The following is a 57,671-nucleotide window of genomic DNA, read 5'->3' on the forward strand; positions in this document are numbered from 1 at the left end:
TGAACGATACTGCACAGCAATGTTCACGGTTTCTGTGCTAAAGTCAACTGGCAAGCGCCACTCTGCGGGTTTCAGACCGGCTGGCCAAGCATCTGCTTCATAGATGATGAAGCCGGCAGTGTCTCCTGATGCGTCTACCGGGCCGCGGTAGCCTGGTGTAGGGTACCAGTACGGATTCCAATTGTCAACAAGGCGAAAGTTGACATATTTCAACTCTTTGTTACCTACTTCGGAACGCGACCAATCAGCTACGCTGTAGCCCCCAGCATCGTAATCATTTAATGCACCATTAGGGCCAACTCTCGAAACATCGGGAGTGTTGTTGGGTGGATTGTAGGGATTAAGTCCTCCCGGCGCCCTCCACCTTACGCCACCATTAGCAGCCACCTCACTAGCGCCCGCGGTCCAGCTTTCCTTATGCTGTTTAACACTCATAAAATTAATCAATGCCCTGGTTTTCCCGATGTAGTATATGTTGGCAGACCAACCACCTTTTGTTTTACTGGCAGCTGCGGGACCACCGGACTCAACTGGGGGACCACTGGAGTGCAGATTAGATGTCTCTGAGAGCCCAATAATCATCACCTCGTTTGTGTTCGTAGTCTCCTCCGTAGCCACTAATGCCTTTGTCACGGACAAGCCGCTGTCATCGGCTCGGTAGGTTTGATAGCTTTGAATGCTCTCTTCTCCGGCGTAGGTGAAAAAAACCGGAGCAGCGTTGGTTTCGTTGCGCCCAACTTTATTGGCCTTTTTTAGAGCAGCATAGTTAGGAATGTAGATTTGAGGCTGCCAAGTAACTCCTTCAATACCCTTGAAGGCCAGCAATGCGTTAGTAGCTGTCTGCTTCTCGCCGGCCTTCGCCAAAGCAAGGTTCATTTCAGCTTCTAAATCAATTCCTTGAGCCTTTGCTTTCTCGAAAAGCGTCACGAACAAGACGTTCTCAAATCCAGGTTTGCAGGCGTCAAACTCTTTGTACATGATATCACGCACCCGCTTGTCCTTTTGCAACAGCACCAATGCTTTGCCCAGCAACGCCAAGTGCTCATGTGTGTAAAGTACCTGTTCAGCATAAGGTGCCTTACTGATTTTGTTAGTATCAGGAGGCGTAGTGTTGGGAATTCGCACTGCCAGTGTTTCCTCCTTCTCGCAGCTTGCTAATGCGAGGCCGGCCGTGGCTAGCAGCGCGAAAATGCTGTAGTTCTTTCTCATGGTAGTGAGTTTGACGGGTGAAAGGATTGGGTGTGGCACAAATGTGGGAGGGGGGGGGGAGGCAATAATCCTAATTATTCGTCTATTATTTTTATAAATTCATTTTTAAGCTCCTCTGTAAATTTCTAAATCAGCAGAAGTTGAGGCGGGGCCATACGGCGGCTGGTGCGGGAGTAGCCAGGGGGTAGGGCCGTGGCATTTTTCCCGGCCTGGGCTTGTTGGCAGCCGGCTGGTCGCGCGCCGGCCGGCTATTTTTGCGCTTTCTATCCTGACTTTTCCGACTTTAACTTTTCTTAATGGCTTCTTCCAATTCCAGTAACAGCGGCACCGGCGCCCACGCCGGCAAAGTCGGCAAGCCTAACTCGGCGCTCGTCGCCTCGCTCTCCGACCCGCGCCTGACGCCCACGGCCGTGCCGGCCCACAAGCTCGTACTCCGCACGCTGCGCCGCTCCGATTTCAAGGCCATCAAGGAAATCATGGACAAGGTGTACTCCAACATGGAGGGCTCCTGGTCGGCCGATGAGTTTGCCGCCCTCATCCGCAAGTTTCCCGAGGGCCAGATTGGCATCGAGGACAACGGCCGGCTGATAGCGGCGGCGCTGGCCATCATCGTGCAGTATTCCGACTACGGCGACCGCCACACCTACGCCAAGATTACCGGCCACGGCAAGTTCGACACCCACGACCCCGACGGCGACACCCTCTACGGCGTCGATGTGTTCGTGGACCCCGAATACCGCAGCCTGCGCCTGGGCCGCCGCCTCTACGACGCCCGCAAGGAGCTGTGCGAAAACCTGAATCTGCGCGCAATGGTAGCCGGCGGGCGCATTCCGGGCTACGCGGCCTACGCCGACGAGATGACGCCGGCCAAGTACGTGGAGATGGTGCGCAACAAGGAAGTCGTGGACCCGATTCTGACCTTCCAGCTCGCCAACGAGTTTCACGTGCGCAAAATCATCCGCGGCTACCTGCCCTATGACTCGGAGAGCAAGGCCTTTGCCACGCTGCTGGAGTGGATTAACGTTTACTATGAGGAAACCGAAAAGCTGATTGGCAACCAGAAAAGCAATGCCCGCATCGGCATCGTGCAGTGGCAGATGCGCGCCACCCGCAGCTTGGAGGACTTGCTTCAGCAGATTGAGTTTTTCGTGGACACCGTGAGCGGCTACAAGGCTGACTGCGTGATGTTTCCGGAGTTTTTTAACGCCCCGCTCATGGCCCTGACCAACGAGGATTCGCCCTCGGTGGCCATCCGGGCGATGGCCGCGTTCACGGCACCCATCAAGGCCAAGATGATGGAGCTGGCCGTGAGCTACAACATCAACATCGTGGCCGGCTCGATGCCCGTCTACGAAGATGGCCGCCTGAGCAACGTGGCCTTCCTCTGCCGCCGCGACGGCACCTACGACGAGCAGTATAAGCTGCACGTGACGCCCGACGAGGCGAGCTATTGGGGAATGCGCGGCGGCGATAAGCTCAAGTGCTTCGACACGGATTTCGGCAAAATCGGCATCCTGGTTTGCTACGACGTTGAATTTCCGGAGCTGGCGCGTCTGCTGAGCGAGGAGGGTATGAAAATTCTGTTCGTACCCTTCTGGACCGACACCAAGAACGCCTATCAGCGGGTGCGGCTCTGCGCGCAGGCCCGCGCCATCGAGAACGAGTGCTACGTGGCCATCACCGGCTCGGTCGGCAACCTGCCGCGGGTCGAGAATATGGACATTCAGTACTCGCAGAGTGCGGTGTTCAGCCCCTCGGACTTCGCGTTTCCGCACGACGCCATCGTGGCTGAGGCCACACCCAACACGGAGATGACCCTGATTGCCGACCTGGATTTGGACCTGCTCAAGGACCTGAACACCAGCGGCGCCGTGCGCAACCTGCGCGACCGCCGCAAGGATTTGTACTCGGTGAGCTGGGTGAAAAAGGCGGACTCGCGTGAGGAAGACCCTACCCCCCTCGTGGAGGATAAACCCGCCCGCGTCAGCCGCCGCAAGGCCGTGGCGGCGGGCTGAGCAAGGGCCGGCCTCCGGGAAATCTTATTTGACGATAACAAACAGGGCAACCTCACCGGGTTGCCCTGTTTGTTGGCCCTGGCGCGGTGGTGCTGCCCTACCCCCCTCGCCGGGTCATAAGGGGGTTATAATGCCGAGCGCGGACGCACCCGGCCACTTGCGGGGCGGAAGCTAAGCAAGCCAAGTTTTTGAAAAGAATTGCTAAAATCCTACATCCGTCCTGCCGTCAGGGTCGTACAGCAATGCTCAGTTAGTCCTTCATCTAATCTTCATCTATCATCCTACTCCTACTTTCCGCTTCCCATGCGTAAATCTTCTACTCCGCGGCTAACGGCCCGGCTGGCCGCGGCCTTGGGCGCCGCCGTGCTGGCAGCGGGCCCGGCTTCGGCCCAAACCGTTTATGGGCTGCTCGGTGCGGCGCCCAGCAGCAGCCTCGTTACGTTCGATGCCGCCACGCCGGGCACGTTCACAGCCACGCTCCCGATTACGGGCCTCGCGGCGGGCCAGACCCTGGTCGGACTCGACTCGCGGCCCAACACCGGGCAGCTCTTCGCCCTGGGCTACAACCCCACCGGCACCCAGGCCCAGCTCTACACCCTGAGTTCCACCACCGGCGTACTGACTGCGGTGGGCGCCGCGCTCACCCTGAACCTGGGCGCGACAACCAACCGCATTGGTTTCGACTTCAACCCCACCGTCGACCGCATCCGGGTGACGGGCAGCAACAACAGCAACTTCCGCCTCAACCCCAACAACGGCGCCCTGGCCGCCACCGACGGCAACCTGGCCTACGCCGCCACCGATGCCAACGCCGCCCAGACGCCGGGCGTCGGCTCGGTGGCCTACGGCAACTCGTTTATCGGCGCCACCATGACGGTGCTCTACGACATCGACGAAGCCAACAGCCGCTACACCACCCAGAACCCGCCCAACGAGGGCATCCTCAACAGCCGGGCAACGCTGACCGTGAACACGGCCACGGCGCTGGCCACTGATTTGGACATCTACTTCAATCCGACGACCCGCGCCAACACCGCCTACCTGACCGTTGCCAGCGGCACCACGGCGGCGCCCGCCACCCAGCTCTACACTCTGAACTTCGTTGAGGGCACCAACCTGACGGCTGTGGGTGCCGTGGGCCCCGCCGGCAGCCTCGTTACCGACATCGCCTTTGCTATCGACCGGCCGGCGGTGCTGCCCGCCGTGACGGGCCAGCTGGCCTACGCGCTGGCCGGCACCAACCTGCTCACCTTCGACACGGCCCAGCCCGGCACCATTCGCACGTCGGTGGGCCTGAGCGGCGTGCCGGCCGACCAGACGCTGGTGGGCATGGATGTGCGTCCGGCCACTAACGTCCTCTACGCCCTGGGTTACCGCGTCAGCGACCAACAGGCCCAGCTCTATACCCTCAACGCCACCACCGGCGCCGCCACGGCCGTGGGCGCACCGCTGACTCTGGCCCTGGGCACGAGCACCGCTGACGCTATCGGCTTTGACTTCAACCCCACCGTGGACCGCATCCGCGTGGTGGGCTCCAACCGGGCCAACTTCCGCCTCAACCCCAACGATGGCGCGCTGGCCGCCACCGACGGGCAGCTGACGTACAACCCCGGCAGCACCACCTCTACCCCCCCGGTGGCCGCCGACCTCAACGCCGCGGCCACGCCGGCCATCGCCACGGCCGCCTACACCAACAGCTTCGCGGGCGCCAGCATGGCTACTGGCACCACGCTCTTCGACTACGACCGCAACCTGAACGTGCTGGCCCGGCAGTTGCCGCCCAATGAGGGTATTCTGAACACCGTGGGCTCCTCGGGTTTGACGCCGAACCTGACCACGCCCAGCCTAAGCCTGGACATCTATACTGCGGCGGCGGGCGGCACGCCGGTAGCCTTCCTGGCCGCCAACACCGCCACTTCGGCCAGCAGCAACCTCTACACTCTGGACCTGACCACGGGCGCCGCCACGCTGGTGGGTGCCATTGGCCTGGGCAGCGCCGTGCGCGACATCGCCGTGGCCGCCGGCACCGGCGTCTTGACGGGCGTCCGCGAGCGGGAGTTGGCCGCCGGCCTGGGCCTCTACCCCAACCCGTTTGCCGGCGCCACGCAGGTGCGCTTCGAGTTGAGCCGCGCCACCCAGGTCGAGCTGCTGGTCTCCGATGCCCTGGGTCGCCACGTCACCACGCTCCGGCCTGGCAAGCTCGGCGCCGGCACCCACACCCTGCGCTGGGACGGCGCCGGGCAGCGCCGCGGGCTGTACTTTTTCCGCCTGAAATTCGATGGCAAGCCCGCCGGCACCCGCCAGGGCATCTTACAATAGGCAATCCCTACCCCCCTCCGTTTCAACGAAGCCGACCAGGAAACTGGTCGGCTTCGTCGCGTTTCAGGCCTGCCCGGCCACCAAGTGGGCGTGGTCGCGCAGCACGGTCATTTCAGTAGCATCTTCGATGCATCCCTATCCGCCGACAATGCGCATACCGTCAATCCATTCTGGCTGGCGTCGAGCCAATCTGTTTTTTCACAAGGCAGAATGCAAATTTTAATTTGAGGACCTATATTCGCAGCTTCAGCTCATCCTTTTTACCAAAAACACAACCAAATGAACAGAATTCTACAACTGCTCTTCTTCCTGTTTTTTGCCTTAGTGGCGCACGACCTGCGGGCGCAGGGACGGACGGTTTCGGGCACCGTAGTTGGCTCCGATGGTGGGGCGCTGCCGGGGGTGACAGTGCTAGTGAAAGGGGAGAACCGAAACGTAGGCACCTCCACCGACGCGGAGGGCAAGTACACGTTGTCGGTACCGGACGAGGCCAAAACCCTGATTTTTTCCTACGTCGGCTACGCCAACCAGGAAGCGGCCATCGGCAGTGGGTCCGCTGTCAATGTGACCCTCAAGGCCGACCCCACGGGGCTGGACGAGGTGGTGGTGGTGGGCTACGGCACCCAATCACGCCGCGACTTGACGGGCAACGTGGCCACTATCAGCGGCAAAGAGATTGCCACGGCCCCGGTGCAGAGCTTCGACCAAGCCTTGCAGGGCCGGGCTTCGGGGGTGAACATCACCACGCCCAACGGCGTGCTCAACAACCCGCCCGTCATCCGCATCCGCGGGGTTAACTCGATTACGCTCAGCTCGGAGCCACTCTTCGTTATCGATGGTATCCCGGCCTTCAGCGGCAACAGCTCGGCGGTGGGCAGCGTACCGAACAACCCGCTGGGCAACGTCAACCCCAGTGACATCGAGAGCATTGAGGTGCTGAAGGATGCCTCGGCTACCGCGATTTACGGCTCGCGGGCGGCCGGTGGAGTAATTCTGGTAACCACCAAAAAAGGTAAGAAAGGCCAGAGCCGGGTCTCGCTGGACTCGTGGGCGGGCTGGTCGCAGCCGGTGCGGCTCTTCGATGTGCTCAACGCCGAGCAGTACATCAACATCAAGAACGAAGCCGTGCGCAACCTGAACGCCAACCGCATTGCGGTTACGCCGGCTGGTGCACCATCTCCCGTTCCAAACATCGAAGGCTTCCGGCCTACCCTCGATGGCAACGGCAACCCCGTCGATACCGACTGGTACGATTACATCTACCGCACGGGCTTCTCGACGTCCAACACGCTGAACTTCTCGGGCGGCACCGACAAAACCAGCTACTACACGTCGGTGGGCTACACTAACCAGAAGGGGATGCTGGAGGAGAATGAGTTTCGGCGCATCTCGGCGCGGCTCAACCTCGACCACCGCCTGTTCAAGAACGTCAGCATCGGAACCCGCGTGGGCTACTCCAACAGCCGTAACCAGGCGCCTAACTCCGGCTCGACGGCCGGCGGCGCGTTCGGCACGGGCGGCCTGGGCCGCCTGCCGTTGGTGCTGCCGCCCAACGTGCCCGCCTTCAATCCCGACGGCACTTACAACACCAGCGGGGCCGGCCTTGGGTCTGGCGCCAACCTCGAACCCACTTCGACCACCGGAGCGGCGCTGGGCGTAAACTACTACAACCCGCTCGTAGACCTGGAAAACAACTATTTCACGTCCGAAGGCAACGAGATTCAGGGCAGCGTGTACGCCAGCTGGGAAATTATTTCTGGTCTCACGGCGCGCACCAGCTTCGGCATCAACAACATTCTGTTCGAGGATAAGTCCTTTAACACGTCCATTGCGGGCGATGGTTTTTCCACGGTGGGCTCGGCTTCGAACTACAACCGGACCAACAAGCGCTGGAACTGGCAGAACACGGTCCAGTACGACCGCTCCTTCGGCGGGAAGCACAACTTTTCCCTGCTGCTGGGCAACGAGCAGCAGCACACTGGCACCGAGCGCTGGGGCGCTACCCGCACCGGAGTAGCCGACGCATTCCTGACCAACTACCAAGGCACGTACACCAATATTGCGGCGGCGGGCAACTTGCAAAGCGAAAACTACCTGCTCTCCTACTTTGGCCGCCTCAACTATGATTTCGCCAAGAAGTACTTATTCACAGTCAATGCTCGGCGCGATGGCTCCTCGGTCTTTGCCAGAAAATGGGGCAACTTTTACGGAGCTTCCGCCGGTTACGTCGTCTCAGAAGAGAAATTCTGGAAGAATTCTTCGCTCGCCAATACGGTTAATTTCCTGAAAATTGTAGGCAGTTTCGGCAACGTCGGCAATAACCAGGGCATCTTCGACTTTGCCTCGCTGCTGACTTACGAAAACAGCCTGTACGGCGACAACGCCACGCTCTATCTAAGCAACGTCGGCAACCAGCAACTCGGTTGGGAGACCAGTAAGAAGACTGACCTCGGCGTCACCTTTGCTCTCTTTGGCGAACGGGTTACGGGGGACTTTACCTTCTACCGCAACTTATTGGACGGCCTAATTTTGAGTGTACCCCAGGCGCCCTCGAAAGGCATTCCGGGCGCCGCGCCGGGCGACGTGCTCAACACCGGTAACAGTGCCTACCTAGCCAACGTGGGTTCGGTGCGCAACACCGGCATCGAGTTAAATCTGCGGGCCACGCCCATCCAGACGACCAACTTCACCTGGACGGTGAGCGGCAACTTCACGACGCTCAAAAACCGGGTGCTGAGCCTGGCCACCGAAGGCCAGCGCATCGGCACGGCCACGTCGCTGGAGACGATCAATTATACGCAAGTGGGCCGCTCAGTAGGCGAACTGCTGGCCGTACCCTCGCTGGGCGTAAATCCTGACAACGGCCGGCGTCTGATTCAGAAAGCCGACGGCACGGTGGCGCAATACAACCACCTGGGCGGCGGCTGGACCGACCGCGCCACGGGACGCCCCACCGCTACTCCTAATCAACTGGTGGATGGCATCTACTATGGACCGACCCTGCCAACCTGGTACGGGGGCTTCGACAACACCTTCCGCTATCGCAGCTTCGACTTGGGCGTTTTCATCCAGTACTCGGGCGGCAACTACATCTACAACGGTACCAAGGCTGGCTTGCACGACCAGCGCTTCTGGAACAACGACGTGGACATTCTGGACCGCTGGACGGAAACCAATACCGACGGCGAGTGGCCGCGCGTGGTGTACGGCGACAACGTTTCCAACGGCTCGGCCCTGATTATGTCGTCGAACATCGAGAAGGGCGACTTTGCCCGCCTGCGCAACGTCACGCTGGGCTACAACGTGAAGCCCAGCCTCCTGAGCCGCTTCAATATTGCCAGCGTCCGGGTATATGGGCAGGTGCAGAACGCGGCCCTGCTCACGAACTATTCCGGCATCGACCCGGAAATCTCCACCAACTCGGGCACCACTGCTAACACCGGCGCGGGCGTCGACCGCAACTCGGTGGGCCAGGCTCGAACTTACACGGTGGGCTTTAACATTGGTTTTTAACTATATAGTTCGATGAAAGCATCTTTAACCAAATTAGTTACCACCGGGCTTTGCACCGCGGCGCTGGCCTTCGGGACCATCTCGTGCCAGAACGATTTACTGGATCCCGTTCCTACCACTGCCTATCCCCGGGAGGTTGTGTTCGACACCCCGGCTCGCGTGGCGCTGCAAGTCAACGGCTTGTACTCCTTCGTGAAGGTCGGCAGCTTTCTGGGCGGCCGCTACCAGGTTTACAACGACGTGCGGGCCGACGATTTTCTCAACCTTCGCGGCAACGGCGTAACCGCCCTGGGAGTCTGGAATCACACCCTGAATGAGCAGTCGCTGAACGACGTTGTCAGCCTGTGGGCGGCTGCGTATCTGGCCATCAACCAAATTAACGTGTTTTTGGCGGGCATGGAAGCCAACGCCAGCAAGTTCGCGGCGGCGCCCTTTCCCGCCAACTTTGCCACTACTACGACCCTTAACTACCAGGCGGAAGCTCGGTTGTTGCGGGCCCTGAGCTACTACTCACTGCTGCAGCTTTACGCCCGGCCCTACATCGACGGCAACGGCAGCAAGCCCGGCCTACCTCTGCGCCTGCAGGCCGAAACCGACGGCACCAATAACGACTTGGCCCGCAGCACCGTAGCTGAGGTGTACAACCAGATTCTGCTGGACCTGAAGTTTGCGGAGGATAATTTGCCGCTGGCTTACACGGGTACCACGGCTCCTACCCTAAACGTGACTAGGGCCCACCGCAACACAGCCATCGCCTTAAGAACGCGCGTGTACCTGACGATGGGGCGCTACGACGATGTGATTTTAGAGGCTAATAAGCTGGTGCCGGCCGCGGCGCCGTTTGTGGCCCCAACCGGCGTCCGCCATGCGCTGAACCCTTCCATCACCGCCGTGTTTGCCGCTCCCCAGGAAACCAACGAGAGCATCCTGAGCTTTCCCTTCACGGCTCAAAATGGCCCTGGCACCCAAAACCAGTTGGCTTTTTATTATCGTCCGGCCCCCGCTGGCAACGGCGAATACGCATTGAATTCCGGCGCCGGGGGCATCCTTGCCAACCCTGGCTTCCGGGCCACCGACCTGCGGCGAACCAGCCTGACCACGGCCTCGGGCAGCACCATCTACCTGAACAAGTTTCCCAATGGGGCGCCCTACCTGGACAAGGCGCCGGTAATTCGCTACCCGGAAGTGATGCTGAGCCTGGCCGAAGCCCGTTTCCGCACGGCTGGGCCCACCGACCCGCAGGCCGTAGCCCTGCTGAACGCGGTGCACCAGCGCTCCAATCCGCCTCTGCCTGTCACTCCCCCCGCTACGCCAGTTCCCTTCTCCTATCCAATCTTCACCACCGTCAGCGAGGCCGTTGATGCGGTATTGCTGGAGCGGCGCATTGAGTTCTTGGGCGAGGGCATCCGCAATATTGACCTGATGCGGCTCAACGCTACGATTCCCGGCAAAGGCACCGTAAGTGAAGTGAAGCCAACTGACATTCTGTACGTCTGGCCCATTCCGGCTTCGGAGTTGGCTACCAACCGGCTTATGACCCGCAACTAGGCGAATAACAGCTCCTTAACCGCTCCTGCAAAAGCGGCTGGCCTAACACTGGGTCAGCCGCTTTTACTTTTTTAGTCAGCGAAGAGTACGCTTTTTCTTACAACTACTTTATGCCCCATGCGCCACCAGGTGGGCGTGGTCGCGCAGCACGGTGCGCAGAAAGGCCTCGTCGCGCAGGTCGGTGTGGATGCCGGTCAGGGCCTTCACCTTGTTGGCCGTCTCGTTCAGCAGCAGGTAGTTTTCCTTGCGGGTGCTTTGGTAGAGCAGCTGACGCAGCAGGGCGGCGTCGTGGTCGGAGAGCTGGGCGGCCTGCGGAAACACCACCTGGTAGCCGGGCGGCGGCAACTCGGTGGCCAGCGCGCCACGAAAATCGGTGGGCCGGCGGCGCAGGCTGATGACGGTGGTGCCGGCCGCCAAATCGCCCAGGCGCTGCCCGCGGCCGTTGAGCAGAATAGTGAGAATGGCCACGCCGCCCAGGCAGGCCACAATCTCCAGGGGCCGCAACAGCCAGCGCAGCAGGTAGTCGCCGAGACCGGGCCGGGTGCCGTCGAGGCGCACCACGCGCAGGTCGCGGGCTTTTTTGCCCAACGACTGCCCGTTGAAGAGCACCTCGCAAAGCAGAAAATAGAACGTAGTGGGCGCCATCATCAGCAGCATCACCGTGTTGCCCAGCCCGAAACCGAGTTGGTTGCGCAGCACCCCGAAAAAAATAAACCACACGATATAGAGCGCATAGTCGATGAGCGTGGCCAGCAGCCGGTCGCCCACGCTGGCCGTTTCGTATTCCAGGGTGACGTTCTGGGTGGTTTGGACGCGAATCGTGGCCATTGGCAGGTGGGAATTTAAGGAAGCCGCAGCACGCCAGCGTATTCTTTGGCCGGCGTCGCGAATCTGCTGCGAACCTAACGCCCGGCGCGGCTTTCTGTTTGGCGGCGGGCCCCGAACCAGCCGGCTTCCTACATTTACTTTTCTCTTTCCCGGCGCCCACTATTCCCTACCCCCCTGCTATGCGCGAAGCCCTTTTCCTGCGCCAAAACCAGGACCGCTGGCGCGGCTACGAAGCCCGGCCCGCCGCCGGCCCTGCCGGGTCGGACCCCGACGAGCTGGCCGCCCGCTTCGTGGCCCTGACTGACGACCTGGCCTACGCCCAGACGTTCTACCCCGCCTCGCCCACCACGGCCTACCTCAACACCCTGACCGGGCAGCTGCACCAGCGCCTTTATAAAAACAAAGCCGAGGGCCGCGGCCGGCTGCGGCAGTTCTGGGGCACCGAGCTGCCGCTGGTCGTGGCCCGCAACCGCCGGCCGCTGCTGCTGGCCGCGCTCGTGTTCGGGCTCTTCGCCCTGATTGGCGCCTTGTCGGCGGCCTACGACGACTCGTTTGTGCGCGTCGTGCTCGGCGACGAGTACGTGAACCGAACGCTGGAAAACATCCACCGCGGCGACCCGATGGCCATCTACAAGAGCGAGAACGAGACGCCCATGTTCCTGTTTATCACCTTCAACAACGTGCGCGTGGCCCTGCTCACCTTCGCCAGCGGCATCACGGCTGGCGCGGGCACGCTCTACCTGCTCTTCACCAACGGCGTGATGCTGGGCGCGTTCCAGTATTTTTTCTACCAGCAGCACGTGCTCCAGGCCTCGCTGCTCAGCATCTGGATTCACGGCACGCTGGAAATCTCGGCTATTATTCTGGCCGGCGGCGCGGGCCTGGTCATGGCGCGGGGCCTGCTCTTTCCGGGCACCTTCAGCCGGGCCGAAGCCTTTCGCCACTCGGCCCGCGAGGGGTTGAAGCTGGCCGTCGGGCTGGTGCCGATTTTCATCGTCGCCGGCTTCCTGGAAGGCTTCGTGACGCGCCACACCGAAATGCCGGTGGCCGCCAGCCTGGCTATCATTGGCTCCTCGGCGGCGTTTATGGGCTGGTACTTTGGCCTTTATCCGGGCCAGGTGCAGCGCCGGCTGGCCCAGGCCGCCGCCCAGCCGCCGCCGGCCCCCTGATTTTAGTTATGCTTATCCTATCCTCTTATTCTCTACCCCCCCTCGCGCATGGCAATACTCTTTACCCAGGAAGCCGACTTTCGCCAGGAGCGCGAGTTCGGCCAGAAAATTAGCGCCGCGTTCGACTTCATTCGGGTGCACTGGCGGCCATTGGGCCGGGTGCTGCTCTACACGGTGCTGCCCGCCGCTCTGCTCACCGGCGTGCTGAACTCGACGCTGCAGCTCACAATGTGGAGCAAGCTCACGGCGCCGGCCACGGCCGGCCTCCGCGGCGCCCAGGCCCAGCTGGCCCAGCTAAGCGAGCTGACCGGCTCGCCCCTCTACTGGCTTAATCTGCTGCTGACCATCGCCTTTTTCAGCCTGCTGGTGCTCAGCGTTTACGGCTACGTGCTCGGCTGCCTGCGCGGCGCGGCCAGCCGCCTGGCCAGCCCGGACGGCGCCGACTCCCTACCCCCCGCCGCTGGCGTAAGCGTGGCCGAGGTGTGGCGGGTTATCCGGCGCGAGTTTGTGAGCACCTATTTCTCCATTTTCGGCATTTATTTTCTGATTGGGGTAGGCTTCTTTTTTCTGGTGCTGCCGGGCCTGTACCTCAGCATCATGCTGAGCCTGTTTTTCATTGTTAAGCTGGTTGAGGGCACCGGTTTTCGGGATACCGTCGGCCGGTGCCGGCAGCTGATTCGGGGCAAGTGGTGGTCTACGTTCGGGCTTATTTTCGTGATGGGCCTGCTGGTTTGGGGCTTGTTCATTCTGGTGGGCATCGTCTCGACACTGCTCGGGGGCGGGGCCGCCGTGCTGCTCCGCGGCAATGCCTGGCAGTCGCCGGTGTTCGTCATCGTCGCCAACACACTCAGCACCGGGCTGGCGCTGCTCTTCTACCCGCCGCTGCTGCTGGTGCTGGCTTTTCAGTATTTTAATCTGGTCGAGCGGCAGGAGGGCGTAGGTCTGCGCGGCCTCGTGGGGCAGTTGGGCCAGGTCGGCCCCACGGCCCGCAACGCCAGCTACCGGGCCAGCGAGGAGGGCGAATATTAAGTTCTGCCAACAGGGCCTGGGCCGCCAGCAGGGGGGTAGGGAGCAGCTTTTTTAAAACGATACCAGGTAACATTTAACAAGTTTGCGGTGAGGCCAGCGGCAGCAGCATTTTCCAGCCGGGGGGCCCGCCCTTCCCAGCCCTCCCGGCGCGGGCCGCACCAGCTGGCGGGCGCGCTGGCTTTCCTCGGCCTGACCCTGAGCCTGGCCTTGGCCCCACCAGCCGCGGCCGGACCGGGCCCTACCCCCCCTGATTCGGCCCAGGCCACCGCCGCGCTGGGGCGGCGCCCGCTGCCGCCCGACCTGACCGCGCCGCTGCCCCCGCGCCCGGCTGATGCGGCCCGCCTGCGCGAGCTGCGCCAGCAGCGCGAGTTCACCTACGTCGAGGCCGCCCCGGAAGCGGCGAGCGCCTGGGACTTGTTCTGGCGGCGCGTGGGGCAGGCTTTGCGGCGCTGGCTGGCCAGCCGCAGCTACGAGGGCTTCTGGCGCTGGGTGTTCTACGCCCTGTTCCTGGGCGCGGCGGTGTTCATCGTGCTCAAGCTGCTGCAAGTCGATGTGACGGGTGCCTTCGGCCGCTCGGCCCGTCCGGTGCCGCTGGGCTACGATACGCTCGCGGAGAACATCCACGAGGTTGACTTTCAGGCCCGCTTGGCCGAAGCTGAGGCCGTCGGCAATCACCGCCTGGCCCTGCGCCTGGGCTACTTGCAGCTGCTCAAGCGCCTGGCCGACCACGGCCTGATTGCCTGGCAGCCCGACAAAACCAACCACGCCTACCTGGCCGAGCTGCCCGCCGCCGGCCCCCTGCGCCCCGCCTTCGGCGAGCTGACCCGGCAGTTCGAGTACGTCTGGTACGGCGAGCTGCCGCTGCCCGCCAGCCTCTACGCCGAGGCTCGCGCCGGGCAGCAGGCGCTGAGCCGGGAGCTGGGGGAAGCAGGATGAGAGCTGTCGCGCAAAAAGGCGGTCATGCTGAGCCTAAGCGAAGCATCTCTACCGCAGCACTAATTCAATTTTTGAAAAAGCTGATTACTACCCCACGCGAGATGCTTCGCTTAGGCTCAGCATGACCGCCTTTTTGCGCGACCTTTTTGCGCGACAGCTCACCGTAATTTAGGGTGTTATATAGCACCAAATCTATTATATGACCTCGCTCCGCTGGTACCTGCTCGGCCTGCTGGCCTTATTCGGCGCCTTTGTGGCGCTGGAATACTACCGGCCCCGGCCGCTGGACTGGCGCCCCACCTACCTGAGCAAGGAGAAGATTCCCTACGGCACCTTCGTGCTTTATGACCAACTGCCGCGCCTGCTCGGCACCGACTCGGTGCAAATCGTGCGCGTGGCGGCCTTCAACCAGCTCACCGGCATTGCCGCCGACCCGGAGGAGTTTGAGGACGTGGAGGAGCTGGTTGAGCCCGCTACCGACACGGCGCAGGCCGCCGACAGCGCCAGCCGGCGGACGGGATCCCCGCCGGCCCCCGCAGCGGCCGACAGCGCCGCCGACATAGTGCAACCCGAAACTGACGCAGCGCCCGCAACTGATTCAGCAGTTGAAACCGGCGAGAAAGCAACCAGCGGCGAGCTAGCCACTGAGCAAAGCAAGGAAGCCGACGCCCCTACCGACACCACGCGCCCGGCAGCGCGGGATGAAATTCCGTTGCGCCCGGCCCGCGCCAACTACCTGTTCATCGCCGAGGACATCCGCCTGGCGCCCTCCGACACGCGGGCACTGCTGCGCTACGCCGCCCAGGGCCACGACGTGTTCATCGGCGCCGAGGACTTCGGTGGCACCCGCCCCGGCTCGCTGGCCGACTCGCTCGGCTTCGAGAGCCGCGCCCTGGACTTGGGCGTGCCCCGGCTGAAAGCGGGCGCTGCCCCTACCCCCCCCGATTCGGTGAGCCTGCGCTTCACCAACGCCGGGCTGCGCGGCCCAACCTACCGCCTGCCGGGCGAGGGCGGCGCGTATCGGCTGAGCGTGGCGGCCGGCCGCCGCGGCGCCACGCTGGCCGCCGACGCGCAGGGCCGGGCCGTCTTTATTCGATTAGATTACGGAAAGGGCCATTTCTACCTGTGCTCGGTGCCGCTGGCCTTCACCAACTACTTCGTGCTGCGGCCCCAAACCACGGGCCTCGCCACCGGGATGCTCTCCTACCTGCCGCCGCGCCCGGCCTGGTGGGACGAATATGAGAAAACGGGGCCCGTCGGCGAGCAGTCCTTGCTGCGGGTGCTGCTGGCCCACGACGCCCTGCGCATGGCCTTCTATCTGAGTTTGCTCGGCGGGCTGCTGTTTGTGCTGATTGAGGCCCGGCGCCGGCAGCGCATCATTCCCACGCTCAAGCCCTTGCCCAACACTACGCTGCTGTTTACGCGCACTGTGGCCGGCCTCTACCAGCAGGGCCGCAGCCACGCCCTGATTGCCGAGAAAAAAGTCAGTCTGTTTCGGGACTACCTGCGCACCCATTTCCAGGAGCCTACCCCCGACTTCGGCGACGAAGCTTTTCGTGAGCGGCTGGCCCACAAAGCCGGCCTGCCCCGCGCCCGCGTCGATGAGCTGCTGCGCCTCGTCAACTTTGCCCGCACCGCCCCCCAGGTCACTGACCGCGAGCTGCTCCGGCTCAGCCGCGCGCTGAATGACTTTCGGCGCGAGGCCAAGCGGTAATCTGCTGAATTATACCCATTTTGCAACTGGTTTACGGCGTGATTCCCAATTATTGCACTGAGGCAAGAAGCAGGTTTTTGCTTGAATTGCACAATTTTAATAAAGTGCCTTTACGGTCATGCTGCGGGCGCTTATGCTCACTTTTAGCTGACTTTATTCGGGCTTTAAGCCTTTCCCGCTCTTTGCTTTTCACCGCTCCGGCCTGTCTCGTCTGCTTCTCTTCATGACTCCCGATAACCTGCCCGATTTTCCTACCCCCCTCGGCCAATCCAACTCGACCGTGGTGCCTTCCGCCACCGCTGACATGCTGACGTCTGTCCCGATTTCGGCAGCAGTGCCAGCTGCTGAGGAAATCCCTACCCCCCCTGCCGCGCCCGAAGCCCCGGCCGCTGCCGCCGGCTTCGGCCCGCGCACTGACTTTGCCCGCCTCACGGCGCAGGTAACGGCGGTGCGCGCGGAAATCGGCAAAATTATTATCGGCCAAACCGACTTGCTGGAGCTGCTGCTCACGGCTATTCTGGCCGACGGGCACGTGCTGCTGGAAGGCGTGCCGGGCGTCGCCAAGACGCTCACCGCCAAGCTGCTGGCCCGCACGCTGGCCGTGCCTTTCAGCCGCATTCAGTTCACGCCCGACCTGATGCCGGCCGACGTGCTCGGCACGTCCGTGTTTCGGCAGAACTCCGGCGAGTTCGAGTTTCGGCCGGGCCCGGTGTTCGCCTCTGTGGTCCTGATTGACGAAATCAACCGGGCCCCGGCCAAGACCCAATCGGCCTTGTTCGAGGTGATGGAAGAGCACCAGGTAACCCAGGACGGTCGTACCTACCCGATGGCCGAGCCGTTTCTGGTGCTCGCCACCCAGAACCCCATCGAGCAGGAAGGCACCTACCGCCTGCCCGAAGCGCAGCTCGACCGCTTTCTCTTCAAGCTGCAAGTCGGCTACCCCACCCTGGCCGAGGAAGTCCAGATTTTGCAAGGCCATCACGCCGGCCACGGCAGCAACGACCTGAGCGCCGTGCAGGCCGTGCTCACCGCCGACGACCTGCGCGCCCTGCGCCAGCAAGTTCGCCAGCAACGCGTCGAGCCCAAGCTGCTCGACTACATCGCCCAGCTCGTCGGCCAGACCCGCGCCCATAAGTCCTTGTATTTGGGCGCCTCGCCCCGCGCCTCGCTGGCCCTGCTCAACGGCGCCAAAGCCCTGGCCGCCCTGCGCGGGCGCGACTTTGTGACGCCCGAAGACGTGCAGTTTCTGGCGCCGAGCGTCTTGCGGCACCGCATCATGCTCACGCCGGAGCGGGAGATGGAAGGTGGCACGCCGGAGGACGTGGTGAAGGGAATTATCGGGCAGATTGAGGTACCCAGGTAGCTTATCAGGCTATGGGCCCCTTACATCCGTCATGCTGACGAAGGAAGCATCCTATCACGCCTTAACCAGCAGTATATCACTAATTACTGCGTCGTTCAAGCGCGGTAGGATGCTTCCTTCGTCAGCATGACAGCCGATTTTTTGCCGTCTACTTCTTTTATCCGTGTCCTTTTTCCTCACCCGCCGCTTCTTCCTCGCCCTCGGCGCCTTGGTCTTCGGCTTCACCGTGGCCTTTTTCCTACCCTGGCTGCTGGCGCCAATGTACATTCTGCTCGGGCTGCTCGCGTCGCTGAGCTTGCTCGACGCGGCGCTGCTCTACCTCGGCGGCGGGCACGTGTTCGGGCGGCGGGCGCTGGGCGACAAGCTGGCCAACGGCTCGGACAATGAGGTGCAGATTTATATGGAAAACCGCTATCGCTTCGGCGTGCAGACCGAGACGATAGACGAGATTCCGCACCAGTTTCAGCGGCGCGACGTGCTGTTCCGAACCGCCGTGAAGTCGGGTGAGACGCGCGTTATCCAGTACCAGCTGCGGCCGGTGAAGCGGGGCGAGTATGCGTTTGGGGCCCTGAACGTGTACGTGGCTTCGCCGCTGGGGCTGGCGCGGCGGCGCTTCCGCTTCGACCGGGAGGGCGTGACGGTGCCGGTTTATCCGTCGTTCTTGCAGATGCGGCAGTACGAGCTGCTGGCCATCAGCAACCGGCTCACGGAAGTGGGCGTCAAGCGAATCCGGCGCGTGGGGCAGAGCCTGGAGTTCGAGCAAATCCGGCCCTACGTGGCCGGCGACGACCCGCGCTCCATCAACTGGAAAGCCACGGCCCGCCGTAGCGCGCCCGGCGCGGGCGCCGACGCGCTGGTCGTCAACCACTTCCAGGACGAGCGCGCTCAGCAGGTGTACTGCCTGATTGACAAAGGCCGGGTGATGCGGATGCCGTTTGAAGGCCTGAGCCTGCTCGACTACGCCATCAATGCCACGCTCGTCGTGAGCAACATCGCCCTGCTCAAGCACGACAAGGCCGGCCTCATTACCTTCAGCAACCGCCCCGGTGCGGCCGTGGCCGCCGACCGCCGCCCCGGCCATCTGTTGAAGCTGCTGGAAGTGCTCTACCGTCAGAAAACCCGCTACCTGGAAACCGATTTTGAGCTGCTCTACGCCACGGTGCGCACCAAAATCAGGCAGCGCAGCCTGCTGCTGCTGTTCACCAATTTCGAAACCTTGCAGGCCATGCAGCGGCAGTTGCCGTATCTGCGCCGGCTGGCGAAGGACCACTTATTGCTGGTCGTGTTTTTTGAGAACACCGAGCTGCGCGCCTTTCTCGATGCGCCGGCCCTGACGACGGAGGACGTGTACAATCAGACCATCGCCGAGAAATTCGCGCAGGAAAAGCGCCAGATTGTGCTCGAATTGCAGCGGTACGGCATCTATTCGTTGCTCACGGCGCCCAAGGATTTGACGGCAAACACCATTAACAAGTACCTGGAATTTAAAGCTCGCGGATTGATATGACAGATTTCACGCAGTGTCTCGCAGTGTTAAGGCGCAGTGTTCCGCAGTGTTGTTCCAGAACGGCACTGCGGGACACTGCGTGTTTTAACACTGCGAGACACTGCGTGAAATTTTGTTTGCTTCTCATATCGCTGAGCGCCGCCGCCCAGCCCGCTTCCCCGCTGCTGCCCATCCCCGCCCAAACCCAGTTCGGCCGCGCCGCCCTACCCCTCAAAGGCCCCTTGAAGCTGGTGCTGGAAACAACCCTGGACCCGCGCGTGGCCGCCAGCGCCCGCCAAGTCATCAAGGTGCTGCCCAACGGCACGGCGAAAGCCGCCGGCCTACCCCTGCAAATTCGCTACGGCCGCGTGGGGCAGGCCGAAAAGCAGGACGAGGAAAAATACAGCCTGCGCATCACGCCGCTGGGCGTCAGCATCTCGGCGCCGACCAGCCTGGGCGTGCTGCGGGCGCTGGCCACGCTGCGCCAGCTGCCCCGGCGCGCAGGTCGCGGCTGGGAGTTGCCCGAAGTAGATATCGATGACCAGCCGCGCTTTGCCTGGCGCGGCCTCTCCCTCGACGTGGCCCGCCATTTTTTGCCCGTGGCCGTGGTCAAGCGCAACCTCGACGGCATGGCGGCCGTGAAGCTCAACGTGCTGCACTGGCACCTGTGCGACGACCAGGGCTGGCGCGTGGAAAGCCGGCTGCTGCCGCGCTTGCAGGGGGTAGGCGCCGCCACGGGCGGCTACTACACCCAGGCCCAGGTGCGCGAGGTGCTGGCTTACGCCGCCGCCCGCGGCATCCGCGTGGTGCCCGAGTTCGACTTGCCCGGCCACGCCGGCGCCATCATCGCCGCCTACCCCCGCCTGGCCTCGAACCCCGACTCCAGCACCGCCGTGCCCACGCGCTGGGGCGTGCTCAACATCGCCATCGACCCAACCAGGGAAACCACTTATACCCTGCTCGACTCGCTGCTGACGGAGATGACCGGCCTGTTTCCGGACCCGTATTTTCACATCGGCGGCGATGAAAACGACGGCCGGCAGTGGCGCCGCAACCCGCGCATCGTGGCGTTTATGCTGGAAAAAGGCTTCGTGAAAGCCAATGGCCAGCCCGACAAGCACCAGTTGCAAACCTACTTCAACCGCCGGATGCTGGCTTTGCTGCAACGGCAAGGCAAAACGATGGTCGGCTGGGATGAGATTCTGGGTCCCGACCTGCCGGCGCCGGTCGTAATCGAGAGCTGGCGCGGCCCCAAGGGCTTGCTGGAAGCCGCGCGCCTGGGCCACCCCGCTCTGCGCGCCCACGGCTACTACGTTGACCTTTACCAAACCGCCGCTGCCCACTACGCCGCCGACCCGCAGCAGGGCGTGCCCGACTCGCTGGCCCGCCGCGTGCTAGGCGGCGAGGCGGCCATGTGGCTGGAGTTTGCCGACTCCGTAATCGTGGATTCGCGCATCTGGCCCCGCGCCGCCGCCGTGGCCGAGCGGCTGTGGTCACCGGCCGCCCTCAGCCAGGATGTGCCCGATATGTACCGCCGCCTGGCTTTGGTCAGCGAGCAGTTGGACAGGCTGGGCCTGCGCCACCGCCGCGCCCCGGCCCGCCTGCTGAAAGACATTGCCGGGCCCAGCGCCAGCGCCGCCGAGCAGGCCGCGCTGCGCAATCTGGCCGGCGTAGTAGAGCCGGTGAAGGAATATCAGCGGCACTTTCAGGGCTTTAAATACTCAACCGAAACTTCGCTCAACCGTCTCGTGGACGCCGCCCCGGCCGAGTCGGAAGTGGCGCGCCGCTTCGCCGCCACCGTGGACAGCCTGCTGGGGCCGGCACCGGCCCTGAGTCCCACCACGAATTCCCTACCCCCCCCTACCACGCGCAAGCACTATTTGGCTACGCTGCGCGCCCAACTAACCACGTGGCAGCAAACCGACTCGCAGCTGGCGCCGCTGCTGGCCCGGCAGCCCCTACTACGCGAATATGCACCCCTATCGGCCAGTCTTAGCGCGATTGCCACGTTACTACTGCAACGCCTGAAGCAGCTGGAAAGCAGCGAGCCAACCCAGGCAGGCCCCGGCGCGCCCGCCCGCCTGCTGCTGCCCGCCGCCGTGGCCAAGCCCGCCGGGCAGGCCACGCTGGCGCCCGCCCTGCTGCGGGCCGCGGGCCGGCTGCTGTAGCGCGGACTTTGTAGTCCGCGAATGCGCGCGGTTAAGCGCACCATTAAGAGTGTGCTGTCAAAGCTGTTTACGCGCGGACTCACCGAGTCTACGCTGCAACCCTATCTTGCCTTCATGCAAGCCGCTATCACCCAGGCCCTGGCCGACCTCAGCTTCACGGCCATCGACTTTGAAACCGCCAACGAGCGCCGGGCCAGTGCCTGCGCCGTGGGCGTGGTGCTGGTGCGCCGCGGCCGCATCACCGACACGTTCCAGACGCTGCTGCGCCCGCGCGAGCTGCGCGTGGACTGGCGCAACCAGCAAGTCCACGGCATCAGCGAAGCCGATTTGCACGAGGCGCCTAGCCTGGCCGACGTGTGGCCACAACTGCTGCCCTACCTGTACGAGCAGCCCGTTGTGGCCCACAATTCGGCCTTCGACGTGAGCGTGCTCGAACACACGCTGCGCGACTTCGACCTGGCCGTGCCGCCCTTCCACTGCCTGTGCTCGGTGAAGCTGGCCAAGGCGTGCTGGCCGCACCTGGAGCGGCACCGGCTCAACCATTTGGCTCATTTTTTCGGGCTTGAACTCCAGCACCACGACGCCCTGTCCGACGCCCGCGCCTGCGCCGAAATCACGCTGCGCGCCCTGCGCGCCGGGCAGCAGCTGCCGCTGTGCTACAAGCAGCGCGAGCTGACGGCCGGCCTGGCCCGGCGGCTGGCGAAAGCGGCTGCCTAGCAAGGAGATACCAACCGGAAATAATTGCGAAGCTTATATGTTGCAGTGTTGTTAATTAACCAGATTGAACACCATTTCTATGGAAGCCACGAAACGTCCCGAACTCCTACCGCGTCCACGTAACAATAGCTACCGCGCCGAAGATATTATAGCTGAATATGGCACCCTGGCCAAGTTCATGAAAGCAATAGGACCCAAGGCGCCGCTGGAAATCCCCGATTTGGGCTTCACCGAGCAGGAAAATCAGCGCATGGATCAACTTTTAGCCGAAGAGCGTGCCGCAGCCAGTTCTTTTTAATACCAACGTCGTCATCCAGCATATTTGGCGCAGCCAACCCATGCCGGAAGAGGTTGTGCTGTCGATGGTCGTCGTGGGCGAGTTGGAAGCTTTCGCGCTGAAAGCCGATTGGGGCTACCAGAAGGTTGATTTCATGCAAAGTCTGTTTGCTTATCACCCAATGCTAGAAATCTCGCGCGTTTTCACGCTCCCCTACGCGCGCATCGACGCCTACAGCCAGGGCAAGCTGCGGTCCCTACCCCTGCCCGCCGGCCTTTCGGCTCGCAACATGAGCAAAAACGACCTTTGGATTGCCGCCACGGCACTTTACTTTGATGTCGAGCTGCACACCGCCGACCACGACTTCGACCATTTGACGGCGCTGGGCCTGCGCGTGGTGAAGGGCTAAAACAGCACCGCGACCTGCATCCGGCCGGTGTGAACGGTGCGCAGGCCGCTGGCCTTGCGGCCGTCATAGGCCACATTGATATTGAGGCCGTTGCTCAGGCGCTGCTCCAGGTTCAGGTTCCAGGTGAAGTTGGAGCCGGGGCGCAGGGCGTTCAGGATTTCGATGCCTGCCACCGTGGCCGGGTCGCCCTGGAAGCCGACGCGGGTGCCGCGCACATTGGCCGTGATGGTGCGCTTATTTACTTGGCTGAGGCGGGTTTCGAGGCCTAGCTCATCGAAAGTGCCCTGGGCCAACTGTTCATTGGGCTGGGTCAGATTAGGCAGGCTGTTGCGCTTGCTTTGGCGCAGGTAGGTGCCGGTCAGGCGCAGGGCGGGGGTAGGCTGGTAGCTGATTTCGGGCTGCACATCATACAAGAGCAGACGGAAGTTGCGCTGGCTGAGGTAGGTGCTGGCGGCCTCGCGCACGTTGCGCGCCACGAGCAGCCGGCCCGTGAACGACTGCGCCAGCGTGCGCCGCACGAGCAGGCTCTGGCTCAGAATATTGCGCAGGTCGAAGCCCTGGGCCAGCAGGGTTTTGAGCTTGGTTTGCTGCACGGTGAACTCGGCGCCGAAGATGGGATTCGAGCGGTTGTAGTACAGGGTGTTGCGCAGGAGGCGGTTGGCACCCAGGGTCTGCTCGCCGTTGGTGGGCGAGCCGAAGGGATTAAGGCGGGCGCCGAGACCGGGGTCGGTGGTGCGGCGGTCGAGCGTGACGCTGCTAATGCTGGAGAAGCGGGCCGCCGCGGCGCGCCAGCCGCCGGCCTCGCGCCAGGGGCGCGGGGCGTTGGCCGTGAGGCGGTAGCTGAGCCGGTTGGTGAAGGCCGTGATGTAATCTTGGGTCGGCAAAAACACCTTAATAAAGGTGCGGTACTGCGCGTCGGGCGTCTGGGCCTCGAAGAACTCCTCTTTCTGCTGAATGCCATCACTGTTCAAATCGCCAGCGTAGAAGTGGGTGCCCTGGCCGGCGGGTACGGCCACGAACGAGAAGTCGCGCTTTAATTCCCTACCCGTGCCGATGCTGTAGCTCAGCTCCGAGCGCACCTGGCCTTGCAGCAGGCCGGCGTTGTAGTCGATTTTGCCGAGCACCGTCCGGCGGCGGGCGCTGTCGGCGCTGGCCGCCCGCAAGTCGCGGTAGGTGGCCAGCACCCGCAAATCCTGGGTTTTACCGATTCTCGTGGCCAGACTGCCCTGCCAGGTTTGGGCCTGGGCGCGGCGCGCGATGGCAGTGCGCTCCTCATTCGGGGCCTGGTCCTGGCGGCGGCTGTAGTCGAGGCGATAATTCAGCCGGGCCGAGTCGCGGCTCATCACGAACACGTTGTGCTCGTCGAAGTAGTTGGCCGAGGTCAGCTCGCGGCCGTCGGGCAGGGCGACGCGGTTTTTGTCGAAGCGGTAGGCGTAGCCCGGCACCACGGCCCCGCGCACGAAGCGCGCCGTGGCTTCGCCCCGCGCCCAGGCGCTGCGGCGGCTGCCCGCGTCGGCGCCGAGCACAAACAAGGAGCCGCGCAGCTCCACGTCGCCCAGCTTCTGAGCCACATCCAGCCAGTGCTGCAAGCCGCGCACCTCGCCGGCCCGGTAGCGGCGGCTGACGCGGTAGCTGATAGCGTTGTTCGGGTCGCGCAGCAGGCCCAGGCTGAAGTTGAAGATGTTGTCCTCGCGCGGCGTCTGGCCGGTGCTGGTGCCAGCCACGGTGTTCTGGGCGCTCCAGTTGCGGTCAAACTCTACGTCGCGGTAGCGGTCGATGGGCGTGAAACCGGCGGCGGTATACTCGTAGTCGAGCGTCGAATACAGGCGGTAGTCGCGCAGATAATTCTCTAGAATCGGCAGGCCCGCCAGGCTCCGGCCCCGCACCGCGTAGCCCAGGCGCATGGCCGCGCCCTGGTCGGCAGCGGGCGAAAAGCGGTTGCGCTCCAGCCGCGAGCGGGCCAAATCCACGAACACCGTGGCCGTGCTGTCCAGCTCGTAAGAGGCGCCCGCCGTCACTTGCTGCTTGCGCAGGGGGGTAGGGAGCAGGCGCACCGGCGCGTAGCGGCCCTGCCCGGCGCCGGCATACTCAAACACCCGGCCGTTGGCGTTCAGCTCCGTCGAACTCAGCCGATAATCACCTTGGCCCTGAGTTACTTCCGTGAAGCGCACCTGATACACGCCGCCGAGCGTATCGGCGCCCACGGCGCGGCGGAAGCGGCCCGTGGCGGGGTCGCGGCGGTACAGCACCTGGGTGCGGTCGTAGGCCACGGAGTCGGCGCCGGGCGTCAGGGCTACGGCCACGTTGCCGGCCTGGCGCAGGCGCTCGCGGTCTTCGGGGTTAAGATTTAAGTTGGGAGCGTTGTCGGGATTGTCGGCTTCTTGGTAGAAATTGCCGTGCAGGCGCAGCTTGCCCACTTGCTGGTAGTGGCTCAGCGCCACGAGCGAGCGGGCGTAGTTGAGGTCGGAATACTCAAACTCGACCCGCAAACGGGAGTTGCGGGTGATGAGGTGGCGGGGCGAAAACGTGACTTCGGCCAGGTTGTAGTCAATTACATAATCGTAATCAAAGCCCCGGACTTGCAGGCGCCCATCCAGGTACACGCGCTCCGAGTTGGCCAGCACAATGATGAACTGCTCGCCGTTAGGCCCGCGCAGGCGGTAAGGGCCCTGCACGTTCTCGATGGGCGCGATGTCGAGCGAGGCAAACTTGCCCTTGGCCACGCCGCCCGCCACAGTCGTGGACGAGCGGATTTCGCGGCCCCGCCCGTCGCGGCCGGCAGTAGTTACGGCCGCGCTCTGCCCGTCGCTCAAACCCGCATTCTGCCCGTTGCCGACACCGTTGCTCGCGCCGTTATTTAATCCATTGATTAACCCTGGATTCGGAATCCCTACCCCCCCGCCCGGCGCCGAGCCGCCCAGCGCCGGCCCACTGCCGGGTACGCTACCCGGCCCGTTGCTGCTGCCGATGTTGCCCGGATTGCCGACCACGGCACCCGCGGCGGGCGCCGTGAACGCACCATTCCCTACCCCCCCCAGCAGGCCTAAACCCGGCGGACCTAGATTAGCCTCGATGGCCGCGCCCTGAATGTTTTTATAATAGCGCAGAAAGTAGTCGGGCTTGTTGCGCAGCACTACGTCGCCGGCCGTCAGGCTCCACTGCGGCGCGGTGAGGGTGATGTAGATGCGGTCAAACTGCTGGAGCTGCTGCGTGTTGCCCTCGGGCTGGAAGGGCACGTTCTGGTCGGAAATGGCGGCCGTGAGCTGAATATTATCCGTGAGCTGGCCTTCCAGTTGCAGGTTCAGGGCCGAGTTGACGAACACGTTCTGCGTATTGCCGAAGGAGATGCCGCGCGCCAGGTTGCCGGTTTTGCTGATGCCGGGCGTGCTCAGAATCTGCTCTTGCTGGCTGAAATCCTCGAAGCCCAGGCGGCGGTCCCGAAACTCCAGCGAGTCCATGAGCTGGCGCGGGCGCCGGAAGCGCGGCGCCGCCAGCTGCAGCGGCAGCACCCGGTAGCAGAGCCGCACCGAATCGGGGATGGCGAAGCCGGCGCTGTCGCGCGGCGCGGGCCGGATAATCTGGTAGCGGCCGGGGCCGGGGTCGTAGCTCACGGCGCGGCCCTCGGCGCTGACGGAGCCCGGCACGATGGTGAGCGTATCACTGAGGCTGAACGTGGTCGTGTCGCGGCCCGGCGCCAGGCGCAGGAAGCGGCAGCGCAGGGTACTAGGCGGAGCCGCCACCGCTGGCCGGCCGGAGGTGGCGGGCCGCTGCTGCGCCCGCGCCGGCCGGGCTCCAAAAGCCAGCAGCAGTCCCAGCAGCAGCCACCCCAGCAGCTTCGGCGACACAGAAACGGGGCAGCGACGGCTCATGCGGCAAAGGTCGGCATTCTCGGGGCGGGGCAGAACGCCGGGCGGCGCTAGATTCGTGCCAGCGCCCTCAGCGCCGCTTTCGCTCAGCCTCACTCGCCTACTCCCTACCCGGCCGCCAACGCCGGCCGGTCTGCGCCCACTCGCCCCAGGTGCGTGTCCTTGAAGCCAGTGCCGTACTTGAGGCCGTAGCCCAAGAGCCGGTCGAAGGCGCTGTGAGAGAGCAGCACCGTGCCCGCCAGCAGCAGCGCGGGCTGGCCCAGCAGCCAGCTCCCTACCCCCACCGCCAGGCCCAGGGCCTTGTGGTGCACGAGATTGTAGCTAAAGGCGCCGGCTCGCGGCCCAGCCAGGTAGCCCACCATGCTCAGGTCGGGCAGCAGAAAGGCGGCGGGCAGCACCCACCAGGCGTAGGGCAGGCGGGCGAACACGACCAGCGCCAGCAGCAGCTCGGCCAGTTCTTCAATTTTCAATAGCGTTTTCATGGCGCGAAAGAGGTTTGGGGTGATTAAAATGAACACCTCAAAATTCCCCTGCCCAGCCCTTGGCTGACGATAACAAAAGCTAAGAAATCAGTTGCCCAATGGTCCGGCCCGACCGCACTCTGACTTGCCTACCCCCTGCTTTCCCATCAACCCCGCCGCGCCACGCGGGCCCGGATGCGGCTCAGCGAAACGGGCGTAATTCCTAAATAATTTGCCACCAGATGCTGAGGAATCCGCTCCAGAATCTTGGTTTTGCCGCTGGTCAGCAGGGCGCGGTAGCGCTCTTCGGGCGAGAGCAGCAACTGCTCGACCAGCCGGGCATCGGTGCCGAGCAGGTGGTACTCCGCCACGAGGCGCCCAAACCGCTCGTACACCGGCCGCTTATCGTAGAGGCGGCGTAGCACGGCGTAGTCGAACACGGTCAGCTCCGTATCGGTCAGGGCCTGAATGCTGAGCTGGCTGGGCCGGCCGGTGAGGCAGCCGGAGTAGTCGGCCAGCAGGTGGTTTTCAAAGAAGAAGTAGGTGGTGCGCTCCTCACCGTCGGGCCGGGGATAGTAGAGCCGGCAGGCACCGCTCAGCAGCAGCGCCAGTTCCGGACGGTACTCACCCGCTTGCACGAAATGCTCGCCGCGCGCCAAGTGGCGCGAACGCAGCGCCTCGGCGAAGGGCTGCCAGTCGGCGGCGGTCAGCTCGGGCACGAAACGGAGCAGGTAGGCGCGCAGCGGGTGCATGGGCGAAGATACCCATCAGCCCGGCGCAAGTGAGCACTCGACCATTGCCCTACCCCCCTCTACCCGGCCAAAGGCAGCTCGATGAAAAACGTGGTGCCCTGGTCAACCTGGGTTTCAAACCAGATGTGGCCGCCGGCGCTCTCGATGCCGCGCTTGGCCACGGCCAGCCCAATGCCCGAGCCGCTGGCTTTAGTGGTGAAGTTGGGCACGAACATCTGGGTCTGCACCTCGGCTGGGATGCCGCTGCCGTTGTCGGCGATGGCAACCTGCACGTGGTGGTCGTGGCAGCACAGGCCCACACGCAGGTGCGGGACGCGGCCGGCGGGCACCGATTGGCGGGCGTTGATGAGCAGGTTGTTGAAGGTGCGCACGAGCAGGTTTTCGTCGGCGTACACGATGCAGTGGCCGTCGAGGGCGGGGTCCAGGGGGAGGGCCAGCTCCAGCGAGCCGTCGGCCGCGTCGGGCTGGTGCAGGGCGGCGCAGCGGCGCAGCACGGCGGCCACGTCGAGGCGCTCGGGGCGCATGGCGGGCAGGTTGGTGAAGGTGCTGAAGGAGGTGGCGATGTCCGAGAGCACATCAATCTGGGTGATAAGCGTCTGCGAGATGCGGCCAATCAGCTCCTCGGCGTTGGGGCGGCGCTCGTTGATGGCTTTTTGCAGGTATTGCAGGCTCAGCTTCATAGGCGTGAGCGGATTTTTGATTTCGTGGGCGACTTGGCGCGCCATCTCGCGCCAAGCGGCTTCTTTTTCCTGGGCTGCCAGCTCCTGCTTGCTGGCTTCGAGCTTGCGCAGCATGGCGTTGTACTCGCGCACGAGCAGGCCGATTTCGTCGTCGGAGGAGCGGTAGTGCAGTTCCTCATTCTGGCCCGTGAGCGAGGTTTGGGTCAGGCGCGCCGTCACCAAACTCAGCGGCGCGGTCAGGCGCCGGGCGGCGAAGAAGGCCAGGGCCAGAAAGCTGATGAACATCAGGGTGAAGATGTTCAGGATGGTGGTAAACAGCTCGGTGAGCTTGCGGTCCAGCTCCTTTTCGGAGTCAAAAAACGGGATGCCCACGAAGCCCGTCAGCGGGCCGGCCTGGCCGGCGGCGGTGCCGGCGCCCCGCACTGGCAGGTACAGGGCATTGAACGAGAGTGAGCCGGCGCGCTCGGTGAGCAGGGCGCGGGTTTGCCCGCCTTCGGCCAGCGCGGCCATCGCCTGCGGGTTGAGCAGCGGCCCGAGCAGCCCGGCCTCGAAAATGAGCGGCTGCGAGCTGGTGAGCAGCTCGCCGCGGGCGTTATAGATGTTGAGGTCGGTTTCGGTGAAGGCGGCTACGTTGCGGGCCAGCGCGGCCAGCGCGGGCTGCGCCACTGAGTCGGCGCCGGCCAGCAGCTCGGGGCGGCGGCGCAGGCTTTCCAGGGCCACCTGCCCGCGCCGCTCGTAGGTGCGCCGCAAATCCAGCTGATAGGAGGCAATAACCTGCGAGCCCACGGCGGCGCTCACCACCAGCAGCGGCACGAGTACGCCGCCGGTGAGCAGCAACTGAATACGGGAGCTGAGGTTGAGTTGCAGCCAGCCGGGGCGCCCCCACACCAGCAGGTAGAGCACGGCCAGCAGCACCGCCGCAAAGGCGGCCATTAGAAATTGAAACGAGAAGTTGGCCAGCCAGTCGGTGAGCGAGTAGGTGGTGGTGGTCACGACCACGGTGCGCCCCTGCGAGCCCCGCACGGCCAAGTGGTGAAAGTCGCCCTGCACCAGCCCCGTAGTGTAGAGGCGCGCATCCTGCAGGCGGCCGGCGGGCAGGCGGCGGGCATAGTCAAAATCGCCCTCGCTGTACACGAGCCGGCCGCCGCCGTAGCCACCGTAGCTCAGCGCCGTGGCCAGGCCCGGCTGGAAAAACTTCTGGTCCACGAGCAGCTCGGGCAGCACGCTGTAGGTGCTGAGCTTCTTGAGCGTCAGGGCCAGGGCGATGGTACCCAGCGGCTGGCCGGCCGAGTCGCGCACGGCCGTCAGAGCCAGGTAGCGCCGCGAGCTGAACGAGTTGCCGGACCGCATCAGGAACACGCCGGGCTGGTCGGTGCGGGTGGTGTTGCGGCGGATTTCGGCCCGCAGCTCGGCCAGCGGCGGCGGTAGCTGACCTGGTACTCCCTCGGCGGTTTCCGGGCTGGCTAGGCCCAAGGGCTGCCCGGCCGGCCCATATAGGGTAATGCTGGTTTCGTACTTGTCGAAATAATCGCGCAGATACTGGCGGCTGATGCGCCGCCGCACGGCGTCGGTGCGGGCAAATGCGCCGCTAAAGGCGCGCTGCACGAACGGGTCCTGGGCCAGCCGCCGAATCCGGTCGCCGAGCAGGTACTCGCCCTGGAAGTCGTTGTCCACGAGCAGGTTGGTGGCCAGGCGCTGCTTATCCAGCAGCAGCTGCCGCTCGAAGTGCACGTACAGCGCCAGCGCGCCGGTGGCCGAGGTCAGCCCCAGCAGCAGGGCCAGCAGCACTACGGCCCGGTAGCCGGGCGCCGCCGGCAGCCGCCGCAGCTGCCCCACCCGCACCAGCAGGCCGAATGTCAGGGCCAGCGCGGCCAGCAGCAGCAGCGAGTGGTCCAGGGCCAGGCCCAGGGTCAGGGTCACGGCGGCGGCCAGGGCCAGCCCGCCCAGGATAACCCAGCGCGCGGCAAAGCGCAGGGCCGCGCCCGCCAGCTGGGTCAGCACGTAGAACTTGAGCACGTAGCCGGTGGTGTGCAGCAGCACGGCCAGGGCCAGCACCAGCCGGAAGCCGCTCAGCTGCATACTCTGGGTGATGTCGAGGCTGAGCTGGGCGCTGCCGAAGGTTTCGAGATAATAGCTATAGAGCAGCCACAGCAGCCCGCCAAACGCTGCGCTCAGGGCCGTGGCCGCCAGCAGCTGCCCGGCCACGGTGCGCGGCGCGCCGGAACTCAGGCGCTCCAGCAGGCGGTAGTGCCGTGCCAGCAGCAGCCCGCCCACCGCAATGAGCACGGCCAGCGTGGCGTTGAGCAGCAGGTCGCCGAGCGAGGGCGCCAGCCAGGAGGCCGCGTATACCCGCGGGTCGAACAGGGGCAGCTCGGTGAAGGAAAATGGCAGCCCCACCAGGCCCAGCCCGCGCAAAGCCAGCAGCGGCAGGACCAGCGCCGCCACGGCCCGCCCACCCCGCCCGGCCTGCCACCAGCGCCGGGCCAGCAGCAGCCAGCTGGCCGCGTAGAGCGCGGCCCCCAACATGAGCAGCGCCAGCGGCACGTACTGCCCGGTGAACGGATTGATCACCAGCCGCTCGACCGAAAACAGGTAGCTGCCCGCATCGGTGCGCACCTGCGCCAGCGGCCGGGCGGCGCTGTCGACCACCACCCGCACGCCCAGACCCCGGAACAGGGCCTGCTCGGCGCCGTCGGTGAGGTAGCGGTTGCTGATGCCGTAGTGCCGCTCCAGGGGCACATAAGTGATGACTATAAACTGGTTTACGGCCCGCCGCAAGGTCAGAAACTGACCCAGCGGGGTTTCCACCAGCCGCTCGGCCACGGGCGCGGCCACCACCTCCGCGTCGGGGCGAATACTCGAATCCGACCAGTAGCGCAGCTGGCCACCTTCGTACACAAAGCAGGGGTAGGAGCTACGGCTGCGCAGCTGCTGAAAGCTGAGCTGGCCGCGCCGGATTTCGGCGGCCACGGTGTCGGCCTCGCGGCGGGCGCGGGTTTTGGCCTCCTGCACCAGGTTGCGCAACCGGTCGGCATCGGCCCGCGGCAACACCAGGGGCTGCGTGAGCCGGCTTATCCAGTAGCCGGCCGTCAGCAGCGAGATAGCCACTAGCAGCAGCGCCCAAGGCGAAATACGCAATCCAGCCAGCAGACGCCTCACGATAAAGAAAATAATAGTACAAAAACCACCAGCACTCAGGCCCCAACTCAGCAAAGATGAGTGCGCAAAAGTCGTGCGAGTCGCCCGACAGCGACTTTCACTGGGCTAGCTGCTACTTAGCTGCCGACCCCATTAAAGACAAAAATGCCGCTCAGGAGCGGCATTTGGCAGAATGTCAGCCGGGTGGGCAAGCGGCGCACAATCCCTACCCCCCCGCCGGCGTACTACCCGGCCGAACGTTTACGTAGTGCGGGTCGAAGCGAATACCGCCGAAGGCATACAGCATAATGGCGCGGGCATAGCGAAAGGAAAGCGGCGCCAGCAACACCGTCACGACGGCCACTACCACCGTGTAGACCCACGTATCCGGATTATTGAGCAAGTAATACAGCACCAGGCCCACCGCCAGCACGATGGCGGTCGAAAAGCCGAAGCTGATGTACATCGCACCCCAGTAGAAGCCGGTCTCGGGCTCAAGGTGCTGCCCGCACACCGCGCACGCTTCGGGCATCTCGTCGAAATGTCGCACGTTCAGGGCCGACCGGCTAAATAGCTGGCCCTGATGGCAGCGCGGGCAGCGCAGGGCCAGCATCGCCAGCCACGATGAGCGGATGGCGGCCACTAGCTGCGACCCTTTTTGGCGGCGTGGCTGCGCCGGTACCAGAAGTAGCCGATGGCGCCCATCAGCAGATACGGCACGCTCATCATGTACACGATGCCCCGGTTGAGACCGGTCACGTCGTAGTCGTCTTTCTCCTGGCGGGCGGCCTCGACCTGGCTTTTGCACATCACGCACTGCGCTCTGGCTCCTAGCGGAGCAAAGCTCGTCAGCAGGCCCAGCAGCAGGGCAAACAGGCTGATTTTAAGTTGCTTTTTCATATAAAATACAACGCCGGATAATGGGTAAAGTTTCTTTTGCGCCGCGGACTTTCACCGCGCTACGTGTAGTAGGGCGAAATCATAAAGTACACGACTACGCCCGTCACCGATACGTAGAGCCAGACCGGGAACGTCCAGCGGGCAATGCGCTTGTGCTTGGTGTATTGCCCAGTGAGAGCGAAGTAGAGTGTGAACAACACCAGCCCCACCGTTACCACGGCCAGGCTGATGTGGCTCAGCAGCAGCAGAAAGTAAACCAGCCGGCTGAGCCCTACCCCCCCGAAATGGGTCGAAGCCGTCTGGGAGTGGTACGTCACGTAGGCGACCAGAAACATCGCCCCCAACAGAAAAGCGGTTCCCATCATGGCGCGGTGCCGCAGCACCTGCCCCTGCCGGATGAAGTAGTAGCCCAGCACCAGCGCCCCGGCGGTCAGCGAGTTAATCAGGGCGATGACCTTGGGCAGAAACTTCACTTCCAGACCCGGCACCTTGAGCAGGCCGGGGAAAAAGTAGAGCATTGCTACCAGCAGCGGCACCACGGCGCCGAGCGCGGCCAGGATAATCTTGTACTTGGTGTAGTCGCCGGGCTCCAGCACCGGCGGGTGCAGCGTCTCAGTTGTCGTGGTCATAAGAATAAAGCAAAACGTCAATCTCCACCAGCAGCCGGTCGATTTCGCGCCCATCGCGCCCGTCGTACACGCCGCGCAGGTGCCGGTTGCGGTCGAGCAGCAACAGGCGGCCCGGGGCGGGCGGCACCGTCACGGGGTGGCCCTGAATGGTGCGGTGGTAGGGCACGTCGTAGCGGTACTCGTCGTGGTAGAGCGTTCGCATCGTGCCGGCGGGGCCAGCGAGGAAAAACCACTTGCCCGCTACCGTGCCATACTGCTCGGCCAGCTTCGGTAGTGTAACCGCCGGCTGCGGCCCAGGGTTCAGCACAAAGCTGAGCACGCGCACCCGCGGCTCCTGCCGGTATTTTTCCTGCACCCGCAGCAGTTGCCGGGCCGCCAGGGCGCTCGGCTCATCGGCAGCGTAGAACTGCGCCACCTGCACCCCCCCAGCTAGCTCAGCCGAGCGGAACGTGCGCCCGGCCGACGACAGCAGCTGGAAGGGCCGGATTTGGTGGAAAACAGTATCGCGCTGCCACGCCTGTTTTCCGCCCGTCACGCGCGTGGAGTCCACACGGTCGGGCAACAGGAATGGCAGCGCGTAATGGTTGGTGCCGAAGTTATTCAGGAACAGAAAGGCCAGCACCGGCACCAGCAGCAGCAGCCCCAGCAGCAGGGTTTGGCGGGGCCGCATCGGCTGGCTACTTGAACATATTGCTCAGCGCCTCGCCGAGGTAAGAGCCCTCAGTGACCAGAGCCACGAGCAGCCAGACCAGCAAGCCTATTGGAATGAGGATGGTCCAGATAAGCCCCTTGGTTTCGTGCTTGAGGTGCATGAACTCGGCGACGATGAAAAAGGCCTTGAAGATGGTGAGTACGATAAAGATGCTGTTGCGTAGCGTACCGGCTCCCATGAAGAATACAAACACGAATTCGACGGCGGTGATGCCGACCAGTACCCAGAAGGTGCGCCAAATCCAGGCGGTATTCGGCTTGGCAATTTCCCCGCGCGGGGTGGCATCGAGCGAAGAGGAGCTTTGAACGGACATAATTTAAATTGTCATTCTGAGCGCAGCGAAGGACCTTATCACCTTCGCGCCGCATGGGTTACTAATTCTGATATCGGTAGCCGCGATAAGATGCTTCCTTCGTCAGCATGAGGGACGTGTTAAACCAGATAAAAGAAAGTAAATACGAACACCCACACCAAGTCCACAAAGTGCCAGTAGAGGCCGATTTTTTCGACCATCTCGTAGTGGCCGCGCTTGTGGAACGTGCCGTTGGTGGTAGCGATAAAGCACCAAATCAGCAGGCAAACGCCTGAAAATACGTGGGTGCCGTGGAAGCCGGTGATAAAGAAAAACAAGTCAGCAAACAAGACTGGCCCGTACTGATTGACCGACAGACTCGCGCCCTGATAAACGCTGCCATCGGCCATGCGGGTGCCGGCCTCGGTGCCGGCGATGAAGTGGCTCCACTCCCAGGCCTGCGAGGCCAGAAAGGTGCTGCCGAAGAGAATCGTCCACAAGAGCCACTTCTGCACATCGTCGCGGTCCATGCGGTGGCCGGCTTCCACGGCCAGCACCATCGTCACGGAGCTGAAGATGAGAATCATCGTCATCAGCGCTACGAAAGCCAGGGGCAAATCCAGGCCGTGCAAGCCAGGGAAGGCGTTGAACACCTTTTCCGGAATGGGCCAGTACGCCGTGTTGAACACGAACTGCTTGGCCTCACCCGCAAACACGGCGTGCTTATGGCGGATAAAGCCGTAGGCGGTGAGGAAGGCGGCGAATGTGAAGGCGTCGGAGAGCAGGAAGAACCACATCATCAGCTTGCCGTAGCTCGCCTTGAAAGGTTCGTTGCCGCCATCCCAGTTGCCGGTGCGCGGTGCCTCAGCGGACGAGGTAGCGGCAATCGTGGGAGGCGCCATTGTGGTCGGATTAGCCATTGCAGTCAGATTATAATCGAAAGCGGAATCAGTGGTTCAAAAGTAGGAACAAATACAAGTACCACCAAAGGCCGCCCAGGAAATGCCAGTAGATGGTGGCATTGCCGATGGAGAGTAACGAGCGGGAATGTACTTGATACTTAAGGCTTCGCAAGAGCACTACGGCGATAAACACGAGGCCCGTGACGAGGTGAAAAGCGTGCACGCCCATGAGCACGTACACGAACGAGCCGGACGGATTGGCGTCGCTGCCCCCGAAGAATGTACGGCCCGCTACCATCTCGCTCCACACGCCCACCTGCCCGACCAGAAACGCCAGGCCCAGCAGCAAGGTTAGCCCCAGACCCAGATTTACGCGCTTTACCTCGTCTTTGCGAGCCGAGAAATAAGCCCACTGCACGGCGGCGCTGCTCAGGGCAATCAGCAATGAGTTATACAGCAGGCTGGCAGGCAGGTCGAACTCGCGCCAGTTGCCTTCGTCGCGGCGCACGATGTAGCCGCTGGTGAAGGCGGCGAACATCATGATAATACTGAAAATAAGCAAAATAAGCACCACCCGCTTGGGGTGAGTGCCGGTGCCGAGCTGCGGCTCGGCGCTGATGTCGGACGGCGTCATGGGGTAAAGAATTAACAGTTATCAACCGGCAGTGTCAAGGCCAGGTTGTTAGTAAAAAGCCTACCCCCCTAACAAACCAAGGTCAACTTTAACTCAAAGTTTATCGAGTAAAAGCGCGATTTGCACAATCGGCAAATACAGAAAAGAGCCGAACATGATAGCCAGCGCCGCCTTGCGCGACTGCGTGCGCATGAGCTGCAAGGTCAGAATCAGGAACCCTACCCCCGCCAGAACGGCCACCAGGGCCGAGACCTTGCCGGCAATGCCAAATTCCAGCGGCAGCAGGCTGAGCGGAATCAACAGCAGCGTATAGGTCATAATCTGAAAGGCGGTGCGCAGGTCGCGCTTGCCCGGCGAGGGCAGCATCTTGAAGCCTGCCGCCTTGTAGTCCTCATCAGCCACCCAGGCAATGGCCCAGAAGTGCGGAAACTGCCACATAAACTGAATACCGAACAAAACCCAGGCCTCGACGCCGATATAGCCCGTGGCCGCGACCCAGCCAATAAGGGGGGGTAGGCCCCCCGGCACGGCGCCCACGGCCACGCACACCGGTGAGATGGTTTTAAGCGGCGTGTAGATAAACCCGTACAGAATGAGCGAGAGCAGCGACAGCGCCGCCGTGAGCGGGTTGAAACAATAAGCCAGCAGTCCCAGACCCCCTACCCCCAGCCCGACGCAAAATGCCCACGCCTCGGCGGGCGTAAGGATGCCCAGCGGCAGCGGCCGGTTGGCGGTGCGGCGCATGAGCTTATCGAGGTCCCGCTCGTGGATCTGATTGATGATATTGGCCGCGCCCGTCACCAGCAGGCCGCCCAGCATTACGAGCGCTGCGCGGCTCCAGTTCAACTCGCCCCGCGCCCCCAGCAAGTAGCCAATAGCGCTGGAAAACGCCACAGTGAGCGAGAGCCGAAACTTAAGCAGCTGAAAATAAGCCCGCGCCTTGCTGACGCGAACCGGCGCCTCAGCGGCCAAGCGCTCTTTAAGCGGCACCGCCACGGCCGCCGGATCAGCCGACCCACGCTGGGCAACGATTAGCGTTTCATGAAGGGGGTCACGCACTGGAGCTATCTTGTTCATCCGTCGACAGGTCAAAGTTACGCCACAACTCGGTGAGCTGGGACGTCCGGCCTTCTTACGAGAGCCGCCGGACTAACCGCGAGCAGCGTCAGGAACTGAGTGCCAAACAGCAAGACGGCCAGGGTGAGATGAACGGGCTGCACTACGGCGGGCAGCGCCCAAGAGGCCAGGGTAATGCCGGCCACAATCTCCAACCCTATCAACCCCATAGTAGCCAGGGCCAGTTGCCGCAGCCGGGACTGGCCCAGCTGCCACAGCCGGTAGCTTAGGTAGGCATTGAGGGCCAGCACCAGCAGCGACGTGCTGCGATGCACCTTGAAAACTACCCCCAGCTGGCTCACCCACGTCGCGCGGCCCGCATACTCAGCCGCTGCCGCCACCATATCGACCTGCTCGCGTACCTGAGTGCCGAGCACGATTTGAGTGAAGGTCAGCAGCAAGGCCAGCCAGAGTACCAGCCGGAAAGTAGTTTCTACTGGAGCAGCAACCAGCTTCGGCGCCTTATTCCCTACCCCCCCTCCTGCCCACCGAGCCCGCTCCACCGCGTAGAGCAGCAGCGCCACGATGAGGAGAGCCAGGCCCATGTGCACGGTCACCATAATGGGCAGCAGGTTGGTGGAGACTACCAGCGAACCCAGCCAGCCCTGCACGCCAGTAAGCAGAAAGGAGGCCAGCGCCAGCCAGAACACCGGCCGGTCGCGCTGCCAATAGGGTAAGGCAGCCAGCGCCGTCGCAAACACGAACAAGCCAATCAACGCACCCAGCAAGCGATTCAAGTACTCAATCCAAGTTTTGACCGGGTTGAAGTCGGTTTCGACGTACTGCGAAGGGTGAGCGAAAATATCGTTCGCCACCTGTTTGAATCCCAGCCGCTCCAGGGTACGCGCCAGCTTTTGATTCTTGGCTACCCGCTGCGCCGTGTAAATCTCTTTGTAGTTAGCAGGCAACTGACTGGCCTGCGTGGGCGGAATCCAGGTACCGAAGCACTTGGGCCAGTCGGGGCAGCCCATGCCGGAGCCGGTGCTGCGCACTACCCCGCCGATAAGTATCAACAAATAAACCGCAGCTACGGTGAGCAGGCCCACGAACCGAAAGCGGCGCACAAAGTCAGGGGTTATCGTTTTCATCAGATACCGTCTCGACAGCTATTAATTAACTGCTGATAGAACAAGTATTAACCTAATTTATCTCCTTTGCCATCGATTTAATTAGCTATCGGAGCGGAGACAAAAAGAAAGCGGGCCACCAGAATGGCGGCCCGCTTTGAGGCTAACTTATAAAGCTTTAAATACTACTCAGCCGTTTCCCGCTCGTAGGGCAGGTTAGAAGAAGCAGTCTTCGAATAAGGCACGTTTTGCGGAATGAAGTCCGCTTCAGCACCGGGCTTGCTGTAATCGTAGGGCCAGCGGTACACGGCCGGAATCGCACCGGGCCAGTTGCCGTGGCCGGGTATAACAGGTGTAGTCCATTCCAGCGTGTTCGATTTCCACGGATTCTCTGTAGCGCGCCGACCGCGGAAGATGCTGTAGAAGAAGTTAAAGATGAAGATGAACTGCGCGAAGAATGCCAGGATGGCGGCAATCGAGATAAACTTATTCAAGTCAGCAAACTGGCTGAATGCATCGAAGCCAGTCCAAGCGTAGTAACGGCGGGGAAAACCGGCGATGCCTACATAGTGCATAGGCATAAACACCATGTATACCCCGATGAATGTGAGCCAGAAGTGGATGTAACCCAGTTTCTCGTCCATCATGCGGCCAAACATCTTCGGGAACCAGTGATAAACGCCCGCGAACAAGCCAAAGAACGCTGCCGAACCCATTACTAGGTGGAAGTGAGCGACCACGAAGTACGTATTGTGCATCTGAATATCGAGCGTGGCGTTGCCGAGAATGATACCCGTTAAGCCACCCGAAATAAACAGGGACACGAAACCAATAGCAAACAGCATGGCCGCCGTGAAGCGGATGTTGCCGCGCCAAAGCGTAGCCAACCAGTTAAAGACCTTTACCCCCGATGGCACCGCAATAATCAGGGTCAGGAACATAAAAACCGAGCCGAGGAAGGGGTTCATGCCCGTTACAAACATATGGTGAGCCCATACGACAAACGAGAGCATCGAGATACCCAACAGTGAGCCAATCATGGCACGGTAGCCAAAAATAGGCTTACGCGCATTCGTGGCCATGACTTCGGACACTATGCCAAATGCGGGCATAATCACGATGTACACTTCCGGGTGACCCAAGAACCAGAACAAGTGCTGAAACAAAACCGGCGAACCACCTTGGTTGTGTAACGCCTGCCCAGCAATGTAGATGTCAGACAAGAAGAAAGAGGTGCCAAACGAACGGTCAAAAACCAGCAGCAAGGTAGCCGCGAACAGCACTGGGAAAGCTAGAATACCCAGAATGGCCGTCAGAAAGAACGCCCAGATGGTGAGAGGCAACTTGGCCATGCTCATACCGCGGGTGCGCAGGTTGATAACAGTCGTGACGTAGTTCACGCCGCCAAGCAGCTGCGAAACAATAAACAGAGCCATCGACACCAACCAGAAAGTCATACCGGCACCGGAGCCGGGAATAGCTTGCGGTAACGCCGAAAGCGGTGGGTAAATAGTCCATCCTGCTGATGCTGGTCCCGTCTCAAGAAAGAGTGACGTGAACATGATTACGCTGGATACAAAGAAAAACCAGTACGAAAGCATATTCATAAAGCCCGATGCCATGTCGCGGGCTCCTACTTGCAGCGGAATCAGAAAGTTTGAGAACGTACCCGATAAGCCAGCCGTGAGCACGAAAAATACCATGATGGTACCGTGCATCGTGACCAGCGCCAGGTAAAACTCGGGGTTCAGCTTGCCTGCTTCTACCCACTTGCCTAGCACCGGCTCCAACCAGCCCAGCGTAGCTTCAGGCCACCCGAGCTGCAAGCGAAAAAGGCTGGAGAGCGTACCACCTACAATAGCCCATAGCATTCCGGTTATCAGGAACTGCTTGGCAATGACCTTATGATCCTGACTGAAAACATACTTGAACAGCCAATGCTGGTCGTGATGCTCTTCATGCTCATGCAGGTGGTCCTCGTGCTCCGTTTGTGGTACTGGCGCCGTACCAATCCCGCCTTGCGTCTGCACACCGGGGGAAAGATTGGGATTAATATCCATATACTAAAAAAGTTAACAAATATTACAACGATGAAGTGGTAGCCAAAGGTTGAGCGGGTTGGCGAAGTGTTTCATCACCATCAGGTTGCGCTGGCGCGCCCGTTCCCCCTGAGTTTTTACTACGCTGCTTAAAGGTGGCTAATACCTCGGGATTTTGCTCAGAAAAAGATTTTTGTGTGGCGTACCAAGCTACATAGTCGTCTGGTTCGTCCACAATGATGTTGAGCTTCATAGCGAAGTGTCCGCGACCACAAACTTGGTTGCAAGCCAACTCATAGTTGAATTTAGGATTGCCTAGCTTGGCGCGCATTTCGTCCGTAGTGGTTGTGGGTGTAAACCAAAAACGCGTTGGCATTCCCGGTACCGCATACATCTGCACCCGGAAATGAGGCGCATAAACCGCGTGTAAAACGTCACGAGAGCGAATCTTAATCAGCACCGGGTGCCCTTTGGGCACATGAACCTCACTGGCAGTGAAATCGTCTAAACCACTCTTGTCACTCAAGTCAAACCCAAACTCATTCACCGCATCAATCAAGCGGTAGTTCACTACCCCCAATTTTTCGTCGCGGCCAGGGTAACGTACCAACCAGTTGAATTGCTTGCCCATCAACTCCACTACTACTGAGTCTTTTGGAGCCGGACCTGTAATGCGAGTCCAAGCCTTCCAGCCCGCAAAAATCAGTGATGCCATCACGATGGCCGGAATAATAGTCCAAATTACTTCAATCTTATTATTATGAGCAAAAAAGTATGCCCGACGTCCTTCTTTGTGCTGATACTTATAAGAGTACACAAATAGTAGAATGTGGGTTAAGACGAAGGCGACTCCAATAACGATCATCGTTGTCCAGAACATGCGTTCCATCGCATGACCATGCACTGAGGCAACTGGTGGATTCATCTTATTATAGTTCTCACCGAACGACCAAAAAAACAAGCCGCCACCCACTACCATAAACACCAGCATCAAGATGGCATTCACTCGATTACTTAGGCCAATCTCGCGGGAATAGGTGCCTGAGAAAATAGATGTTAAAATCTGTAACCGGAACAGCAGGCCGAACACGACCAGCAATAGTACAAGCACCAGCGAAATCGTCAAAGCAGTCATTGAGCTTTAATAAAGAGGGTAGTAAGTAACAAGCAGCAGAGCAGAAGTTCTTTCAGAATGAGGCTGCTTTCTACAGATTACTAAAAGCTAGGTGGCGTGATGCACGCTCTCGTCTAGAAATGGATGATGCCGGGGAACGAGGGCAGCGGCGGTAAGTCGGCGAGTAAGTAGAATAAGGAAAGCACCAAGAAAAATAAGAGCAACTCCTATCTCGATTAAGAACCCGTTTTCGCCCTTCATAGTGCCAGGCATAAACATTAAATAGAAGTCAGACCAATGGCCCACCAACACAGCAATGCACACGATTTTCAGGATAATCATTTGCCGCTTGGCATCGCGCGTCATTAAAGCAAGGAAAGGAAATGCGAAGTTGATAATCAGATTGAAGAAGAACATCCAAGTATAGCGCCCTTCAAAACCACCCAAACGTTGATTATAGTAAACTGCTTCCTCAGGCAGATTAGCATACCATATTAACATGAACTGAGAGAACCAGATATAAGTCCAGAAAATGCTGAAACCGAACATGAGCTTAGCTAGGTCATGCAGGTGATTTGAAGTGAGCAGGCGCAGATAGCCTGCTTGCTTCAGAAAGATGGCAATTAGTAGAATAGCAGCAATACCGGATACCCACCACGAGGCGAACACATACCAGCCGAACATCGTACTGAACCAGTGCGTGTCCACGGACATCACCCAATCCCAGGCCGCCATCGAAGACGTGACAGCGAAAAGTACCAGAAAAAGCGCCGAAGCTTTGATGCTAGTATGGAAGTAATAAGTGCCACCATTTAAGTCCTCAGCCAAGGAAAGCTGACGCAACCGCTCCGAGAATATCCACCAGATGGCTAGGTAGCTCACCATTCGAATCAAATAGAATGGCAAATTCAGAAAGCCACTCTTACCAGCAATAATGGCGTCGTAGTTGGCGTTGCCTTTCTCCATAATTCCCTCGTGGGTCCAATGAAAAATATCATGGCGACCTAGCAAGAAGACAACCAGCATAATAACAGCACCTGGCAGCAACCACGCACTCAGAGCCTCACTGATGCGCTTCACACTCACTGACCAGCCTGCGTAAGCTACATATTGAATAGCCATCCACACAGTACCGACAACCGATACGCCTATAAAGAACACATTGCTGTGCCAGATGCTAACCAGCAGCCGCTTAAGCCAAACGGGACTACCTTCATGCTCTACGGAAGCTCCAGCACCGTGGCCTGCTGACGCTCCCAAGTGGTTAGCAGCCTCAGCGCTAGCGGCGTGCTGCTCTTCGCCAATGTGAAAAATACTGGCCAGCAAGCCTAATATCATCACTAGAATGCCGGCCCCTATAATGTAGGTGAAAAGCTTGCGGGTACCAATCGGAAGCTGCAGATGTTCGGCAGTAGCGACAGGATTATCGGAATGGGTCAGTGTTGTCATCGTTAGTTGTGCGCCTAGATACGTCGGGCGATGATGCTTAAATGGAGCTGCCATTGCGGCCTACTGTACCGCCCTGACCAGGAGTTTCAGAACCCTTGCCGGCCTGTGCTTCCTCCACTGGGTACTGATTGGCGCGGTCCCGCACATTTGAATCAATGGGCCCAGTTTGCGAGCCGCCCGTAGCCTTCACCAGCTTTGGCAAGTCAGCCGGGTCATTGTTTAGTTGCAGTACGTGCACATACATAGATATTTTCCAGCGCTCTTCTGGGTTCACGATGGAGCCGTGCGGCATCATACGATTCCTACCCCACTGGATGACGTGGTAAATGTGCCCGTCATTCATAGTCTTGTACTGTGCCGCTGAATAATTTGGCACCCCTTTAAACTTGATGCCTACCGGTCCTTGGCCATTACCATTTTCTCCGTGGCAGTGAGCGCACACACGGGTATACAGTACCTGACCTTCCAGCAGGTTTTCCTTAGTGTAAGGATAAGGATTTCGCAGAGTGCGCTCGGCAATTCCCACACTATCTTTAGGAATATGGGTGTAGTAGTCGAGTTTGCCTCGTGGGATCGTCGCAATCGGGGGTGTCCGCTGGTTGATACCAAAAGCATTAACTTGATTGAAGCTATATTGCTTTAAAGGCTCGTAAGGAATGGGATCATACATCTCCGGAGCATACTGAATGCCGGGGTCATCAGGCCGAGTATTGCACGACGACAAGCTCGCAGTCAGCAACACTGAGAGGGCAAGACTTATTTTAAGTGAATTTATCATTAGTGCTGAGCAGTCATTTCTTTCTGATTGACTTCGGTGGCACCATTGGCGCGCAACAATTCAGTCAGCTGGGGTAGTTGAGAAGAAGTTGAGTCTAGCTCAATAGCTACTACAAATTTGTCATCTGTGGCCCGCACGTCCATTACATGCACCTTAGGCCGAGGGTAAAGTCCACTGATAGTGAAGAAAGTAATCATCATCCCAAAAGCAGTGAACAGTACCGTTAGCTCAAAGGCTACCGGGATGAAGGAGGGTAGGGCGATGTGAGGTTTGCCGCCAACAATCATCGGCCAATCAAAACCCATCATGTAGATCTGCATCCAAAGAGCAAACGCCAAACCAGCGCAACCGAAGAAGAAGGCCGCGATGGGAAGCCGAGAGCGTTCAATACCGAGCGCATCGTCAATGCCGTGCACGGGATAGGGCGAGAACACATCATGGATTTTCACACCCGCCGCGCGGATGTTTTCAATGGCGTGCAGGAGCACGTCCTCATCATCAAAAATGCCGAGGGCATAGCGCTTCGAGCTGGTGTGGGTCTCGGCAGTAAGAGGTTGGCTGGTACCAGCCAATTCAGCGGAAGTGGCGGCGCTAGTCATTGGATTTGTTATAAGCTACGGGCGCGGAAGCGGGGACGCCAGGCGTCACGATGGTTTGCGTTTGGGCTGGGGCAGTGTGTGCGATATCGCCACGGTAGGTTGGACCGTTATCCACACCGTATTTCAGTACCGTCTTTACCTCGGCCATATTAATGACCGGGAAGAATTTGGCGAAGAGCAGGAACAAGGTAAAGAACAGGCCCATTGAGCCCACATACATACCGACGTCAATTAGAGTCGGCGAGAACATGGCCCATGAGGAAGGCAGATAGTCGCGGTGCAGCGAAGTAACGATAATCACGAAGCGCTCGAACCACATGCCGATGTTGACGATAATCGATAGAATAAACGTCAGCGGAATGCTGTAACGCACCCTGCGGAACCACACGAGCTGCGGCGTGATTACGTTGCAAGTCATCATGGCCGCGTAAGCCCACCAGTAGGGACCAGTTGCACGATTAATAAAAGCGTACTGCTCAAACTCCACTTGCGAGTACCAAGCGATGAAGAACTCAGTGATGTAAGCGACCCCTACGATAGAGCCAGTCACCATCATGATTTTGTTCATCAACGCGATGTGTTCAAGCGTGATGTAGTCCTCCAGCTTAAACACTACTCGGGTGATGAGCATAAGCGTGAGCACCATTGCGAAGCCTGAGAAGATAGCACCGGCTACGAAGTAAGGAGGAAAGATGGTCGTGTGCCAGCCCGGTACGACCGAGGTTGCAAAGTCCATCGACACGATAGTGTGTACCGACAATACGAGGGGGGTAGAGATGCCGGCTAGAATCAGCGACACGGTCTCGTAGCGGGACCAGTGCTTAGCCGAGCCCTTCCAGTTAAAGCTGAGCAGTGAGTATGCCAGCTTGCTGACCTTACCCTTGGCGCGGTCACGAATGGTGGCGAAGTCAGGAATCAGGCCCGTGTACCAGAATACCAGCGACACCGAGAAGTAAGTCGAGATGGCGAACACATCCCAGAGCAGCGGCGAGTTAAAGTTCACCCACAGCGAGCCAAAGGTGTTTTGGAAAGGAAATACCCAGTAGCCAACCCAAGGCCGACCCATATGAAAGATGGGAAACTGTCCAGCGCAGATAACAGCGAAAATAGTCATGGCCTCAGCCGCCCGGTTGATGCTGCTACGCCACTTCTGCCGGAAAAGCAGCAGCACTGCCGAAATCAGCGTGCCAGCGTGACCAATCCCTACCCACCACACGAAGTTAGTGATGTCCCAGGCCCAGTTGACGGTTTTATTTAGTCCCCACTCGCCGATGCCGTACCAAACGGTACGGTACACGGAGTAGAAGAATACACCGAGAAAAAACAAGGCCACCGAGAAAGCAGCCATCCAGCGGATGTTGGGCGCGGCCTCTACCTGGCGACAGACGTCTTCCGTAACGTCATGGTACGATTTGCCGCCGGTAACGAGCGGCTCGCGAATGGCTGATACGTGTTGCATAATGGTGGGATAGGTAGAGAAGATGTTAGCTGCTGATTAAGATTTTCCGAAAGCAACAACCACGCTCTACCTTATTAGAGGAAGAATGTGGTTGTCACACTCAAGTGTTCTCCGCTGGGAAAAACTCGGTTTTCTCGGCGTTACGAATCTTGGTTAAGTACGTCACATTGGGCTGCACGTTAATTGACTCCAGAGCGTGAAATGCCCGTTCGCCATCCTCGCGGCGCAGCGTTTTGCTGATGCGGCTCTCTGGGTCGCGCATGTCGCCAAAAATGATGGCCTCGGTCGGGCACGACTGGGCGCAAGCCGTAACGACCTCACCATCTTTCGGGCGGCGCTTTTGCTTTTTGGCTTCGAGCTTGGCCAGTTGGATGCGCTGAATGCAGAACGTACACTTTTCCATTACGCCACGGGCCCGCACCGTCACGTCAGGGTTTAGCACCATGCGACCCAGGTCAGTAAACATATGACCATTAACGGTCTCGAACTTCTCGTTGGAGTAATACGAAAACCAGTTGAAGCGGCGTACCTTATATGGGCAGTTGTTGGCGCAGTAGCGAGTGCCGATGCAACGGTTGTAAGTCATCTGGTTGATGCCTTCTGAGCTATGCGTGGTGGCTAGCACCGGGCAGACAGTTTCGCACGGTGCATGGTTGCACTGCTGGCACAACATAGGTTGGAAGATTACCTGTGGGTTTTCCGAAGGGTCCTCCATTGCGGCGTAAGTCGCAATCTTACCTTTTTCCTCGAAATCAGTTTTGTGCGCGTTAGAGCTATAATAGCGGTCAATGCGCAGCCAGTGCATCTCGCGGCGATTAATCACTTGTTGCTTGCCCACTACGGCCACGTTATTTTCAACCTGACAGCCTAGCACGCACGAATTGCAGCCGATGCAGGAATTCAAGTCAATAATCATCCCCCAGTGGTGATTATTGTACTGGTAGTCTTGCCACAAAGAAACTTTGTTAGGCTTCTCCAAACCATCGGGGGTAGCAACCTTATCGTACTCGGTTACTTCCTTGGGATTCTTGATGTAAGCCGCCAGCGTGTTTTCCTGCACGACCGGCTTGCGGTCCATAATGGTGTGGTGCGTCTGGGTTTGGGCGATGGGCGAGGTGGCGTCGGTTTTGGTCAACGTCACCACATTCTGGTACATAATACCAGTGGGCCCAACCATAGCCAGCGGGAAAGCGTTTTCGCCCACATTATCGCCAACCTTGCCGGCAAGCTTGCGGCCATAACCTACGGCGATGCTGACGCTGCCATTGGCCTGACCGGGTTGAATAAGAACTGGCAACTCCACGCTCTGGCCATTAGCCGTGACGCGCAGTACATCGTTTTGCTCCCACTTATTATCGAGCGCCATCTTGCGGGGCACCATCACGTAGTTTCCCCAAGTAGCCTTGCTCACCGGGTCGGGCAGTTCTTGAAGCCAGGGATTGTTGGCTTCTTCGCCGCCACAACCAATGGCGACTTTTTCGTAAAGGGCTAGCTCTACCTGATTGCCACCAAGCTTAGGGGTTGCCCCAATGCGTGATACTGCATCAGCGATGTTCATGGCGACGGCGCGAGGTGGAGCGGGCGCCAGCGCGGTGCCAGTTGCTACTCCATCATGCACGGCCTTATCCCAGGCAGTCTGAAAGTTATCAGCGCCCAGAATTCCGCGCCAAGTGTCTTTCAGAAAATTGTAGTACGTCTCATTTTGGCCAGCCCAGATTAACAGGCTGTCCTGAGCTTGCCTAGTCGAAAAAAGCGGCGTAATTACTGGCTGGCTCAAACTCAGAGAGCCACGCCGCGGCTCATAGTCATTCCACGATTCCATCCAGTGATGGTCGGGAGCAGCGTACCGGCAAAGCGTACCAGTTTCATCGAACCGGTCATTCATAGAAATCGTGACCGGCACTTTGGCCAGACCTGACCTTACTTTGGCACCAAGTGGGTGATTGTAGACTGGATTGGCACGGTAGAAAATTACAGCGCCCACTGTGCCAGCGTTCATATCATTCACCAGCCGAACCATTGCGGCATCATCGCCCTGACGCACATAGCTGGGGGTAGCCGGGTTAATGCTGGTGCCAACATTACCCAAATTTTGGTTGATGGCAGCCACCAGTGTCTGCACGGCCGGGTCGTTCGATTCTGCTACCACGAGACTAGCGCCCCGCGCGGCTTGTAGCTCAGCCGCCACTTTAGTGAGTTGTGGGCTATTGTATGTCGAGGAACCCCCACCGCCAACCACAGCATTATAGAGCGCCAGAATGGCCGGTCCCACCTCAGATGGTTTGAGCGGCACTCGTACATCAGCGTTAGCACCAGTCAGCGTAAAAGTGCTTTCAAACTGATAGTGCCGCGACATGCGCCGGTTATCGCTGCTCACCTTACGGTTGGTGATATACTGCCGGGAGTACTCAACGGGCGAAATCCAGGTGCCGAGAAAGTCCGCGCCAAAGCTCACGATGATGTTCGCACGGCTGAAGTCGAAGCCAGGCACTACCCCCCCATTGGCTTGCAAGAGTCCCGAGGCCGATTGCGCATCGTACATCACGTGCTCCGTGTTGGGGTAGCGGCTGGCGAAGGCAGCAATGGCCCGCTTGGTGCTCGGGCTGATAATGGTCGGTGAAACAATGGCAATCCGACCAGTTGCACTCGTCAGCTTGGCCTGAACCTCACGGTCAAGCTGGGCGCGCTCGGCACGCTGCTTGTTGATGGCAAAATGCTGCAAACGACCGCCATCATACAGATTTAGTACCGAAGCTTGGGCGCGAGCCGAGAGCCCCCCGCGCGTAACCGGCGACTCCGGATTACCTTCCAGCTTGATGGGTCGGCCTTCGCGAGTTTTAATCAGCACCGCATTATAATCGGCGCCAGTGAAGTAGGTCGAAGCGTAAAAGTTGGAGATGGTCGGGTCTACTTCCTCTGGCTTATTGAGGTAAGGAATGGCTTTATATACTGGGCTCTCACACGAAGCCAGTGTAGCGGCAGCCAGACCAAACCCCATCAGCTTGAGAAAGTCACGGCGCGGAGCTGACGTAGCATCACTGCTCTCATGCGCCTCTTTTACCGGCATGAACTCAGCAAACGCGGTTTGCAAGAACTCCGGTGAGTTTTCTAACTCCTCAATTCCTTTCCAGTATTTCATTTGGGGGTATTCAGTAGTCGGTACTAAGTATCAGGCAGTCATAATTCGAACTGCCTGATACTGGATACTAGAAAATCTAATTTATTAATAATGACACTTCGAGCATTCCGTACCGCCGTTTGATGAGACGGTGAAGGGAGCCGCACTATTAGCTTCATCGTGCAGCTTCACCAAGTTGTCATAGTAGGCGTTGCCCTTGGCGTTGATGGGGTTTTCACGGTGACAGTTGATACACCAGCCCATCGTGAGCGCCGAATACTGATACACGACTTCCATGTTCTGGATGGGGCCGTGGCAGGTCTGGCAATTCAGGCCGCCCACTTGCGTGTGCTGCGAGTGATTGAAGTAAGCCAGGTCCGGCAGGTTGTGCACCCGCACCCATTGAATGGGCTGCTTGCGCTCGATGGAGCGGTAAATCTTTTTAATTTCCGGCGACTCGGTCTTAATCTGCGAGTGACAGTTCATGCAGATGTTGGCCGACGGAATATTGGCCGACTTAGCCTTGTACACGGAGGTGTGGCAGTAGGCGCAGTTAATTTGGTGCTCGCCGGAGTGCAGCTTGTGCGAGAAGGCAATGGGCTGCGTGGGTTGATAGCCTTGCTGCAAGCCTACGGCCATTACGCTCTGAATTCCTTCGTAAAGCAACACCAGCGCGAATACTACCCCTACTGTGCCACGCAAGGCCGACGACTTGTAGAGCTTCTCGAAGTCGAAGCGCTGCTCCAGAATCTCCTTGTCGCGGCCTTCTAGATCTTTGCGGCCTCGTAGCACGTCCTTCATCAGGTTGGCGATGATGAACAAGGTCACGACGAGCACAATCAGCACCACGACCAGCACGATGAGCAGGATGTCCACGTATTTGCCGGCCCCGCCTGCTTCGGCACCCGTGCCCCCGGAGCCTTCCTGCCCGTCGGCCTGACCAGCGTTCTGAACCGTGGGTCCGGCGTTAGCGACGTTGCCAATCTTACCCTCCTCGGCGGTAATCCAAGCTAAGATGGAGTTAATTTCCGTGTCCGACAAAGCGAACGAGGGCATCTGTTGCTTTTGATACTTATTGTAGATAGTCACGGCGTACTCGTCGCCGCTGGCTACCACCTTGCTGGAGTTCTTAATCCACGGAATCAGCCACGAAACTGGCCGCCGCTTAGTAATGCCCGCCAGAGCTGGGCCTACCACCACGTCGTTCACGGCATGGCACTGGGCGCAGTTGCCCTTGAACAAAGCGTCGCCGGCCGAGATAGCGGCAGCGTCGCCGCCACTAGCTCCCGGCGCCGCTGCGGTAGCCGCAGTGGCGCCGGCGGTAGCGCCCGGCGTCACGCCTTCCTTGCTCACATTGGGAGCCGCTCCGACATCTTGGGCCAGGCTTTGGCAAACGCTGCCCACTGCAAGAACAAAGGCCAGCAATAACCGGGGTAACGCACGAAATTGAGGGGGTCTCATCGTCATATATATACTATAAAAACGGGACGCGAAGGCACTTTAAGCAGGTTCCTTCGGGCCACAAATGTAGGTCAGGATTCGTAGCCTGCCAAGATTAGCCGCTAATTTAGGGGGGTAGGGAGCCGGCCCTTCTCTTCCTCATCACCTTGCTGTCGCCGCTACTGAGTAAAGAGTCTGAATTGGTATTTGGTTTCTCCAAATTCAACATTTTAGCAGGAAATCAAGTGGTTGCTAATCAGCTTGGCAAGCCTCGTAAAAAAGCCCGTGGGCATGGTGCTACCCCGCCTGATTCGCCGTACCTTTGCACCCCAATTTATATTTTTCAAACCCATTTTCACCCCGTCGTAATGGAAGTAAGAAATTACGAGACGGTCTTCATCTTAACCCCCGTGCTCAACGAGGGGCAGGTGCAAGAGACGGTCGAGAAGTTCACCCAGGTGCTTAAGGAAAATAGCGCCGACCTCATCTCTTCTGAAGCCTGGGGCCTGCGCAAGCTCGCCTACCCGATTCAGAAGAAAACTACCGGCTACTACTTCTGCCTTTCGTTCAGCAGCAGCACCGGCAACATCGTGGACCTGCTGGAGCTGGCCTACCGCCGCGACGAGCGCGTCATCCGGTTTCTGACTACGGTGCTCGACAAGCACGCCGTGGACTACAACAACCGCCGTCGCAACGGCGAGATGAACTTGCAAAAGGCCGCCGCCCGCGAAAACGAAGCTGTCGCCCAATAACCTCGCTACCCCGATATGGCAACCCCCAACAACCAGCAGCGCAACGGCGGCAACAATAACGACCGCGGCGCCCTGACCAAGCAGGACAACCGCGCCAAATACTGCCGCTTCAAGAAGAACGGCATTAAGTACGTGGACTATAAGGACCCGAACTTCCTGCTCAAGTTTGTCAACGAGCAGGGCCGCGTGCTTCCGCGCCGCCTCACCGGCACCAGCCTCAAGTTTCAGCGCAAAGTGGCCCAGGCCGTCGCCAAAGCCCGTCATCTGGCCCTGATGCCCTACGTGGGCGACTCACTTAAATAATTATGAGTTATAAATTATGATTCTTGCTTCAAAGCAGACCCATAACTCATAATTCAAAACTCATAATTCCCTATTGACATGGAAGTAATTCTGAAAGACGACGTGAAGGGCCTGGGCTACAAGAACGACCTGGTAGAGGTGAAGGCTGGCTACGGCCGCAACTACCTGCTGCCCCAGGGCCTGGCCATGCTGGCCGACAAGACAAACAAAAAAATTGTGGCCGAGAACGTGCGCCAGGCTGCCCACAAGGCCGACAAGGTGAAGGGCGACGCCCAGGCTATTGCCGACCAGATTGGCGAGCAGACACTGGATGTGACGGCCAAAATCGGCGAAAGCGGCCGGATTTTCGGCCGCGTGACCACGCTGCAACTCGCCGAGGCGCTCAAAGCCCGCGGCATCGACGTGGACCGCAAGCGCCTGAGCTTCGACCAGGAGCCCACCGCTGCCGGCGACTACACGGCCACGCTGAGCCTGCACAAGGAAGTGAAGCACACCGTGCGTTTCCGCGTGGTGGGCGAGTAGCAGCCTGCAAATAGTGCCAACAGCGTCCAAAGCCCTGCCCACCGGCAGGGCTTTTTTTGTGAAGTTGCCCGGAGCCTGCCGAATCCCTACCCCCCTCCTGGCCTGCAAGGCAAACCGCTTATCTGCCGTTGGGCGTACTTTTACCGGTAATGTTTAGAACTGAAATTTCGCTTACGCCCGACCCACGCCCCCTGGCCCGCACGGCGCGGGTGCTGACCCTGGGCTCATGCTTTGCCGACAGCATCGGCGGGCGGCTGGCCGCCCATAAGGTGACGACGCTGGTTAACCCCTTCGGCACCGTATTCAACCCGCTGTCGGCGGCGTTGCTGCTGCGAGCCGCGGCGGGCGAGCCGGTGGATTGGACGCAGCACCTGGTGGAGGCCCGTGGGCGCTGGCAGAGCTACGACCTGCACGGCAGCATCGGGGCCGACTCGGCCGAAGCGCTGCTGGCCCGCATTCAGGAGCTAGTGCGGCAGACCGCCGAGTTCGGGCGCACCGCCGACGTGCTGGCCCTGACGTTGGGCACCGCCTGGGTGTACCGGCTGCGCGAAACCGACGAGCTGGTCAGCAACTGCCACAAGCTGCCGGCGGCGCTTTTTGAAAAAGAGCTGCTGACGGCCGAAGAAATAGTGGGTCAGCTGGCCGAGGCCCATGCCCTGCTGCGCCGCCTCAACCCCCGGCTGCGGCTGGTGCTGACGGTGAGCCCGGTGCGGCACCTGCGCGACACGCTGCCCCTGAATAGCGTGAGCAAGGGCGTGCTGCGCCTGGCCAGCCACTACCTAGGCGAGCTGCTGCCCGACGTGAGCTACTTTCCGGCCTATGAGCTGCTGACTGACGACCTGCGCGACTACCGCTTCTACGCCGCCGACCTGCTGCACCCCTCCGTCGTGGCCGAGGACTATATCTGGGAAAGGTTTGCGCGCATGTATTTCGATGCGGAGTTCGGGCGCTTTCGCCAGGAATGGGACGGCATCCAGCAGGCGCTGGCGCACCGGCCGCTGTACGCGGGCGCGCCGGAGCACCGGCAGTTTCTGGAAAGCACCCTGGAAAAGCTGCGCCGGCTGGCCGGGCAGCAGGTCGACGTGCGCGCTGAAATCCGCGACGTGGAGCGGCGCCTGCTTTCCCTACCCCCCCCGCCGCGCCCCAAGCCGGCCGCGGTAGCCGAGCCCGAAGATGACGGCCAGGAGCGCGTTGATATCGGACAGCCTGACCAGGCCGAGGCAGCCTCAGCCGCTGAGCCGCCAGTTGAGCAGCCCGCGGCACAGCCCGACGATGCCCTCAGGACGGAGCTGCCGCCGGCTGCCGAGCCCACCCGTGACGACCGCTCCCGAGGGCGGGGCCGGCCAAACCGGCGCAACCAGGGCCAGCCGCAAGCCAACCGCGTGGTAGCCGAAACCCAGCCGCCCACTGACCAGCTTTCGCCCGCCGTGGCGGCGGTGTCGGCGCCCGCTAAGCCTTCCTACACCGATTATTTGATTTCGTCGGCGCTGGAGCTGGTAGTTTCGGCCCCGGCACGCGAGGCCGCAGTAGTTCCAGCTCCTGAGGCAGCGCCCGCCGCCGAGGCTTCGGCCTCAGAAGGCGAGTCGGGTGCGGAGCAGGTCAAAAAGAAGAAGCGCCGCTCACGGGGCGGGGCCAAGCGCACGGCCCGCAAGAATGCCGCCCGGCTCGCGGCCGAGCAAGCGGGGCCGGTGGCGGCCGAAGCTGACGCCGACCCTAATGGCGCCGCGCCAGAGCGTGCCGCTGCAACGCCAACCATAGACACTGCGCTGAACGAGTTCGCCCCGCCTTCGGAGTCGGCGATGTTGTCCGACCCGTCGGAAGCCAGCTCAACCAGCCTGGCCTCAACTGCTGACGAGCCTGAGGTGCCCGCGGCGCCCGCCAGCCCGGATGAAGCAGAGGCTGCGCCCGCCGCCCCCAACAAGCGCGGCACGGGACCGGCCCCGAAAAAATCGAAGGTGATTACCAAATCGGTGCCCGTGAAGCGCGCTACGGCGCGGCGCCGGCCCGTCCCTACCCGGCCGGCGCCGGCTGCTGACGCTCCCGCACCAGAGGCAAGCGCCACCGGCCTGACGGTACTGGCTGAAGCCAGCATTGCCAGCTCTCCGGCAACGGAGAGCGTTGCGGCAGTTGAGTCGGCGGTTCCTACCCCCCTCGCCGCTGCTGAGGTACCCAGCCCGGCGGCGCGCCGGCCCGCGCCCAAGCTGGCCAAGCCCCGAGCAGCTGCCGCCAAACCCACCAGAAAAGCCGCGCCAGCGCCGCGCCAGCCTACTGCTACGCCGAAGGCTCCGCCTTCCACCCTAAAAGGCCAACCTGACCCGGCTATAGCAGCCCTCCCGGCGCCAGTTGCCGCGGAGCCGCCAACCGGCCCCAACGCGGAAGCTCCAGCCCCAGCCCGCCGCGGGCGACCACCGGGCCCTAAAAAGCCTCGGCCGGACAAGCCAGACGCAGCCTGATTTCTAACGTAAAAACCCGGCTCTGGCAGTCGGGTTTTTGTTTTCTGACCGCGGCTCCACCGCCGCCGGCGCCGGCCGGCCCCTACCCTCACCCGCACCGCCAAACGTCCCGCCGGCAAGGCCAGTCCCTGCCCAGTATAGCCTGCCCGCAGCCCAGCGGCGCCAACTGTGGCAACCGAACTCTTCCTTTCCGGTTTGATTCCCTACCCCCCTCGCACTGGCCGAAGGGGTAGGGAAGGACGGTGCCCGGCCGGGCGTATCTTTATCCTTCGTCCTGCCTCCGCTGCCCCTTGAATTCGCTTTTCGACTTGTCTTTGCCCGAGCCCGTGGCGCCGGCTGACCGCACCACGCTCTTCGTGGATGTGATTTTGCCCCTACCCCTGCCCCGGCTCTACACCTACCGCGTGCCCTACGAGCTGAACGACGCGGTCGTGATTGGTGGGCGCGTTATCGTGCAGTTCGGCGCCAAGCGCACCCTGAGCTGCATCGTGGCGGCCGTGCACGAGCGGCCACCCAAGGAGTATCAGGCCAAGTACATCCTGGAGTTTATTGACGATGCGCCGGTCGTGACGCAGCCGCAGCTCAAGCTGTTCCGCTGGATGGCCGACTACTACATGTGCACGCTCGGCGAGGTCATCAACGCCGCGCTGCCGGCCGCCCTCAAGCTTAGCTCCGAGTCGCGCATTCAGCTGCACCCCAGCTACGCCACTGCCGAGGAGAAATACCCGCTCTCGGAGCAGGAAACGCAGATTGTGGAGGTGCTCAGCAGTGAGGATGGCCGGGCGCTGACCTTTACCGAAGTGGGTGAGCTGCTGGGCATCAGCTCGTTTCACAAGGTCATCAAGTCCTTGATGCAGAAGGACGTTATCTTTCTGTTTGAGCACCTGGCGGATAAGTTTTCGCCCAAGGTGCTGAAGAAGGTGCGCTTGGCCTCGCTGTTCGTGGGCGAGGAAGCCGTGGAGCGGCTGTTTATGACGCTCAGCACCAAGCCCAAGCAGCTTGACGTGCTCTTGCGCTACTTGCAGCGGGTGCCCATCCATCAGGACGAGCGGCTGAACACGCGCGGCATGGAAAAGGCGGCCCTGACTTCTTCGCCGCACCTCTCGCCTTCGGCGGTTAACACGCTGATTAAGAATGGCGTGCTAGAGCAGTTCGACCAGATTGTGTCGCGCTTCCCGCTCGATGAAGAACCGAGCCGGCAGCTGCACTTCAGTCTGACGGAAGCGCAGACCACGGCGCGCGATGAAATCATGGGCCACTTCGCCGAGCGCGACATTGTGCTGCTGCACGGCGTGACCGGCGCGGGCAAGACCGAAATTTATATCGACCTGATTCGGCAGGCGCTGGAGGGCGGCGGGCAGGTGCTGTACCTGCTGCCCGAAATCGCCCTGACGGCCCAGATTGTGACCCGGCTCATGCGCGTGTTCGGGCAGCGGCTGGGCGTGTACCACTCCAAATTCTCGGACAATGAGCGGGTGGAGGTGTGGAACGGCGTGCTCTCCGGGCGGTTTCAGGTGGTGGTGGGCGTGCGCTCGGCGGTGTTTCTGCCCTTCGATAATCTGGCCCTGATTATCGTTGATGAAGAGCACGAATCGAGCTACAAGCAGTACGAGCCGGCCCCGCGCTACAACGCTCGCGAGGTGGCCCTGATGATGGCCAACTTCCAGGGCGCCAAGACCCTGCTCGGCTCGGCCACGCCGGCCGTCGAAACCTATTACCAGACTCGCGCTGGCCGCTACGGGCTGGTCACGCTCAGCAAGCGCTTCGGCGAGGCCGGAATGCCCGATATTGAGCTGATTGACACCCGCAAGCTGCGCGAAGCCAAGAAGATGCACAACCACTTCTCTTCGGACCTGCTCGAAGAAGTGGAGCGCAAGCTGGGCTTGCAGGAGCAGGTGATTCTGTTTCAGAACCGCCGCGGCTACGCGCCGGTGCTGGCCTGCCTGGACTGCGGCTGGATTCCGAAGTGCCAGAACTGCGCCGTGAGCCTGAGCTACCACAAGCACAGCCACGAGCTGCGCTGCCACTACTGCGGCTATCACGACCCGATGCCGGCGCAGTGCCCCGCCTGCGGCTCGCGCAACCTCAAAACCCAGGGCTTCGGCACCGAGAAGATTGAGGACGACCTCAAAATTATGCTGCCCCAGGCCAGCGTCGCGCGCATGGACCTGGACACGACCCGCGCCAAAAATGCCTACCAGCAGATTATCAGCGACTTCGAGCAGCAGAAAACCAACGTGCTGGTTGGCACTCAGATGGTGACCAAGGGCCTGGACTTCGCCAACGTGAGTTTGGTCGGCATCATCAATGCCGACAGCATCATTCACTACCCCGACTTTCGGGCCCACGAGCGGGCCTACCAGATGTTCGTGCAAGTGAGCGGCCGGGCCGGGCGCAAGGGCAAGAAGGGCAAGGTTCTGATTCAGACCGCTGACCCTACCCAGGTCATCTTCGACAAGGTGATGCGCAACGACTACCTGGAGTTCTACGAGTACGAAATCCTCCAGCGGCGCGAGCACGGCTACCCACCCTATATGCGCGTCATCAAGATGACCGTCAAGCATATGGACCAGAGCTTAGGCGAGCAGGCCGCCATCTTGCTGACCCAGGAGCTGGTGGACCGGCTGGGCCGCGAGGCGGTGCTGGGGCCGGAAGCGCCCTACATCTTCCGCATCCGCAACTTCTACTTGCAGGAAATCACCATCAAGCTCAGCCGCGAGCACACCGTGCTCAAAAAAGCCAAGCAGGACATTTGCGACGCCATGAACGTGGTGCGCGACCACAAGGACTACAAGCAGGCCCGCCTCGTGGCCGATGTGGACCCGATGTGAGGCTGCGCTTAATCAAGAAGGAGGAATTAGCGTAGTAGCCCTGCTTTTCCCTTCATTTATCTCCGAAAAAAGCCCTTACAGCTCAGTGCGGTAAGGGCTTTTTTTCGGAGAAACCAAGAATTATTCTATAAGCTATCAAGCAGATAGAGCACAATGACAGCTACACCAACGATGCCGATAATGAGGCCTAATACTCCAATGAGTGTACCAAGTGTCCCGCCAATTGCTCCCGCTAGAATGCCAATCAAGATACCTATCAAGAGCAGAATCAGGCCCTGACGGAGCTTGCTATCCAGTCGCTGAGTGGAAGCAGTATTATCATGGCGGCCGGAAGCGGCTTTTTGGCTGGCCTTTTCCAATTTGCGGGTTATTTTCGCCACGGCCAGCCGCTGCACCGGATTGAGCTTGCGGGAGGGGGTAGGGGTCACAACTGTAGCTGGGTCGGCCACCGTGGTAGCAACCACCGTAGCTGACGAGGCAGCCACAGCTTGGGCAGTGGCTGGCGCCAGTACGGATTCAGCCTGGGGCGTAGCGGGGGAGGTAGGCGTGACCACCGGAGTCGCGACGGGGGCAGCAACTATTTCGCGCTCAACGGGAACCGGCGTGCGCACACGAGCCACGCCGTGGTACGGCGACGAGGTTTTGGGCAGCACGGCGTACTCGGCGCGATTGCAGCTACCCAGCGTCAGGGCGCAGGCCATCACGGCCAGCAGCTTGGAAAAAGAAGCAGACAGGTGTTTCATAGAACAAGAAAAAGTGGGAAAATGGGGTTACTACGGGCTGCAAAGCTAGACGATGAGGTTTAAACGAATTTTTTGGGTTTGTGAAATTTCGCTCGCCCAACGTTTTCGGGCGGGTGGCCGCCGCGCCGAACGCCGGACCGCCGGCTTTTGTTAGGTCCAGTCTCCAACTTACCTTCCGTATGAAGTATCTGCTTTCCAGCTGTATGCTGACCGTAGGCGGGG

The 57,671-nt window shown here is 60.9% G+C and carries 44 protein-coding genes (1 of these 44 running past the window's edge); 20 read left to right on the forward strand and 24 right to left on the reverse strand.

The features are described from left to right. Positions 1–1,209: hypothetical protein (locus ACFE70_RS07075; RefSeq protein ID WP_375417026.1), on the reverse strand; the 1,209-nt coding region annotated here is incomplete at its 3' end. Between the two features lie 476 nt (positions 1,210–1,685). On the opposite strand from ACFE70_RS07075, the gene ACFE70_RS07080 reads away from it, so the two are divergent. From ACFE70_RS07080 to ACFE70_RS07095, 4 genes are all read left to right on the forward strand, one after another. After that, positions 1,686–3,224 (forward strand): GNAT family N-acetyltransferase, encoded by a 1,539-nt coding sequence (locus tag ACFE70_RS07080; protein WP_375417128.1) that lies wholly within the window; start codon positions 1,686–1,688, stop codon positions 3,222–3,224. A gap of 303 nt (positions 3,225–3,527) precedes the next feature. After that, the gene (locus ACFE70_RS07085; protein ID WP_375417027.1) at positions 3,528–5,543 is read left to right on the forward strand and encodes a DUF4394 domain-containing protein; all 2,016 of its coding nucleotides are present in this window, start codon (positions 3,528–3,530) and stop codon (positions 5,541–5,543) included. Between the two features lie 279 nt (positions 5,544–5,822). Beyond that, a complete protein-coding gene (locus ACFE70_RS07090) occupies positions 5,823–9,056 on the forward strand; it encodes a SusC/RagA family TonB-linked outer membrane protein (RefSeq protein WP_375417028.1) in 3,234 nt (1,077 codons plus the stop codon). Positions 9,057–9,068: 12 nt separating this feature from the next. Then, entirely contained in the window at positions 9,069–10,604 is a 1,536-nt protein-coding gene (locus tag ACFE70_RS07095; protein ID WP_375417029.1) for a RagB/SusD family nutrient uptake outer membrane protein, read from the forward strand. Between the two features lie 108 nt (positions 10,605–10,712). Here ACFE70_RS07095 and ACFE70_RS07100 read toward each other — a convergent pair whose 3' ends face one another. Further along, positions 10,713–11,432: an RDD family protein gene (locus ACFE70_RS07100; RefSeq protein WP_375417030.1), complete on the reverse strand. Its 720-nt coding sequence runs from the start codon at positions 11,430–11,432 to the stop codon at positions 10,713–10,715. 179 nt (positions 11,433–11,611) lie between these two features. Here ACFE70_RS07100 and ACFE70_RS07105 point away from each other — a divergent pair, with 179 nt between their 5' ends. The 10 genes from ACFE70_RS07105 (at position 11,612) to ACFE70_RS07150 (ending at position 22,700) form a co-directional block, all read left to right on the forward strand. Continuing rightward, positions 11,612–12,601 carry a stage II sporulation protein M gene (locus ACFE70_RS07105; protein ID WP_375417031.1) on the forward strand — a complete coding sequence of 330 codons (990 nt, stop codon included), beginning with the start codon at positions 11,612–11,614 and terminating at the stop codon, positions 12,599–12,601. Positions 12,602–12,649: 48 nt separating this feature from the next. Continuing rightward, complete coding sequence (locus tag ACFE70_RS07110) at positions 12,650–13,630, forward strand: hypothetical protein (protein ID WP_375417032.1); 981 nt, start codon at positions 12,650–12,652, stop codon at positions 13,628–13,630. 87 nt (positions 13,631–13,717) lie between these two features. Further along, positions 13,718–14,566: a DUF4129 domain-containing protein gene (locus ACFE70_RS07115; protein WP_375417033.1), complete on the forward strand. Its 849-nt coding sequence runs from the start codon at positions 13,718–13,720 to the stop codon at positions 14,564–14,566. Between the two features lie 199 nt (positions 14,567–14,765). After that, complete coding sequence (locus ACFE70_RS07120) at positions 14,766–16,280, forward strand: DUF4350 domain-containing protein (RefSeq protein WP_375417034.1); 1,515 nt, start codon at positions 14,766–14,768, stop codon at positions 16,278–16,280. Between the two features lie 223 nt (positions 16,281–16,503). Further along, positions 16,504–17,643, forward strand: a complete 1,140-nt coding sequence (locus ACFE70_RS07125; protein ID WP_375417035.1) for an AAA family ATPase — start codon at positions 16,504–16,506, stop codon at positions 17,641–17,643. 163 nt (positions 17,644–17,806) lie between these two features. Next, on the forward strand, positions 17,807–19,150 hold the full coding sequence (locus ACFE70_RS07130) for a DUF58 domain-containing protein (protein WP_375417036.1): 1,344 nt from the start codon (positions 17,807–17,809) through the stop codon (positions 19,148–19,150). 116 nt (positions 19,151–19,266) lie between these two features. Continuing rightward, positions 19,267–21,297, forward strand: a complete 2,031-nt coding sequence (locus tag ACFE70_RS07135) for a beta-N-acetylhexosaminidase (protein ID WP_375417037.1) — start codon at positions 19,267–19,269, stop codon at positions 21,295–21,297. A 114-nt stretch (positions 21,298–21,411) separates the two neighbouring features. Beyond that, the gene (locus ACFE70_RS07140; protein ID WP_375417038.1) at positions 21,412–22,014 is read left to right on the forward strand and encodes a 3'-5' exonuclease; all 603 of its coding nucleotides are present in this window, start codon (positions 21,412–21,414) and stop codon (positions 22,012–22,014) included. 64 nt (positions 22,015–22,078) lie between these two features. After that, complete coding sequence (locus tag ACFE70_RS07145) at positions 22,079–22,312, forward strand: hypothetical protein (protein ID WP_375417039.1); 234 nt, start codon at positions 22,079–22,081, stop codon at positions 22,310–22,312. Between the two features lie 40 nt (positions 22,313–22,352). Beyond that, on the forward strand, positions 22,353–22,700 hold the full coding sequence (locus ACFE70_RS07150) for a PIN domain-containing protein (protein WP_375417040.1): 348 nt from the start codon (positions 22,353–22,355) through the stop codon (positions 22,698–22,700). Here ACFE70_RS07150 and ACFE70_RS07155 read toward each other — a convergent pair. The 21 genes from ACFE70_RS07155 to ACFE70_RS07255 all read right to left on the reverse strand — a co-directional run bounded on the left by ACFE70_RS07155 (position 22,697) and on the right by ACFE70_RS07255 (position 49,809). Next, positions 22,697–26,569: a hypothetical protein gene (locus tag ACFE70_RS07155; RefSeq protein WP_375417041.1), complete on the reverse strand. Its 3,873-nt coding sequence runs from the start codon at positions 26,567–26,569 to the stop codon at positions 22,697–22,699. The two genes, ACFE70_RS07150 and ACFE70_RS07155, sit on opposite strands and share 4 nt — an antisense overlap. 104 nt (positions 26,570–26,673) lie before the next feature. Next, positions 26,674–27,048 (reverse strand): DUF4260 domain-containing protein, encoded by a 375-nt coding sequence (locus ACFE70_RS07160; RefSeq protein WP_375417042.1) that lies wholly within the window; start codon positions 27,046–27,048, stop codon positions 26,674–26,676. Positions 27,049–27,194: 146 nt separating this feature from the next. Then, entirely contained in the window at positions 27,195–27,779 is a 585-nt protein-coding gene (locus ACFE70_RS07165) for a Crp/Fnr family transcriptional regulator (protein ID WP_375417043.1), read from the reverse strand. A 59-nt stretch (positions 27,780–27,838) separates the two neighbouring features. Then, positions 27,839–31,618, reverse strand: coding sequence for an ATP-binding protein (locus ACFE70_RS07170; protein WP_375417044.1), 3,780 nt, complete (start codon positions 31,616–31,618; stop codon positions 27,839–27,841). A 205-nt stretch (positions 31,619–31,823) separates the two neighbouring features. After that, positions 31,824–32,240 carry a DUF983 domain-containing protein gene (locus ACFE70_RS07175; protein WP_375417045.1) on the reverse strand — a complete coding sequence of 139 codons (417 nt, stop codon included), beginning with the start codon at positions 32,238–32,240 and terminating at the stop codon, positions 31,824–31,826. Continuing rightward, a complete protein-coding gene (locus ACFE70_RS07180) occupies positions 32,240–32,497 on the reverse strand; it encodes a hypothetical protein (RefSeq protein WP_375417046.1) in 258 nt (85 codons plus the stop codon). Before ACFE70_RS07180 ends, ACFE70_RS07175 begins: the two co-directional genes overlap by 1 nt. Positions 32,498–32,556: 59 nt before the next feature. Further along, positions 32,557–33,126 carry a DUF420 domain-containing protein gene (locus ACFE70_RS07185; protein WP_375417047.1) on the reverse strand — a complete coding sequence of 190 codons (570 nt, stop codon included), beginning with the start codon at positions 33,124–33,126 and terminating at the stop codon, positions 32,557–32,559. After that, on the reverse strand, positions 33,110–33,796 hold the full coding sequence (locus ACFE70_RS07190; protein WP_375417048.1) for a hypothetical protein: 687 nt from the start codon (positions 33,794–33,796) through the stop codon (positions 33,110–33,112). Before ACFE70_RS07190 ends, ACFE70_RS07185 begins: the two co-directional genes overlap by 17 nt. Positions 33,797–33,803: 7 nt before the next feature. Beyond that, positions 33,804–34,151 carry a cytochrome C oxidase subunit IV family protein gene (locus ACFE70_RS07195; RefSeq protein ID WP_375417049.1) on the reverse strand — a complete coding sequence of 116 codons (348 nt, stop codon included), beginning with the start codon at positions 34,149–34,151 and terminating at the stop codon, positions 33,804–33,806. A 119-nt stretch (positions 34,152–34,270) separates the two neighbouring features. Next, positions 34,271–35,032: a cytochrome c oxidase subunit 3 gene (locus ACFE70_RS07200; protein WP_375417050.1), complete on the reverse strand. Its 762-nt coding sequence runs from the start codon at positions 35,030–35,032 to the stop codon at positions 34,271–34,273. Positions 35,033–35,078: 46 nt separating this feature from the next. After that, complete coding sequence (locus tag ACFE70_RS07205; protein WP_375417051.1) at positions 35,079–35,666, reverse strand: heme-copper oxidase subunit III; 588 nt, start codon at positions 35,664–35,666, stop codon at positions 35,079–35,081. A 93-nt stretch (positions 35,667–35,759) separates the two neighbouring features. Further along, positions 35,760–36,656 carry a heme o synthase gene (gene cyoE / locus ACFE70_RS07210; RefSeq protein ID WP_375417129.1) on the reverse strand — a complete coding sequence of 299 codons (897 nt, stop codon included), beginning with the start codon at positions 36,654–36,656 and terminating at the stop codon, positions 35,760–35,762. Between the two features lie 104 nt (positions 36,657–36,760). Next, positions 36,761–37,870, reverse strand: coding sequence for a heme A synthase (locus ACFE70_RS07215; RefSeq protein WP_375417052.1), 1,110 nt, complete (start codon positions 37,868–37,870; stop codon positions 36,761–36,763). Between the two features lie 164 nt (positions 37,871–38,034). Further along, positions 38,035–39,909, reverse strand: coding sequence for a cbb3-type cytochrome c oxidase subunit I (locus ACFE70_RS07220; RefSeq protein WP_375417053.1), 1,875 nt, complete (start codon positions 39,907–39,909; stop codon positions 38,035–38,037). Positions 39,910–39,931: 22 nt separating this feature from the next. Next, positions 39,932–41,023: a cytochrome c oxidase subunit II gene (locus ACFE70_RS07225; protein ID WP_375417054.1), complete on the reverse strand. Its 1,092-nt coding sequence runs from the start codon at positions 41,021–41,023 to the stop codon at positions 39,932–39,934. Between the two features lie 87 nt (positions 41,024–41,110). Beyond that, positions 41,111–42,451 (reverse strand): quinol:cytochrome C oxidoreductase, encoded by a 1,341-nt coding sequence (locus tag ACFE70_RS07230; RefSeq protein WP_375417055.1) that lies wholly within the window; start codon positions 42,449–42,451, stop codon positions 41,111–41,113. A 37-nt stretch (positions 42,452–42,488) separates the two neighbouring features. Beyond that, positions 42,489–43,121, reverse strand: a complete 633-nt coding sequence (locus tag ACFE70_RS07235; protein ID WP_375417056.1) for a c-type cytochrome — start codon at positions 43,119–43,121, stop codon at positions 42,489–42,491. Positions 43,122–43,228: 107 nt separating this feature from the next. Further along, positions 43,229–43,828: a DUF3341 domain-containing protein gene (locus tag ACFE70_RS07240; RefSeq protein ID WP_375417057.1), complete on the reverse strand. Its 600-nt coding sequence runs from the start codon at positions 43,826–43,828 to the stop codon at positions 43,229–43,231. Then, positions 43,821–45,287: an NrfD/PsrC family molybdoenzyme membrane anchor subunit gene (gene nrfD, locus ACFE70_RS07245; protein WP_375417058.1), complete on the reverse strand. Its 1,467-nt coding sequence runs from the start codon at positions 45,285–45,287 to the stop codon at positions 43,821–43,823. The genes ACFE70_RS07240 and nrfD overlap by 8 nt, the downstream gene beginning before the upstream one ends. Positions 45,288–45,387: 100 nt before the next feature. After that, positions 45,388–48,426, reverse strand: a complete 3,039-nt coding sequence (locus ACFE70_RS07250; RefSeq protein ID WP_375417059.1) for a TAT-variant-translocated molybdopterin oxidoreductase — start codon at positions 48,424–48,426, stop codon at positions 45,388–45,390. An 84-nt stretch (positions 48,427–48,510) separates the two neighbouring features. Beyond that, positions 48,511–49,809, reverse strand: coding sequence for a cytochrome c3 family protein (locus tag ACFE70_RS07255; protein ID WP_375417060.1), 1,299 nt, complete (start codon positions 49,807–49,809; stop codon positions 48,511–48,513). Positions 49,810–50,213: 404 nt separating this feature from the next. Here ACFE70_RS07255 and rpsF point away from each other — a divergent pair, with 404 nt between their 5' ends. The 5 genes from rpsF to priA all read left to right on the forward strand — a co-directional run bounded on the left by rpsF (position 50,214) and on the right by priA (position 56,706). Then, positions 50,214–50,597: a 30S ribosomal protein S6 gene (gene rpsF / locus ACFE70_RS07260; protein ID WP_375417061.1), complete on the forward strand. Its 384-nt coding sequence runs from the start codon at positions 50,214–50,216 to the stop codon at positions 50,595–50,597. A 15-nt stretch (positions 50,598–50,612) separates the two neighbouring features. Further along, positions 50,613–50,900 (forward strand): 30S ribosomal protein S18, encoded by a 288-nt coding sequence (gene rpsR / locus ACFE70_RS07265; RefSeq protein WP_375417062.1) that lies wholly within the window; start codon positions 50,613–50,615, stop codon positions 50,898–50,900. A gap of 78 nt (positions 50,901–50,978) precedes the next feature. Further along, complete coding sequence (gene rplI / locus ACFE70_RS07270; RefSeq protein WP_375417063.1) at positions 50,979–51,422, forward strand: 50S ribosomal protein L9; 444 nt, start codon at positions 50,979–50,981, stop codon at positions 51,420–51,422. Between the two features lie 149 nt (positions 51,423–51,571). Further along, a complete protein-coding gene (locus tag ACFE70_RS07275; RefSeq protein ID WP_375417064.1) occupies positions 51,572–53,875 on the forward strand; it encodes a GSCFA domain-containing protein in 2,304 nt (767 codons plus the stop codon). Between the two features lie 290 nt (positions 53,876–54,165). Then, a complete protein-coding gene (gene priA / locus ACFE70_RS07280; RefSeq protein ID WP_375417065.1) occupies positions 54,166–56,706 on the forward strand; it encodes a primosomal protein N' in 2,541 nt (846 codons plus the stop codon). Positions 56,707–56,831: 125 nt separating this feature from the next. Here the strand turns inward: priA and ACFE70_RS07285 are convergent, their stop codons facing one another. Further along, positions 56,832–57,449 (reverse strand): hypothetical protein, encoded by a 618-nt coding sequence (locus ACFE70_RS07285; protein ID WP_375417066.1) that lies wholly within the window; start codon positions 57,447–57,449, stop codon positions 56,832–56,834. A gap of 179 nt (positions 57,450–57,628) precedes the next feature. On the opposite strand from ACFE70_RS07285, the gene ACFE70_RS07290 reads away from it, so the two are divergent. Continuing rightward, positions 57,629–57,671, forward strand: the 5' end (the start) of a protein-coding gene (locus ACFE70_RS07290; RefSeq protein ID WP_375417067.1) for a class I SAM-dependent methyltransferase. The gene runs 755 nt beyond the window's last position; 43 of the gene's 798 nt are visible here — the first part of the coding sequence; its start codon is at positions 57,629–57,631; its stop codon lies off the right edge, out of view.

Source organism: uncultured Hymenobacter sp. (assembly GCF_964243305.1).
Lineage (GTDB): Bacteria > Bacteroidota > Bacteroidia > Cytophagales > Hymenobacteraceae > Hymenobacter.

What these genes read in the sequence shown, in the direction of transcription:
- ACFE70_RS07285 (WP_375417066.1), bottom strand. Translation starts at nt 57,449, where the DNA reads ATGAAACACCTGTCTGCTTCTTTTTCCAAGCTGCTGGCCGTGATGGCC.
- ACFE70_RS07165 (WP_375417043.1), bottom strand. Translation starts at nt 27,779, where the DNA reads ATGCACCCGCTGCGCGCCTACCTGCTCCGTTTCGTGCCCGAGCTGACC.
- ACFE70_RS07085 (WP_375417027.1), top strand. Translation starts at nt 3,528, where the DNA reads ATGCGTAAATCTTCTACTCCGCGGCTAACGGCCCGGCTGGCCGCGGCC.
- ACFE70_RS07095 (WP_375417029.1), top strand. Translation starts at nt 9,069, where the DNA reads ATGAAAGCATCTTTAACCAAATTAGTTACCACCGGGCTTTGCACCGCG.
- ACFE70_RS07100 (WP_375417030.1), bottom strand. Translation starts at nt 11,432, where the DNA reads ATGGCCACGATTCGCGTCCAAACCACCCAGAACGTCACCCTGGAATAC.
- ACFE70_RS07220 (WP_375417053.1), bottom strand. Translation starts at nt 39,909, where the DNA reads ATGGATATTAATCCCAATCTTTCCCCCGGTGTGCAGACGCAAGGCGGG.
- ACFE70_RS07190 (WP_375417048.1), bottom strand. Translation starts at nt 33,796, where the DNA reads ATGCGGCCCCGCCAAACCCTGCTGCTGGGGCTGCTGCTGCTGGTGCCG.
- rplI (WP_375417063.1), top strand. Translation starts at nt 50,979, where the DNA reads ATGGAAGTAATTCTGAAAGACGACGTGAAGGGCCTGGGCTACAAGAAC.
- ACFE70_RS07080 (WP_375417128.1), top strand. Translation starts at nt 1,686, where the DNA reads ATGGACAAGGTGTACTCCAACATGGAGGGCTCCTGGTCGGCCGATGAG.
- ACFE70_RS07180 (WP_375417046.1), bottom strand. Translation starts at nt 32,497, where the DNA reads ATGAAAAAGCAACTTAAAATCAGCCTGTTTGCCCTGCTGCTGGGCCTG.
- rpsR (WP_375417062.1), top strand. Translation starts at nt 50,613, where the DNA reads ATGGCAACCCCCAACAACCAGCAGCGCAACGGCGGCAACAATAACGAC.
- nrfD (WP_375417058.1), bottom strand. Translation starts at nt 45,287, where the DNA reads ATGCAACACGTATCAGCCATTCGCGAGCCGCTCGTTACCGGCGGCAAA.
- ACFE70_RS07195 (WP_375417049.1), bottom strand. Translation starts at nt 34,151, where the DNA reads ATGTCCGTTCAAAGCTCCTCTTCGCTCGATGCCACCCCGCGCGGGGAA.
- ACFE70_RS07230 (WP_375417055.1), bottom strand. Translation starts at nt 42,451, where the DNA reads ATGACAACACTGACCCATTCCGATAATCCTGTCGCTACTGCCGAACAT.
- ACFE70_RS07160 (WP_375417042.1), bottom strand. Translation starts at nt 27,048, where the DNA reads ATGAAAACGCTATTGAAAATTGAAGAACTGGCCGAGCTGCTGCTGGCG.
- ACFE70_RS07185 (WP_375417047.1), bottom strand. Translation starts at nt 33,126, where the DNA reads ATGACCACGACAACTGAGACGCTGCACCCGCCGGTGCTGGAGCCCGGC.
- ACFE70_RS07225 (WP_375417054.1), bottom strand. Translation starts at nt 41,023, where the DNA reads ATGACTGCTTTGACGATTTCGCTGGTGCTTGTACTATTGCTGGTCGTG.
- ACFE70_RS07150 (WP_375417040.1), top strand. Translation starts at nt 22,353, where the DNA reads ATGCCGGAAGAGGTTGTGCTGTCGATGGTCGTCGTGGGCGAGTTGGAA.
- ACFE70_RS07105 (WP_375417031.1), top strand. Translation starts at nt 11,612, where the DNA reads ATGCGCGAAGCCCTTTTCCTGCGCCAAAACCAGGACCGCTGGCGCGGC.
- ACFE70_RS07235 (WP_375417056.1), bottom strand. Translation starts at nt 43,121, where the DNA reads ATGTATGATCCCATTCCTTACGAGCCTTTAAAGCAATATAGCTTCAAT.
- ACFE70_RS07240 (WP_375417057.1), bottom strand. Translation starts at nt 43,828, where the DNA reads ATGACTAGCGCCGCCACTTCCGCTGAATTGGCTGGTACCAGCCAACCT.
- ACFE70_RS07110 (WP_375417032.1), top strand. Translation starts at nt 12,650, where the DNA reads ATGGCAATACTCTTTACCCAGGAAGCCGACTTTCGCCAGGAGCGCGAG.
- ACFE70_RS07125 (WP_375417035.1), top strand. Translation starts at nt 16,504, where the DNA reads ATGACTCCCGATAACCTGCCCGATTTTCCTACCCCCCTCGGCCAATCC.
- ACFE70_RS07120 (WP_375417034.1), top strand. Translation starts at nt 14,766, where the DNA reads ATGACCTCGCTCCGCTGGTACCTGCTCGGCCTGCTGGCCTTATTCGGC.
- ACFE70_RS07155 (WP_375417041.1), bottom strand. Translation starts at nt 26,569, where the DNA reads ATGAGCCGTCGCTGCCCCGTTTCTGTGTCGCCGAAGCTGCTGGGGTGG.
- ACFE70_RS07275 (WP_375417064.1), top strand. Translation starts at nt 51,572, where the DNA reads ATGTTTAGAACTGAAATTTCGCTTACGCCCGACCCACGCCCCCTGGCC.
- ACFE70_RS07140 (WP_375417038.1), top strand. Translation starts at nt 21,412, where the DNA reads ATGCAAGCCGCTATCACCCAGGCCCTGGCCGACCTCAGCTTCACGGCC.
- ACFE70_RS07215 (WP_375417052.1), bottom strand. Translation starts at nt 37,870, where the DNA reads ATGAAAACGATAACCCCTGACTTTGTGCGCCGCTTTCGGTTCGTGGGC.
- ACFE70_RS07205 (WP_375417051.1), bottom strand. Translation starts at nt 35,666, where the DNA reads ATGACGCCGTCCGACATCAGCGCCGAGCCGCAGCTCGGCACCGGCACT.
- ACFE70_RS07200 (WP_375417050.1), bottom strand. Translation starts at nt 35,032, where the DNA reads ATGGCGCCTCCCACGATTGCCGCTACCTCGTCCGCTGAGGCACCGCGC.
- ACFE70_RS07250 (WP_375417059.1), bottom strand. Translation starts at nt 48,426, where the DNA reads ATGAAATACTGGAAAGGAATTGAGGAGTTAGAAAACTCACCGGAGTTC.
- ACFE70_RS07090 (WP_375417028.1), top strand. Translation starts at nt 5,823, where the DNA reads ATGAACAGAATTCTACAACTGCTCTTCTTCCTGTTTTTTGCCTTAGTG.
- rpsF (WP_375417061.1), top strand. Translation starts at nt 50,214, where the DNA reads ATGGAAGTAAGAAATTACGAGACGGTCTTCATCTTAACCCCCGTGCTC.